Genomic DNA, 56225 nt, shown 5'->3' with positions numbered 1-56225 from the left:
CCCTTTGAGGTCAGCGCCAGCCGCTCGCGCACGCCAAAACGATGCTGCTCGTCGACGACCGCGAGGGCGAGATCGCGAAAGATCACGTCGTCCTGGATCAACGCATGGGTGCCGACGAGCAGGTCGATCTCGCCGGCTTCGAGCTGTGCCAAGAGTTCCCGCCGCTCCTTGCCTTTTTCGCGGCCGGTGAGGATCGCGACCCGCATGCCCGCACGCTCGGCGAGCGGCGCGATGGTCTTGATGTGCTGGCGCGCCAGGATTTCGGTCGGCGCCATCAGGGCGGCCTGCTTGCCGACCTCGGTGACGGCAGCGGCGGCGAGCAGCGCGACCACGGTCTTGCCGGAGCCGACGTCGCCCTGGAGCAGACGCAACATGCGCACCGGCTGTTGCAGATCGCTCGCGATGGCGGCTGCCGCGTCGCGCTGGGAGGACGTCAGCGCATAGGGCAGGGCGTCGATGATCTTGTTGCGGAGGTGCCCGTCGCCGGCGTTGCGCACGCCGGCCGGGCGGCGCAATTGGGCGCGAATCAGGGCAAGGGCGAGTTGCCCGGCCAGGAGTTCGTCGAACGCGAGACGGGACCAGAACGGCTGGTCGGGCAGAATGTCGGTGAGCTCAACCGGCTGGTGCACGCGGGTGAGCGCCTCGGCGATCGGCGGGAAGCCGCAGCGGCGCAGCACCTCCGGGCTGATCCATTCCGGCAGTGCCGGCAGCTTCAGCAGCGCCTGCGCGACCGCGCGGCGCAGCGAGCCGAGTGCAAGGCCTTCGGTCAAGGGATAGACGGGATCGATGCCGGAGAGTTTGGAAATCGCCTCCTCGTCCAGCACCCGGTCGGGATGCACGATCTGCGGGATGCCGTCGTACATCTGGAGCGTGCCGGAGACGAAGCGCTTCTCGCCGATCGGCAGCAGCTTCTCGACATAGCCGGGCTTTGCGCGGAAGAACGTCAGCACGACGTCGCCGGTATCGTCGCTGGCGTAGACGAGGTAGGGCGCGCGCGCATTGCGCGGCGGTGGCGGGCGGTGGCGATCGACGGTGACCTCCAGCGTCACCATGGTTCCCTGCGCGGCGTCGCGGATCTTCGGCCGCGCGCGGCGGTCGATGACCTGGCTCGGCAAATGCAGCAACAGATCGACCAGCCGCGGCGTCTCATTGCGGCTGAGCAGATATTGCAGCAGCTTGTCCTGCTTCGGACCGACGCCGGGTAGGCTGGTCACGGGGGCAAACAGCGGATTGAGCAGGCTGGGGCGCATCAGGCGAACCTAGGATCGTTTTCGCTCGTCATGCCCGGCTTTATGCCCGGCATCCACGTGTTTTTTCGTGTCCCTGCGGCGGCAGCGGCCATGACAAATCGAGGGCTGACAGGGCCCGCCCGAGTGGCTATATCACCCCGGCCCGGCACGTCCGGGCTTTTGGCGTTTGACTGGAATTGAGACATGACGGGAACGACACGATCGAGCGACGGGCTGGACGACCGCCGCAAGCGGCTTCTGTTCCGCTGCTGGCACCGCGGCACGCGCGAGATGGACCTGATCCTCGGCCGCTTCGCGGATGCCGAGATCGGCAATCTGTCCGACGACGAGCTGACGCAGCTCGAGACCCTGCTCGAAGAGGCCGATCCCGACCTCTACGCCGCCATCACCGGCGACAAGGTGCTTCCCGCCGAAGTCATCGGCCCGCTGTTTGCGCGCATCAAGGCGTTTCCGATCGCGGACCGCGACGTATGAAGCAGGGGATGAAATCGCCGGCCGAGCTGCTCACGCCCGGCCGCGCGCTGACGCTTGCCAATGTCGCCGAGGGTGCCGAGGGCCTCGTCGTCTCCGATCTGGCGCGCGCAATCGCGGCGCGGCCGAAGAAGCCGGCCGTCAGCCTCGCGGTGATCTGCCGCGACGGGCCGCGGATGCAGCAGCTCGAACGTGCCTTGCAATTCTTCGCGCCCGATTTGCCCGTGCTGACCTTCCCGGCCTGGGACTGCCAACCCTATGACCGCGTCTCGCCGCATGGCGGCGTCCTCGCGCAGCGCCTGACGACGCTGGCACGGCTGGCGTCCCTGACCGGTAGCGACAAGCCGCTGATCGTGCTGACCACGGTGAACGCCGCCGTGCAGCGCGTGCCGGCGCGCGAGCTCGTCGCGGCGCAGGCGCTGTCGGTCGCGCCGGGCAACGTCGTGCCGATGGACACCATCATCGCCTGGCTCGAGCACAACGGCTACAATCGCTCCTCGACGGTGCGCGAGCCCGGCGAATACGCCGTGCGCGGCGGCATTCTGGACCTGTTTCCGGCCGGACTGGACCAGCCCGTCCGCTTCGACTTCTTCGGCGACAGCCTGGAATCGATCCGCACCTTCGATGCCGAGACCCAGCGCACGCTGCTCGACATGCGCGCGCTCGATCTCGTGCCGATCTCCGAATTCCAGCTCGTCACCGACACCATCCGCCGCTTTCGCATGGGGTATGTCGCCGAGTTCGGCGCGCCCGAGCGCGACGATGCGCTCTACGAAGCCGTCAGCGAGGGCCGCCGTCATCCCGGCATGGAGCACTGGCTGCCGCTGTTCCAGGACCGGATGGACACGCTGTTCGACTACCTGCAGGGTGCGGCGATCGCGATCGAGCCGCAGGCCGAGGACGCCATCCGCGAGCGCTTCAAGCAGATCCTCGACTATTACCAGGCCCGCCGCGATGCGATGGAGCATCCGGGCGGCGGCGCCATCTACAAGCCGCTGCCGCCTGACCGGCTCTATCTGACCGAGGAGGAGTGGGGCAAGCGCGAGAGCGGGATGCCGCTGGTGCGGCTGACACAGTTTTCGGTGCCTGCCGATGGTACCAGTGTGGTCGATGCCGGGGCACGCAAGGGCCGCGACTTCGCGCCGGAGCGCAATGATAACAAGGTCAACGTCTTCGAAGCCGTCGTCGCACATGTGCATGGGCTGCTGACAAGCCGCAAGAAGGTGGTCATCGCGCTCTGGACGGAGGGCTCGCGCGACCGCATGACCTCGATGCTGCGTGATCACAAGCTCACCCCTGTGACCAGCGTCAACAGCTGGCGCACGGTGCAGGCGACCCCGCGCAACGAGACCATGCTTGCCGTGCTCGGCCTCGAAAGCGGTTTCGAGACCGACGAGATCGCTGTCATCAGCGAGCAGGACATTCTTGGCGATCGCCTGGTGCGGCCGCGCAAGGCGAGCCGCAAGCTCGACAATTTCATCTCGGAGGTGACGAGCCTCGCCGCCGGCGACATCGTCGTCCACGTCGACCACGGTATCGGCCGCTTCATCGGCCTGCAGACGCTCGACGTCGCCGGCGCGCCACATGACTGCCTCGAGCTGCATTATGCCGCCGAGACCAAGCTGTTCCTGCCGGTCGAGAACATCGAGCTGCTGTCGCGCTACGGCTCCGACCAGACCTCGGTCGAACTCGATCGTCTCGGCGGCTCCGGCTGGCAGACGCGCAAGGCCAAGCTCAAGAACCGCATCCGCGAGATCGCGGGCGAGCTGATCAAGATCGCTGCCGAGCGCCACCTCCACGAGGCGCCGAAGCTGCCGGTGCAGCCGGGCCTCTATGACGAGTTCTGCGCGCGCTTCCCGTATGACGAGACCGAGGATCAGCTCGGCGCGATCGAGTCCACGCTGAAGGACCTCGAGCTCGGCCGTCCCATGGACCGGCTGATTTGCGGCGACGTCGGCTTCGGCAAGACCGAGGTGGCGCTGCGTGCCGCCTTCGCGGTCGCGCTCGAAGGCAAGCAGGTCGCAGTCGTGGTGCCGACCACGCTGCTCGCCCGTCAGCACCACAAGACGTTCACCGACCGCTTCAAGGGTTTCCCGGTGCAGGTCGCACAGGCCTCGCGCCTGGTGCCGGCCAAGCAGCTCAATCTGGTCAAGAAATGCCTCACCGACGGTTCGGTCGATATCGTCGTCGGCACCCACGCGCTGCTCAGCAAGTCGATCAAGTTCCGCGACCTCGGCCTGCTGATCGTCGACGAGGAGCAGCATTTCGGCGTCACCCACAAGGAGCGGCTGAAGCAGCTCCGCGCCGAGGTGCACGTGCTGACGCTGTCGGCGACGCCGATTCCGCGCACGCTTCAATTGGCGCTCACCGGCGTGCGCGAGCTCTCGATCATCGCCTCGCCGCCGGTCGACCGTCTCGCGGTCCGCACCTTCGTCGCTCCGCACGATCCCCTGATGATCCGCGAGGCGCTGCTGCGCGAGCGCTATCGCGGCGGCCAGGCGTTCTACGTGGTGCCGCGCATCGACGACCTCGCCGAGGTCAAGGACTTCCTCGACAAGAACGTGCCGGAGATGAAGGTCGCGGTCGCGCACGGGCAGATGCCGCCCGCGGTGATCGAGGACATCATGACCGCGTTCTACGACGGCAAGTTCGACATCCTGCTGTCGACCACGATCGTGGAATCCGGTCTCGACATTCCCAATGCCAACACGCTGATCGTGCATCGCGCCGACATGTTCGGCCTCGCCCAGCTCTACCAGCTCCGTGGTCGCGTCGGCCGTTCCAAGCTGCGGGCCTATGCGCTGTTCACGCTGCCGGCGCAGCAGAAGATCACGGCGCAGGCCGAGCGCAGGCTCACCGTGCTGCAATCGCTGGAGACGCTGGGCGCGGGCTTCCAGCTCGCCTCGCACGACCTCGACATCCGCGGCGCCGGCAACATCCTGGGCGAGCAGCAGTCCGGCCACATCAAGGAGGTCGGTTTCGAGCTCTACCAGTCGATGCTGGAGGAGGCGATCGTCAACCTCAAGGCCGGCGTGTCCGAGCCCGCCGCCGATCGCTGGTCGCCGACGATCACAATCGGCATGCCCGTGCTGATTCCGGAGGACTATGTCGGCGATCTCTCGGTGCGGCTGTCACTCTACCGGCGGCTCGCCGACCTCGACAGCGAGGAGGAGATCGAGAATTTCGGTGCCGAGATGCGCGATCGTTTCGGCGTGCTGCCGGACGAGGTGCGCTATTTGTTCAAGGTCGCCGCGATCAAGGCGTTCTGCCGCCAGGCTAATGTCGGCAAGATCGATGCCGGTCCGAAGGGCGCCGTCATCGCCTTCCGAGACAATTCCTTCGCCCATCCCGATCGGCTGGTGAGCTTCATCCGCAGCCACGGCCAGGCCGCGAAGGTGCGGCCCGACATGAAGGTGGTGTTCCTGCAAGACTGGGAGACGCCGGAAGAGCGTCTGGCCGGCACCACCGAGATCATGCGCCAGCTGGCGCAGCTCGCGCAGAGCAAGAAGGCGGCGTGAGCGAGGTGCCGTAGGGTGGGCAAAGCGAAGCGTGCCCACCACCATCGTCAACTTTGGAAAGGGCACGGCGCAAGTGCGCCTTTGCCCACCCTACGGCAGCTCGCGAGGTAATTACGACGCCGCCCGCGACGCGTCGGCCGACAGCCGCCCAAGTAGCGACCTTGCCGTATCCGACGGCGACAGCGAATCCACCGAGACCACGGGATCGCTGCGCATTTCGTGCTTGCCGTTCGACGTGTGCCGCATCACGGCAGAGAGGCGGCGGGCGATCATGTGGGCGGTGCGGAAGTCGGTTTCGGCGAACACGACGATGACCGACCCGTCCTTCTGCGCCACGCCAAAATCCATCTGTCGCATCAGGCGGCTGAGAATGCGCGCGGCATCGAGCTGGGCGCGGGAATTGCCGGGATCGAAGGCGAAGCGTGCGACCGAGAGGCCGCCGCCGCGGGCCAGCGTCTGCTCGACCGCCTTGGCAAAATCGCGGGCAAAGGCCTCCACCGTGAGCAGACCGCTGCGCGGGTCGAGCCAGCCGCCGGCATCCATCGAGCGCAGCGTGCGGCTCAGCTGGGCTTCCATCGCGTGCTGGCGGATCAGGGGCAGCGCGTTGGCGGCGACCTTCGCCGGCTCGCCCGGGATCAGCTCGAGATTGGGCAAGTCATAAGCCTGCGTCAATTGATGCGCGGTGACGACCACGGGCAGGCTGCGGAAGCGAGTGTCCTCGGCGAGCACCGTGAGGAAGGCATCGGTCACGCGGGCGGTAAAACCTTCGGCGAGCACGACGCCGTCGAGGTCGCGGGTGTTGAGATGCTTGGCCGCGGCCTCGATCGAGAGCGCGCCGACGACGCCAATACGCTCGCCTAGCGCAACGGAAAGCGCGGGGTAAGCCGCGCCGCGACCGATCAGAAGCACCGTAGCATCGCGAACGGGATCAGCGTCCGGCAGCGCGACTTTCACCTCGGGCAGCCGGCGCAGCACCGTGGCATGAAGCGTGCGAATCCGTAGCGCGGCGCGAAGCCGTGCGATCAGGCGTTCGGAATGGCCGGCGCGCGAGGAGGAGAAGGGCAGGGCGTTGTGCGGGAGCGCGCCCGCCGCATCCAACGCCACGAAGGGAAGGTAAGGCGATTGCTCGGCGATCTTCCTGGCGAGCAGCGCCAGATGCGGCTCGTGCCCGGCATCCATCGCGGCGAGAACAACGGCCGGCTGCACCTCTTCGACCGCGCGCGTCGCGCCGGCCCAGCCGGTGTCGATCACGGGGAAGAATCGCGCCTCGTCCAGCGCCGCGATGAAGGCCGGCCGCTCGCCATTGGACACAAACAGGATCGGGCCGGCCTGGGACATCGAGAGACTCTGATCACGCGACAGGTGCCGCGCAATCTAGTCCGGCCGCCTTAATGCAGCGTCAATGGAACGGTCGAAATGACCCTCAACCCGGTCCGGAACGGTCGCGAAAAGCTTCGACCATCAGGGGGTTAAGCCCGAGTTCACTGAGCGCCTCGCGGGCGCGGGCATTGTCCTGGGCTCGGCCCGCGAGCCGGTGACCGGAGAGTCGGTCGGGCAGCGCGGTCAGCAGGGCGCCCTGGCCGAGCCGGCGGGCCCATTCCTGGAGGTCGTTGGAGAGGAAGCGGTAGCCGCCGACGGCCATGATCCCTGAGGGCGGCGCGGTGATGCAGATCGCGCCGCTGGGGCGGTCGAGCCGCGCGGCATAGCCGGTATCGACATAGTCGCGTGGCGGCTGCGCGATCAGGGTGTCGCCGGCCGGCTGTGGCGGGGCGTAGGCCGCGATCGGCACCATCGGGCCGCGCAGGCCGAGCGTGCCCTTCGGCGTCAGCAGAATCTCGCCGGCGATCGATGAACCCGACTGCTCGCGTGGCGCGCCGTGCGGTCCCGGCATCACCGGTACCGGCATGCCGTCCTCGCCACGCCGGGCGCCGAACAATCCGGCCTCGCCGAACAGATAGACGTCCGTGAACGGCGCGTGCGGCGCGATCCATGCCTCGCTCGCCGCCACCTGCTCGGGCGCGCGCCACAGGCCGATGACGTTGCGCAAGGTCGGCATCCGCGCCGCCAGATCGGAATCGCCGAGCCGCTGGGCAAATTGCGCCGGTGCGATCAGCACGTCGCATTCGTGCGCGTTGATCTGCTGCTCCAGCACGTCGTTCTCGAACGGATGATGCAGCGCCAGCGTACCGCCGCACAGCAGCCACACCGCGAGCGAGGAGGCGAGCCCTGCGAACGACATCGGCGTGAACGCCGCCATCACGGTCGCGCCCTGCCTGACGTCGGCTTCCAGCGACATCGCGAGCCCACCGGCGATCAGGCTGAAATGCGGTCGCGGCACCGGACGAAAGCCTTCCGCGGTAACGTCGAAGGAGATCATCGCCGCCTTGCGGCCATCCTGAATCACGGCGCGCGAGGTGCCGGGCGGACGGGCCTGCACGTCGTCGAGCGAGGCCATGCCTTCGGGCAGGTTGGTGCCGAAGCCGCAGACATGGCGAATCGAGAAGGCTTCCGCGGCCGCATGCATGGCGAGATCGGCATAGCTGACGCCGTCGACCGTACTCATGGTGACGATGGCGCGCGCCGCGGTGCGGTTGAGAGCGGCGGTCAGTTCGGCATGGCGCCAGAGCAGCGGCAGCACGGCAACGACGAGGCCGGCGCGATGGGCGGCGAGAACGGTGAGCACGAACTCGACCGTATTCGGCAGCTGGATGGCGATGACGGAATTGGCCGGCAGGCCCGATTCGACGAAATAGGCGGACAGCGCCTCGATGGCCGTGTCAGCCTCGGCATAGCTCATCCGCCGCGGCTGGTGCCCGGTCACGCGGAACTTGTTCAGCGGGTCGAGCAGGGCAGTCGCGTGCGGCTGCCGCATCAGCGTGCGCTGAAACAACGTGTCGAGCGTCGGCGATACGGCTGGCTGGTTCACGGCGTCACTTTGCTTGATCAGCTTGCGGCTGCCCCTTCGACCACCAGGTCTCCGGCAAATAGCCGGACAGCGAGGTGGCCTCTGGCCGTTCTATCCGATTCCAGCGCGCGATCCATTGCTCGGATACGTTAAACAGGGGGATTGTATAGAAACCGGAGATCAAAGCGCGATCGAGCGCCCGTACCGCGGATACGAAATCCGTATGTTCACGGGCTTCCAGCAGTGCGGCGATCATCGCATCGACCGCGGGATCCCGGGCCCCCATGTAGTTGCGGGTGCCCGGATTGTCGGCGGCAGCGCTCCCCCAGTAGAAATATTGCTCGTTGCCGGGCGACAGCGACTGGTCCCAGCGGTTCTGGATCATGTCGAACTCGTAGGCGAGCCGGCGCTGGTCGAACTGCACGGGATCGACCGATCGCACGCTCGGCTCGATGCCGGCGCGCCTGAGGTCGCGCTGGAACGCAAGCGCGACGCGTTCCTGGTCGCGGGTCGTGACCAGGATCTCGAAGGTGAAGGGCGCCTTGGTCGCGCGGTTGTGCAGCACAGTGCCGTCGAGATCGTAGCCGGCTTCCGACAACAGCTTCAGGGCCGCGCGTAGCGTGGTCCGGTCGCGGCCCGAACCGTCGGTCACCGGCAGGCGGTAGCTGCCGTCCATGATGTCAGGCGGAATCTGCGCGGCGAACGGCTTGAGCAGCTCGCGCTCGCGCGTATCGGAGGGATGGCCATACGCTGACAGGTCCGAGCCGGCAAAATAGCCGGCGACGCGCGAGTAGAGGTTGAAGAAGTAGTTGCGGTTGACCAGCTCGAAATCGAACAGCAGCGTCAAGGCTTGGCGGACGCGGATGTCGGCGAAGATGGGACGCCGCGTGTTGAACACCAGAAATTCGGAAGGTTGCGGCACGCCCGGCTTGAAGGTGTCGCGGATCACGTCGCCATTCTTCGCCGCGGGAAAGTCGTAGCCGTCATGCCAGCGCAGCGGCTCGTGCTCGATGCGGAAATCATAGAGGCCGCGCTTGAAAGCTTCGAACTGGCCGTTGGCCTCGCGAAAATAGTCGAGCCTGATCTCGTCGAAATTGTAGAGCCCGCGATTGATGGGGAGGTCACGGCCCCAATAGTCGGGATTGCGGGTGAGCGTCACGCTGGCACCGGGCCTCACCGCGGTGACGCGATAGGGGCCGGAGCCGACCGGACCCGTCAGCGTCGTCTCCTCGAAAGCCGCGACGTCGACCGCGTGTTTCGGCAGGATCGGCATCAAGCCGAGGATCAGCGGCAGTTCGCGGTCATTGGCCCCCGCAAGGTCGAAGCGGACGGTGAGGGGATCCGGCGCCTCGGCGCTTGCGACCTTGCCGTAATATTGCCGGTGGTTGGGGCGGCCGTGGTCGCGCAGCAGCTGCCAGGAGAACAGCACGTCCTCGGCGCGGACCGGCTTGCCGTCGGAGAAGCGGGCGCGGGGATCGATGTGGAACGTGACAAAGCTCCGCTCGTCATCGGTCTCGACCGATCTGGCGAGCAGGCCGTAGAGCGTGAACGGCTCGTCATTGCCGCGCGCGAGCAGGCTCTCGATCACGTAGTTCCGCATCTGCTGCACGGCCAGTCCCTTGACGATGAAGGGATTGAGGCTGTCGAAGGTGCCAAGAACGCCCCAGGTCAGCCGGCCGCCTTTGGGGGCATCAGGATTGACGTAAGGCATGTGGGTGAAATCGGCAGGCATCGCCGGCTTGCCGTGCATCGCGATGGCGTGGGCCTCCTCTGCCCCCGCGCCGCTTGCCGGGAGCCCCAAGGCGAATGAGACCCCCAAGCCGAAAGCCAGGGTGCAGAGGCGGACGCAAAGACCTTCAGGGCGGCCCTCGAGAAGGCGCTGGAACATGAACATCTGCACACGTTGATTCGAGGACCGCGGGCCTGAATCCTATCACAGGGATTTTCCCGGGGGCGCACGCCGGCGCGCGGCCAAAGACGCTTGTCGGCATTGATCTTTTCGTCGGCCACGTTAAGAAGGCACGCAATCGCGCACGAGCGCCGAGCCGTCACTTATCCGCCTCATTTGACGGGGAGAGAGCCGCGCCCAAGGCGGCCAGGTTCGGTGCGTCGAAGCGGTTCGGGCACTTCCCGTTTAGAAAGGGTTTTCCGCAATGAATTTCCGTTACTTGGCCGCGTCCGTCCGGCCGCGCGGGCGACTTCTCGCCTTGTTGACGGCGACGGCGTTGGCCGTGCCGTTTGCCGCCGAGGCTCAGGCGCCAGCTCCGGGCGCGCCCGCGCCCAAGGCGGCTCCGAAGGCCGCTCCGAAGGCTGCCCCAAAAGCGCCGGCGCCGGCCGCTCAGGCACCCGCCCAACCGGCACCCGCCCAAGGCGCTCCGGCGCAGCAGGGCGCGGCCCAGCCGGCCGATCAGCAGATCCAGCTGATCTATGCCCCCTGGACCAAGTTCTGCCTCAAGGGCCAGGACGCCAACGCCAAGCAGGTCTGCTTCACCGGCAAGGATGGCCGTATCGAGTCGGGCCAGCCGGTCATCGCGGCCGTCATCATCGAGCCCGAAGGCGAGCCGAAGAAGATCCTGCGCGTGACGCTGCCGCTCGGCATGCAGCTGGTGCACGGCACCCGCATCATCGTGGACAACAATCCGCCGTTGCAGAGCCCGTATGTGATCTGCTTCCAGAACGGCTGCATGTCCGACTACGAAGCCACGCCCGAGTTCATCAACAACATGAAGAAGGGCCAGAACCTCGTTGTTCAGGCGATCAATGCCAACGGCGCGCCGCTGACGCTGCCGCTGCCGCTCGCCGGCGAATTCCAGAAGGCCTATGACGGTCCGCCGACCGATCCGAAGGTGTTCGAGGAAACCCAGAGGAAGCTGCAGGAAGAGCTCCAGAAGAAGGCTGAAGAGCTGCAGAAGAAGCAGCAGCAAGCGCCTGGCGCCGCTCCGGCCGGACAGAAGTAATCAGCGATCAATCCCGCACATGAAAAAGGCGCTCGGTTCGAGCGCCTTTTTTGCTGGCCAGTTGGTGGCGGCGAAACTCAGTTCAGCGATGGATTCCGCGGGCGGTAACCGCCGGTCTTGTCCTTGACGAAGATCTCGGCGACCTGGGAATGCCGGACCGGCTCGCCGGAATCGTCCGGCACGAGATTCTGTTCGGAGACATAGGCGACGTATTCCGACTCCGAGTTCTCCGCGAGCAGGTGATAGAACGGCTGGTCCTTGTGGGGCCGCACCTCCTCGGGGATCGACAGCCACCACTCCTCGGTGTTGTTGAATTCCGGATCGATGTCGAAGATCACGCCCCGGAACGAGAAGATCCGGTGGCGCACGACCTGTCCGATCTGGAATTTGGCGGTCCGCGCTTTAATCATTCCCCGTCGATAGACCAGGATTGTGGCCGATGCTAGTGCCCTGATCTGGAATTAACCCGCGGTTGCGGGGCAGATAACCCCCCAATCTTCAGAAAACACTTCATCAATGGTCGATATCCTCAATCTGGCTCTACCTTATTTCGGCTTAATCTTCGTTGGATTCGCCTGTGGCAAGGTCAAATCGCTTCCGGAATCGGGCCTCGCCTGGATGAACTTCTTCCTGCTCTATGTGTCGCTGCCGGCACTGCTGTTTGCGATCATGTCGAAGACGCCGTTCTCGGAATTGAACAACCCGCCATTCCTGGTCGCGACCACGCTGTCGACCGTTGCTTCGTTCACACTCGCGCTGGTCGTCGGCAAGGTTCTCGGCGGGCTGACGCTGCGCGAGGCGACGCTCGCCGGGCTCTCCGGCGGCTATGGCAATATCGGCTACATGGGACCGGGCCTGGCGCTCGCCGTGCTCGGGCCGAAGGCCTCGGCGCCGACTGCGCTGATCTTCTGCTGCGACAGCATCTTTCTGTTCACGATCGTGCCGCTGCTGATTGAGCTCTCCGACCGCGATCATCCCTCGATCGTGCATGCCTTCGGCGTCGTGCTGAAGCAGATCGTGCTCAACCCGTTGATCATGTCAGCCTGTTTTGGCGCGGCCTTCGCATCGCTGCATATCGAGATGCCGGTCGCGCTCGATCGCACCATCACCTTCCTCCAGAACGCAGCCGCCCCGACCGCGCTGTTCGTGCTCGGCGTGACCGTGGCGCTCCGTCCGTTCGATCGGGTCCCGTGGGAAGTGCCGGGCGTGATCGCGATCAAGCTCCTGATCCACCCGCTCGCAGCTTTCGGCCTGATGCTGGCGTTCGGCCCGTTCGCGCAGCCCTGGGCCGCGACCGCCGTGCTGATGGCCTCGCTGCCGCCGGCGTTGAACGTGTTCGTCATCGCCCGGCAGAACGACGCCTGGATCGAATCCGCCTCCGTCGCAGTGCTCCTTGGGACCTTTGCGTCCGTTGTCACGCTGACCAGCGTGATGTGGGCGATCCAGACCGGGCGGCTGGCGTTTCCTTGAGCGGCGGTTACTTCCGCCAAGTCGGCGTCAGCCCCTCGCGCATGGCGAAGCGGCGCAGCGGGCCGATCGCGCCAAGCAGGTGCATGCCGACCGCGCGGACAGGCTGGAGCGGCAGGAAATCGTTGAGCAGCGAGCGGTTGGCGATGTCGATCGCAAAGGTCCGGCTCAGGATGTCCGGGCGCCGGGCCCGGTCGTAACGCTTGAGCACGTCGGGCGCGCCGGGATCCTGGCCCGATGCGATGGCCTCGCCTGCGAGCCTCGCAATGTCGGCGGCATCGCGAAGGCCGAGATTGAGGCCCTGGGCGCCGATCGGGGGAACCACATGGGCGGCTTCGCCGACCAGCGCGATGCGGTCGCGACCAAAGGATTTTGGACGTTCGATCGCCAGCGGGAACAGATGGCGGCCCGGCTCGACCGTCATGCGTCCGAGGATCGAATGCGACTGCTTCTCGATCGCGGTGGACAATTCCTCGTCGCTCAGGCCGCGAAGTCGCTCTGCGTCCGCAGGCGCCGAGACCCAGACGATGCTGGAGCGATCGCCGGGCAGAGGCACGAACACGCAAGGGCCATGCGGGGTGTGGAACTCGGTCGAGACGTTGCGATGGGGCCGCGCGTGGCCGACATTGAAGGTCAGCGCCGTCTGGGTCAGCTCGCGCCGCGTCACCGCGATGCCGGAGGCTTGGCGGCACAGCGAATGCCGGCCGTCGGCGCCGACCACGAGGCGGGCCGAGAGAAATTGCGCAGCCGCGGTGCGGATCGCGACGTCATCGGCTTCGATGACGACAGTTTCGGCCTCGTCGTCGAAACGGACGACATCGGGCAGTTCGGCCGCGCGCGCCTCCAGCGCCAGCATCAGCGAGCGGTTGTCGATATTGTAACCGAAGGCATCGAGGCCGATTTCGTGGCAGGAGAACCGGACCTCGGGGCTGCGAAACAGCCGGCCGGTGTCGTCGACGAGCCGCATGATTTCAAGCGCGGCCGCCTTGTCCTTGCAGCGCGGCCAGACGTCGAGGCTCTCCAGCAGATCGACGGAGGCACCGAGTAGCGCCGTGGTGCGATTGTCGGCATAGGGCACGCGACGCGCCACCAGTGCGGTCCGTGCGCCTGCCTGCGCCAATGCGATGGCTGCGCCAAGTCCCGCCGGTCCGCCGCCGATCACGGCCGCGTCAAAAAGTGTCGATGCATCTGTCATGGAACGACATTTGACACGCCCCGCGGCAAATTCAAGCCCACTGATATTTCCCTGATTTTATGACGAATTGTGCGACCGGGCGACGCAATGGCTTATGTGCAAACCGGTGTCATTCTGATAGCAGAAGCCATGGAAAGCCAAGAGGATTCCCTGAAGCCCAGGCCCGCGATCCGCGCCGCTGCCTTCTCGGTGCACATCTTCACCGCGTTCGGTGCGGCGATCGCGCTGCTGGCGATGCTTGAGGCCGTGCGCGAGCACTGGGCGGCGATGTTTCAATGGCTGGGCGTCGCCCTCATCATCGACGCGATCGATGGGCCGATCGCGCGGCGGCTCAACGTCAAGGACGTGCAGCCGAACTGGTCGGGCGACGTGCTCGATCTCGTGGTCGATTTCGTCACCTACGTCTTCGTGCCGGCCTATGCGATCGTGGCCAGCGGCTTGCTGCTGCCGGTCGCAGCACCCTTGCTCGGCGTCGCCATCATCGTCACCAGCGCATTATATTTCGCCGATCTGCGCATGAAGGCGGAGGACAATCATTTCCGCGGTTTTCCGGCGCTGTGGAATGCGGCGGCGTTCTATCTGTTCCTGCTGCACTGGTCGCCGCTGCTCTCGACGCTGCTGGTCGCGGCCCTGGTGGTGCTGACCTTCGTGCCGTTCCACGTGCTGCATCCCGTGCGCGTCGTGCGGCTGCGTTGGCTGACGATGTCGCTGATCGCGATCTGGGCTCTGCTCTCCTTCTACACGCTGCAGATGGACTTTCGCGTCGGCACCGGCGTGACTGTCGCGCTCTGCGCGATCGCGCTCTGGATCAGCTTTAGCGACGCATTGATACGGCTGACAAGATCCTTCGCATGATGCACCTGTTGACCAGCCCCGAAGCCTGGGCCGCGCTCCTCACCCTGACCGCGCTCGAGATCGTACTCGGCATCGACAACGTCATCTTCCTGTCGGTGATCGTCTCGCGCATTCCCGAGAAGCAGGCGCACCGCGCCCGCCAGATCGGGCTGGCGCTGGCGCTGATCTTCCGCATCATCCTGCTCAGCCTCCTGGTCTGGCTGATCGGCCTGACCGCGCCGGTGTTTTCGTTTTCGGGTTACGGCTTCTCCTGGCGCGACCTCATCCTGATCGGCGGCGGCCTGTTCCTGATCGCGAAGGCGACGCACGAGATTCATGGCGAGGTCGAAGCCGATGACGGCGAGGGCGACGAAAAGTCCCCTCGTAACGCTTTCTTCTGGGTCATCGTCCAGATCGTGATCATCGACATGGTGTTCTCGCTGGACTCGATCATCACCGCGATCGGCATGGCGCAGGACCTCGAGATCATGATCGCGGCCGTCGTGATAGCCTGCCTGATCATGTACATTTCGTCGGGGCCGGTGTCGCGATTCGTCGCGGAGCACCCGACCACGAAAATGCTGGCGCTGGCCTTCCTGGTGCTGATCGGCGTCGCGCTGGTTGCGGACGGATTCCAATTCCACATCCCGCGCGGCTACATCTATTTCGCGATTGCGTTCTCGGCGGCGGTCGAGTTCTTCAACGTGCTGGCGAAACGCAACCGCAGGAAAACGGCCAAGCCGTCGGTCTAGGCATTCCAGCCGGCGTCGAGTTGACAAGGCGAGCGCGATGTCTTTCGCTGGCCCGCCAGAAGAGGAGGTCAGGTGATGACCAAAGCCGTCCGTGTGCACAAGGTCGGAGGCCCCGAAGCCCTGGTCTATGAGAGCGTCGATGTTCCGGCGCCGGGCCCCGGCGAGGTGCGCATCCGCCAGCATGCCGTCGGCCTGAACTTCATCGACGTCTATTACCGCACCGGCCTCTACAAGGCGCCGCGGCTGCCCTTCATCGCCGGCAACGAGGCCTCGGGCGAGGTTCTCGCAGTCGGGCCGGGCGTGACGAATTTCCATCCGGGCGACCGCGTCGCCTACTACCACAATCTCGGCGCCTATACCGGGGAGCGCAACATCCCCTGGGAGCGGCTGGTCAAGCTGCCCGACCACATCACCCACGAGCAGGGCGCCGTGCTGATGCTGAAGGGGTTGACGGTCTGGTATCTCCTGCACAAGACCTTCAAGGTCGAGCCCCATCATCGCGTGCTGATCCATGCCGCGGCGGGCGGCATCGGCCTGCTCGCCTGCCAATGGGCGAGGGCAATGGGCGCCCACGTCATCGGCACCGTCGGCTCGCGCGAGAAGGCTGCGCTTGCCGAGGCCAATGGCTGCGACCATGTCATCCTCTACAACGAGGAAGACTTCGTCGCGCGCGTCAAACAGATCAGCCGCAACGAGGGCTGCGACGTGGTTTATGACGGTGTCGGCAAGGCGACGTTCCCGGGCTCGCTGTCCTGCCTGAAGCCGCGCGGGATGTTCGTCTCCTTCGGCAATGCCTCAGGCCCGGTGCCGCCATTCTCGATCGCCGAGCTCAACACTCACGGCTCGCTGTTTGCGACCCGGCCCAAGCTCAACGACTATATCGGCACGCGCAAGGAATTGCTGGAAGGCGCCGACACGCTGTTCGCCGCCGTCATCAACGGCAAGCTGCACGTGCCGATCAACCATGCCTACGCGCTCAAGGACGCCGCCAAGGCGCATATCGATCTCGAAAGCCGCAAGACCACCGGCGCGTCGATCTTGAAGCCGTAGCTCGCCGTCATTGCGAGCGAAGCGAAGCAATCCAGAATCTTTCCATTGAGGCAGTCTGGATTGCTTCGTCGCTTCGCTCCTCGCAACGACGAACGCGTCACGCCACGCGCCGTGCCGCGCCTGCCCTGGTCAAAATCCCGTCCAGACAATCGATCATCTCGGCGATCTCGGCCCGCGTGACGTTCAGCGCCGGCATGAAGCGCAACGTGTCGACCTGCGGCGCGTTCAGCAGCACGCCGGCCTCGAACGCCTGCGCGACGATGCCGGGCGCGATCGGCAGCTTGAGGTCGAGCGCGAGCAGGAGGCCGCGGCCACGCACTTCGCCGAGCCCATGCCGCGCCGAGACCTTCTGCAATTCGCTTTCGAGCAGCAGCCCGGTTTCGGTCGCCGTCTTCAGGAACTCCGGCTTGTTGACCTCGTCGAGCACCGCGAGCCCCACCGCGCACATGATCGGGTTGCCGTTGAACGTGCCACCCTGGTCGCCGTGCTCGAAGCAGGCGGCGCGGTCGGTCGCGAGCAGCGCCGCGAGCGGCACGCCGCCGCCGATGCCCTTGCCGAGCGTCATGATGTCGGGGGCGATGCCGGTGTGCTCGTAGTGGAAGAGCTTGCCGGTCCGGCCCATGCCGGTCTGGATCTCGTCGAAGATCAGGAGGAGGCCGTGCGCGTCGGTGAGGGCGCGCAACTCCTGCAAGAACTGATCGGTCGCCGGCCACACGCCTGATTCACCCTGGATAGGCTCGAGCATCACAGCGACGGTGTTGTCGTTGATCAGCTTTTCGACCGACGCGATGTCGTTGAGCTTCGCCTTCTTGAAGCCGGCGACCTTCGGCTCGAACAGCGGCTCAAAGGCCTTCTTGCCCGAGGCCGACATCGTCGCCAGCGTGCGGCCGTGAAAGCTGCCTTCGAAGCTGATGATCTCGAATGCGCCACCTCTGTGGATGCCGCCATATTTGCGCGCGAGCTTGATCGCGCCCTCGTTGGCTTCCGCGCCGGAATTGGCGAAGAACACCTGGTCGAACGCGCTGTTTGCGACCAGTGCCTGCGCGAGCTTCAGGCTGGGCTCGTTGTAGAAGGCCGGGCTCGGCGTCAGCAGCCGCTTGGCCTGCGCGGCAAGCGCGTCGGCGATCGCGGGCGGGGAGTGGCCGAGGCAGTTGACGGCCCAGCCCTGCACGAAATCGAGATAGCGCTTGCGGTTGTCGTCCCAGAGGTAGGAGCCGGCGCCACGGACGAACACGGCCTTGGGCCGAGCGGTGATGTCCATCAACGCGTCATACGGATGGGTGGCGTTGGTCATGTCGAACTCCTCTGGAGGCGGGGGAAAAGGGCGCGCGAACAGCAAAAAGGCCGCACCTTGCGGGTGCGGCCTTCTCGAAAACTTACGCTGAATTCAGTGCTTCAGCGGCGTCGTCGGACATGGCGCACCCTCTCATCGTCGCGGGAGCGACGGCGGAGCATTTCGGTGCGCTGATGGGTCCGAGCGTTGATCATGGTGCGCGGCAATACATGCGAAAGGTGGGGCTTGTCAAGCGGGCGCTTTACAAACCACACGCGCAGCGTGCATGGGGCAGGTGAGAGATGCGCGCCTGGAAACCATTATGTCTCTAGCGCGTTTGTGATCACAGGACGCGAATTGGCTCGAACCGAACGCATGACGGTTCGGACCAAGAGGGGCGGGACCAACCAGATAGTTTTAAACCTTGTCCGACACGCCTTATCCGATCGACCTCGACAGCATTCGCGGCGCGTTTCCGCCGGGCATCGAGGCGCCGTCGCTGTTGCTGGACTTCGCCGGCTGGTTGGAGGGGCGCCCCTGGGGCAGCGTCGGCTGCTTCTCCTTGCAAGGCCAATTCTCCGATCACGCTCCGATTGTCGACGGCAGTCCCTTGCGCGACAGGTTTTCGCTGTTCATGCGGTTGCCGGATGGCTCGGCTGTTGGCGGCTGGTATGGCGCGGGTCTCGACCGTGACAATCCGCCGATCGTGGGGCTTGGGTCCGAGGGCGATTACGAGCTGCTGGCACCGAGCCTCGATGGCCTGCTCGCAAAACTGACGTCGCAACAATTCGACAAGGCCTGGAGCGATCTGAAGCCGCACGACGAAGTCGAATGCCAGACGGTCGAGCTTGCGCAATGGCTCACCGGACGGCTGAGCGGGGAGATGGCGGCGCCCGATGACGATCCGTCGGAGCTGCCCGACTTTCGCGGTTTCATGGAAAAATGGAGCCGGGATCGCGAAGACTACTGGGCCAATCATCGCTTGATGGCCGAACTCGGCTGGCGCCTCGCCGCGCATCTACCGAAGGGCAAGAAGCCCTGGGATAGGACGAGCTTCGAGATCGCGATCGTCGGCAGGCAATACCAGGCGCGTGTCCTGACGGGCGGACCGCAACCGTTCGAGGAAGCCGCCTCGATCGAGTCCCTGCTGCGCGATCTGCGCGAGGAGATGCGCCGCGCCCAGCCCGAACTCGGGCTGTGGTACGCGATGAAATTCGGCCTCTATGCCGACGGCCGCGTCATGCCCAACTTCGAATACGATGTGCGCCCGACCATCGACGGCGAGCCTGCGAAGCTGTCGGAGGCGCAAGCCGATCTTGCCCGCGCGCCGCGGCCGGAGCGCTGGGTGCCGAAATGGCTGGCGGAATCTTGAAGCCCGGATTGCCGCGACGCTGCCGCCCCGCCGGCGCGCCGAAATCTTTGCACCTTCGATCCCCCTTGACTTAGAGCGCGCTCGAAGGGGTATCTGTAGGCGCGTCAGTACGAGAACGGGCACACATGAAGATCGGCGACCTCGCAAAACGAACCGGCCTGTCGACGCACACGCTGCGCTACTACGAGCGCATCGGGCTGCTGCCATACGCCGACCGGGATCGCTCCGGCCAGCGTGACTTTGACGCATCGATCCTCACATGGATCGAATTCCTCGGTCGGCTCAAGACCACGGGAATGCCGATCCGGGACATGTTGCGTTACGCGGCGCTTCGTGACGAAGGCGACGCTACCGGCTCAAGCCGGCGGCAGATCCTGGAAGTCCACCGCGAACAGGTGCGCACGCAGATTGCCGAACTCCAGGAATGCCTGCTCGTCCTTGATACCAAGATCGCCGGCTATGCCAGCGACGAACAGAGGACGAAGGAAAATGACGCACGCCCAAACGCAAGACGAAAGCCGCTTCGATCGCGGACAGCGGGCCCTGTTACGCATTGACGGCAGAGCTGGTGAAGCGGTCGTCGCCTCACTCGCCGACATTGCTCCGGATTTCGCACGATACGTGATCGAGTTTCCGTTCGGCGACATTTACTGCCGCCCGGGCCTCGGCCTGCGCGATCGCGAGATCGCGACGATCGCCGCGCTGACGGCCCTCGGAAATGCCGCGCCTCAGCTCAAGGTGCATCTCGAGGCGGGTCTGAACGTCGGGCTGTCTCGCGACGAGATCGTGGAGGTCATCATGCAGATGGCCGTCTATGCGGGCTTCCCGGCGGCGCTGAACGGGCTGTTCGCAGCCAAGGAAGTGTTCGCCGCACGTGACGAACAGCAGGCGTCGGGAGAAGCGAACGGCGGGCGTGATGTTGCCGTAGCTTAGCGACGGCTCGCTCCCTCTCCCGCTTGCGGGAGAGGGAGCGGAGAGTTCGTCGCTGCACTGACCGCGACAGCGGAAGATCAGAATCCCGCGACGCTGCCGTGCAGGTCGTATTGGTCGGCGCGTTCGATCTTGGCGGTGACGATCTCGCCGACGCGCAAGGGGCGGCGGCTCGACAGGTAGACGGCGCCGTCGATCTCCGGCGCATCGGCCTTGGAGCGGCCCTTTGAGACGGTCGGGCCGACCTCGTCGATGATGATCTGCTGGCGGGTGCCCACCTTGCGCTTCAGCCTGCGCGCGGAGATTTTCTGCTGGCGCGCCATCAGCGCGTTGTAGCGCTCCTGCTTGATCTCTTCCGGCACGGGGTTCTCGATCGCGTTCGCGGTCGCGCCGGCGACCGGCTCGTACTTGAAGCAGCCGAGCCGATCGATCTCGGCTTCGTCCAGCCAGTCGAGCAGATAGGCAAAGTCCGCGTCGGTTTCGCCGGGGAAGCCGACGATGAAGGTCGAGCGCAGAGCGAGATCGGGACATTGCTCGCGCCAGCGCTTGATGCGCGCCAGCGTCTTGTCCTGCGCCGCCGGGCGCTTCATCGCCTTCAGCACCTCGGGGCTTGCGTGCTGGAACGGGATGTCGAGATAGGGCAGCACCTTGCCCTCGTTCATCAGCGCGATGACCTCGTCGACATGCGGGTAGGGGTAGACATATTGCAAGCGGACCCAGGCCCCTAATTCGCCGAGCTCGCGCGCGAGGTCGATAAATTTGGCGCGGACCTGGCGATCCTTCCACGGGCTCTCGGCGTATTTCAGATCGACGCCGTAGGCCGAGGTGTCCTGCGAGATCACCAGCAGCTCCTTGACGCCGGCGTCGACCAGGCGCTCGGCCTCGCGCAGCACGTCGTTGGCCGGACGCGAGACCAGGTCGCCGCGCAGCTTCGGAATGATGCAGAAGGTGCAGCGGTTGTTGCAGCCCTCGGAGATCTTCAAATAGGCGTAGTGCCGCGGCGTCAGCTTGATGCCCTGCGGCGGCACCAGATCGAGATGCGGATTGTGGGCGGGCGGCAGCGCGCGATGCACGGCGTCCAGCACGCTCTCATATTGCTGCGGGCCGGTGATGGAGAGCACGCCGGGATAGGCCTGCTCGATCTGCTCGGGTTCCGCGCCCATGCAGCCCGTCACGATCACCTTGCCGTTCTCGGCCATGGCCTCGCCGATCGCCGAGAGCGATTCCTGCTTGGCGCTGTCGAGGAAGCCGCAGGTGTTGACGATGACGATGTCGGCCCCGTCATGCTTGCGGGCGAGCTCATAGCCCTCGGCGCGCAGGCGCGTGATGATGCGCTCGGAATCCACCAAAGCCTTGGGGCACCCGAGCGACACGAAGCTGACCTTCGGCGCAGCCGTCTGATCCATATCCAAATCTGCCTGATTGACAGGGTTGAGCTAGTCCCAATTGCCCATAATTACAACCCTTTGCATGGCCGGCGGGCATGCTATGGATGAATCACTGGTGGTGAGTGAGCAATGAGCGCCGAACAGTCGCCCAAAATCGTGATCGTCGACGAAAGCCCGATCCGGGCTGCGATCCTCGAGGAAGGGTTGCGGGAGGCCGGATTCACGCAGATCGTTCATATCAGCGAGATGCAAAGCCTGCTCGCCCGTATTTATGCGGTCGACCCCGACATCATCCTGATCGACCTGGAAAACCCCAGCCGCGACGTGCTGGAAGCGATGTTCCAGGTCAGCCGCGCCGTGAAGCGGCCGATCGCGATGTTCGTCGACCAGAGCGATTCATCCTCGATCCAGGCCTCGGTCGAGGCGGGGGTCTCCGCCTACATCGTCGACGGGCTGAGGAAGGAGCGCATCAAGCCGATCCTCGACCTCTGCGTGTCGCGCTTCAATGCCTTCGCGAAACTCCAGGAGGAGCTGGAGCGTACCAAGTCGCAGCTCGAGGATCGCAAGGTCATCGAGAAGGCCAAGGGCATCCTGATGAAGGTGAAGGGCCTGACCGAGGACGAGGCCTATGTGCTGCTGCGCTCCACCGCGATGCGCGAGAAGAAGAAAATCGGCGAGATCGCCCAGTCGATCATCACCGCGTCGGAGATGCTGAAATGACCACTCCTCTCCGCATCGGGTTCATTCCGCTGGTCGATGCCGCAGCGCTGATCGTTGCCGTCGACAAGGGATTTGCCGCGGCCGAAGGGCTCGAGGTCGAACTGGTCCGCGAGGTCTCCTGGTCCAACGTCCGCGACAAGCTCAATATCGGCTTGTTCGACGCCGCGCACCTGCTCGCGCCCGTCGCGATCGCGTCCTCGCTCGGTCTCGGGCATGTCAAGGTGCCGATCGCGGCGCCCTTCAATCTCGGCATCAACGGCAACGCGATCACGGTCTCGCCGGCGCTTCATGCGGCACTGATGGAGGAGATCGACGGCGACCGCTTCGATCCGCTCGCCACGGCAAAAGCGTTGGCGCGTGTGGTCGCCAAGCGGCGCAAAGCGGGGGCCGACCCGTTGACCTTCGGCATGACCTTCCCGTTCTCGACCCACAATTACCAATTGCGGTTCTGGATGGCGGCGGCCGGCGTCGATCCCGACGAGGACGTGCGGCTGGTGGTGCTGCCGCCGCCCTATATGGTCGACAGTCTCGCCAATGGGCATGTCGATGCGTTCTGCGTCGGCGCACCTTGGAATTCGATCGCGGTCGATCTCGGGATCGGCCACATCCTGCATTTCGTCTCCGACATCCTGGCCCATGCGGCGGAGAAGGTGCTGGCGCTCCGCCAGGTCTGGGCCGACAAGAATCCGGACGTGGTCGCCAGCCTGGTGCGCGCGGCGGTGAAAGCCGCCGAGTTCATCGAGCATCCGGAAAACCGGACCGAAGCGGCGCAGATCCTGGCGCAGCCCGAGCGGATCGGTGTCGATGCCGAAGTCATTCAGCGCACCCTCACGGGACGCCTCAAGATTTCGCCCGACGGCACCTTTCGCGAGAGCGGCAGCTACCTTCTGGTGGGACGCGAAGAAGCAGGGCGTCCCGATCCGGTCCAGGCCGCCTGGCTCTATGCCCAGATGGTGCGCTGGGGGCAAACGACGCTGACGCCCGATGGGGTCAAGACGGCTATGGCCGTCTTCAGGCCCGACCTCTACGACGGCGCCCTCGGCCGCCGGCCGCCCGCTCAAGCCCCCGCGGCATTCGGCGCATTCGCCGGCCCCGCCTTCGATCCCGCCAATATTCGGGGGCATCTCGAAGCCTTCGCGGTAGGCCGCTGGAAGGTGTGATTCGGGCCTGCACCGTTTTTGAGCGCCGGAGATCCGAGTCTAAATTTTAGGCCGACTGCTCGAATTTCGTAAGAGCTCCAGAGCCCTGAGTTCCCTTTTGCGCTCTTAATTGCTTGATACGACACACATTTTCATTTCGTCGAAGCTGGCACGCAACTTGAATGTTGCAGTGCGGCCAGCCTGTCACAGATGCCTGCTGCGCCAGTCCCCAGCAACGAAGCTGATCGGACCGTTGGGTGCACAGCCGGCTCTCGAGCCAGCCGAGCTCCTCGCGGGTCGTGCACTTTCCGTCGATACCACCCAGGTGGCCGCAGGAGCTTCGTTACTGACCATGAAACTCGACACCGTCTCAGTCGACTTTACCGACGACCAGAAACGCTATCTCGAAGGCTTCACGACCGGTCTGCAGATCAGTCGCGTCGGTCGCGGTCTCGGCGGCGGCGCCGGCAAGGCGAACGCCGAGCCGACCGGTCCCGATGCCGTGCACATCAAGGCGCAGGACAAGGTCATCGCCGCGGGCAAGAAGCTCGCCGACCAGGAGAAGGTCAAGCGCGACGAGCATCCCTTCGATGCGTATCCGCGTCTCCGCCAGCAGGCGCTCGACAATACGCCGCCGAGCCCGGCGGACAATTTCCGCTGGCGCTATTACGGCATCTTCTACGTCGCGCCGACGCAGGACTCCTACATGTGCCGTCTGCGCATTCCGAACGGCATCATGAAGCATTGGCAGCTGACCGGCCTTGCCGATCTCGCCGATGAAACGTGCGGTCCCTACAGCCACGTCACGACGCGCGCCAACCTGCAGCTTCGCGAGATCCCGCCGAAGAACGCCGTGAAGCTGATCGAGGGCATTCAGGACCTCGGCCTGTGCTCGCGCGGCTCCGGCGCCGACAACATCCGCAACGTGACGGGAACGCCGACGGCGGGCATCGATCCGCAGGAGCTGATCGACACACGGCCTTATGCGCGCGAGTGGCACTACCACATCCTGAACGATCGCTCGTTGTATGGCTTGCCGCGCAAGTTCAACGTCGCCTTCGACGGTGCCGGCAGGATCGCCGTGCTCGAGGAGACCAACGACATCGCTTTCACGGCGGTCGAGGTGAAGGACGGCTTCGGCGTCGAGCCCGGGACCTGGTTCCGCCTCGGCCTCGGCGGCATCACCGGCCACAAGGACTTTGCCAAATATTCCGGCATCGTCGTGAAGCCTGAAAACGCGACCGCCGTTGCCGACGCCATCGTGCGCGTCTTCATCGAGCATGGCGACCGCACCAACCGCAACAAGGCGCGGTTGAAATACGTGCTCGACGCCATGGGCCATGACGGTTTCCTCAAGCTCGTCGAAGAGCGGCTGAAGACGCCATTCACGCGCGTGCCGGAAGAGGCGTTTGCGCCGCGACCGGCCGCGGACCGCATGGCGCATATCGGCGTGCACAAGCAGAAGCAGAACGGCTTGAACTGGATCGGCGTGTCGCTGACGCTCGGCAAGATCAGCTGCGATCAGATGCGGGGCCTCGCCAAGGTGGCGCGGGACCTCGGCGACGGCGAGATCCGTCTGACCGTCTGGCAAAACCTGCTGATATCAGGGGTGCGCGACGAGAATGTCGAACTCGCCATCGCGGCGATCAAGCAGATCGGGCTTGCGGTCGAGGCCTCGCATATCCGCGCCGGCCTGATCGCCTGCACCGGCAACGCCGGTTGCCGCTTTGCCGCCTCCAACACCAAACGCCACGCTGCCGAGATCGGCGACTGGTGCGAGCCGCGCGTCGAGATGGACAAGCCGGTCAACATCCACGTCACCGGCTGCCACCATTCCTGTGCCCAGCACTACATCAGCGACATCGGCCTGATCGGGGCGCGCGTGCCGGTGAACGACGAGGACACTGTCGAGGGCTATCATCTCTTCACCGGCGGCGGGTTCGGTCCTGACGCCGACGTCGGGCAGGAGGTCTACCACGACCTCAAGGCCGAAGACGCGCCGAAGACGGTCGAAGGGTTGCTCAAGGCCTATATCGCCCATCGCTCGTCTCCCGACGAGACGTTCCTGTCCTTTGCGCGCCGCCACGACGGCGAGACGCTGCGCAAGCTTGCCGATGCCGAGGTGTCTTCATGAACCAGATCAGCCCTCCACCCAAACTCGACATCATTCCCACGAGTGCCCCGTTCTCCGACGCGCAACGCTCCTGGCTGAACGGCTTCTTTGCCGGGCTGCTGTCGCCTGACGCGGCCACGCCGCTGTCGGCGGAGCAGGGCGCCGCCGTCATGCAGGCTGGTGATGGTGACGACGGTGAAGCGCCTTGGCACGACCAGACCATGCCGATCGCCGATCGGATGAAGCTCGCCGAAGGCCGTCCCGTGCGGCGCAAGATGATGGCGGCGATGGCGCAGCAGGATTGCGGGCAGTGCGGCTACAATTGCCACGACTATTCGGAGGCGATCGCGAGCCGCAGTGAAGCGCGGCTCAACCTTTGTGTCCCCGGCGGCAAGGAAACCGCGCGGATGCTGAAGTCACTACATGAAGAGCTGGACAAGGCGCCGGCGGCCAAGCCGGCTGACAAGCAAGACGCTGTGGCGGCCCCCGCCGTGACCGTGACGATCGCCGAGCCCGGCCGCTCGCGCGACAACCCTGTTGCGGCGACCTTCCTGTCGCGCCGTCTTCTCAACAAGGGAAAGTCGGAGAAAGAAACCTATCACGTCGAGTTCGATCTCTCCGAGAGCAAGCTCGACTATGTCGTCGGTGACAGTTTTGGCGTGTTCGCGCGCAACGAGCTCGGCCTCGTCGACCAGGTCATCGCGTTGCTCGGCGCCTCCCACACCACTGAGGTCAACGGCAAGACGCTGCGCGAGGTGCTGATCGACGACGTCTCGCTGTCGCCGGCGCCCGACACGCTGTTCGAACTGATCTCCTTCATCACTGGCGGCGCGCAGCGCGAGAGGGCGCGGGCACTGGCGCAGGGCGAGGATCCCGATGGGGATGCCGCCACACTCGACGTCATGGCGGCGCTGCAGAAGTTCTCGGGCACGCGGCCGCATCCCGAAGCCTTCGTGGAGGCGCTGGAACCGCTGCAGCCGCGGCTCTATTCGATCTCGTCGTCGCACAATGCGACGCCTGGAAAGCTGTCGCTAACGGTCGATTCCGTGCGCTACGTGATCGGCAAGCGCAAGCGTATCGGCGTCGCCTCGACTTTCCTCGGCGAGCGCATCGCGGAGGGCGAGAAGCTCAAGGTCTATGTGCAGAAGGCGCATAATTTCGGCCTGCCGCAGGATCCGAAGACGCCGATCATCATGATCGGCCCCGGCACCGGCATTGCACCGTTCCGCGCCTTTCTGTTCGACCGCAAGGCGACCGGTGCGCCCGGCAAGAACTGGCTGTTCTTCGGCCATCAGCGCAGCGATTGCGACTTCTTCTACCAGGAGGAGCTCAACGCGATGAAGACCTCGGGCCTGCTCACGCGCATGTCGCTGGCGTGGTCGCGCGACGGCGAGAAGAAGTTCTACGTGCAGGACCGCATGCGCGAGGTCGGCCGCGAGCTGTGGACGTGGCTTGCCGAGGGGGCGCATCTCTACATCTGCGGCGATGCCAAGCGCATGGCCAAGGACGTCGAGCGCGCGCTGGTCGATATCGTCGCCCAGTTCGGGGCGCGTTCGACCGACGAAGCCGTCAGTTTTGTCGCCGAGCTCAAGAAGACGGGCCGGTTCCAGGCTGACGTCTACTAGCTGTCATCTCACCGTCATCCGAGTCAGTTCCAACTGGCTCGGATTTGAACGAATAAGATTCTCGGAACCTGCACGCAGGGAGAATTTGCTCCTGCGCTGCGGGGTCTTCAGAGAACCTGCATCGCTATTTCCGCGGGACTCTTGCCCGCCACCCCGGTTGATCCCTCATAATCCCGCAAATGGGGCGTTGGAGATCGACCATGCGCGAGCTATCGGCGGAAGCCAGGCTGCACTTCTACGCGCGCTCGCTCTCGCGGCGGACCGGGGCGAGTGTGCATCATGCCGCGATGTACAGCGCCTTCGCGGTCATCGCCGCCATCGTGTTCGGCACGCTCTCGGTGCACCCGTTCTGATGACCCGCGTAGGGTGGGTTAGCCGAAGGCGTAACCTACCAACTTCGTTCCGCATGCGCTGAGCCAGGGTGGGTTACGCTTCGCTAACCCACCCGGACCAACCTCACGCCCCGCGCCTGAACGGCGCGACCTCGATCCCTGCGTCCTTCAAAGCCTGCCGCAGACCGCGCGCGATCTCGACCGCGCCGGGCGTATCGCCGTGGATGCACACCGTGTCGGTTCGCATCTTGATGACCTTGCCCGTGACCGAAACCACCGCACCGTCCTGCACCATGCGCACCACGCGGTCGGCGATCGCCTTGGCGTCATGCAGCACCGCGCCCTCCTTCTTGCGCGAGACGAGATTGCCGTCGTCCTCATAGGCGCGGTCGGCGAACACCTCATGCACCATCGGCAGATTGGCGGCTTCGCCGGCCTTCACCAGCTTCGAATTGGCGAGCACGACAAAGATCAAGCCGGGATCGACCGCCTTGATGCCGGCCGCGATCGCCTTCGCGGTCATATCGTCCTCGCAGGCGACGTTGGAGAGTGCGCCATGCGCCTTCACATGCGTGACCTTGTGGCCGGCTGCGGTCGCGATCGCCTGCAGCGCGCCGATCTGGTAGGCGACGAGGTTCTCGATCTCGGAGGCCTTCAGGCCCGCGATCGGATGGCGGCCGAAGCCATGCAGGTCGCGATATCCAGGATGCGCGCCGACCGAGACGCCGCGCGCCTTCGCCAGCTCGACCGTCCGGCGCATGATATCGGGATCGCCGGCGTGGAAGCCGCAGGCGACGTTGACTGAGCTCGCCAGTTCGATCATCGCGGCATCGTTGCCCATCTCCCACGCGCCAAAACCTTCGCCGAGATCGCAATTGAGATCGATCGTCTTCATGGGCTGCTCTCCATCTCTGGTCGTCTTGTCGTTTACGGCTCGGCTGCGACCTGCCAGGTCCCGGCGTCGACGGCACTGACAGCATAGCCCGCGACGTTGGCATCGCTGAGCGCTTCGATGTTGAGCGCGACGGTGTCGGCGGAGCGCAGGCGATCGGACAGGTTGCGGATCAGTTGCGAGAATTTCCTTGCCTCGTCCTGCGCCTCGGCCATGCTGACGGCCTTGAAGCGGAACGCCGTTCCTGCGGAGGTCTGCGCGAGACGGCCGACATCGGCCGTGATCACGGTCGCGATCTTTGGGTAGCCGCCGGAGGTGCCGCGATCCATCATCAGCGCGATCGGCGCGCCGTTGCCGGGCACCTGGATGCTGCCGTTGACCGTGCCGTCGGAGACGATGTTGTGGCCGTGCAGATGCTTGATCGCGGGACCTTCCAGCCGGTAGCCCATGCGATCTGACGTCGCCGAGATCTTCCACTCGCTGTCGAGGAACAGCGCCTTGTTGGCGTCGTCGAATTCGTCGTCCTGCGGTCCGAGCAGTACGCGAATCGGACCGCTCGATGGCTTCGGCAATTCGATACGCAGTTCCGGTGCACCGCTTGCGGCATCGACGGTGAATTCGTCGCCGGCCTGCAACGGGCGCGGGTAGGGGCTGCCGAGACCGGCACGGGCGTTGACCGCGAGACTGCCGAACACCGGCTCGCCCTTGATCCCGCCTTCGATCGCCAGATAAGTGAACGCACCGCCGCGAGCAAAACCCAGCGTCAGCGTCTCGCCGTCCTTCAGCGTCACCGATGTGTCCATGGCGACTGGACTGCCGGCGACGTCCGCATTGCGCGGCGCGCCTGAGATCGCGACGCGCACGGCACCGTCGCGCGCGGTGAACGAGGCGCCGAACGGGCCGACCTCGACAGCGGCTGCAAACGGTTCGTTGCCGACAAGCGTGTTCGCTGCCGCGAGCGAGAGGCGGTCCATCGCTCCGCTGACCGTCAGGCCATAGCGTTGCGCGCCATGGCGTCCGCCGTCCTGGACCGAGCTTGCGGGCCCGATGCTGGCGATCACGAGCCGGCTCATGCGATCACCTGCTCGGCAATGATCTCGCCGGCCTCGGCGGCGCGGTCCTGTTCCTCGAACGTCTTGTGGTCGATGGCGAAAAACGTCACGCGATCGCCGGGTTCGGTGAGGAAGGTCGGATTGCGGTGGAGCTGATAGGTCCGCACCGGCGTGCGGCCGAGCAGGTGCCAGCCGCTCGGGGCTGCCAGGCACTGGATTCCGGCCTGGATGCCGCCGATCGAGATGGTGCCGGCAGGCGTCAGCAGCCGCGGATTCTGCCGTCGCGACATCTGCAGGGATTTGTCGAGGCCGCTGAGATAGGACCAGCCCGGCGTGAAGCCGATCATGGCGACCTTATAGTCGCCGGCGACGTGGCGCGCGACGATGTCGTCGGGTGTGGTGTTCAGCGTCTTCGCGACGTCCTCGAGGTCGATGCCGTGCTCGCCGCCATAGGCGACGGGAATGCGCCAGCGGCGCGCCCTGGTGGCCGGCGGCAGCGGCTGGCTGGCGAGCGCGAGCAGCTTTTCGCCAAGTGCGTCGAAGCCGATCCTGCCGGGATCGTAATGCACCAGCAGCGAGCGATAGGTCGGCACGGACTCCGTGATGCCATCGATCGGGCTTGCTGCGAGCGCCTTGTCGAGCGCCAGCACGCGCTGGTTCGCGTCGTCGTCGATGGTACGGCTGAACTCGACCGTGACGGCGCTGTCGCCACTGGGCAGAAGGCGGGGCGGGGGAAGCGTCGCGGACATGGGCTGTCGAAATCGGGCTTCTGGAGATACGCGGGCTCGGCCTTGAGCTCCGCTTGTTCCTGCTTCGCGTAAATGCGCCCGCAAGTCCAATAAATTAATGCAGGGGGAGGCGATAAAGCCTTGTTATCGCGACGCATAACTGCGCTGCGGCCCTGCATGATTGGTAGCTTGTTGGCCCTTGACGCAAGGCCCGCACCCCGCAAGATGCGCGCGTTCTTTCCCGCCCATCCCGGAGCTCGTCTGTTTCCATGTCGCTGTCCCCCGAAGCCCGCAAGACCCTCGCCGGCATCACCACTGCTACCATCACCACGGTCCTGCTGAAGAAGGGCCTGCGCAACATCTGGATGCGCGGCGCGCGTCCGCTGCGCCCGGGTCTGCCGCGCCTGGTGGGACCGGCCTTCACGCTGCGCTTCGTGCCGGCGCGCGAGGATCTGGCGACGCCGGAATCCTGGTCGTCGCCGATCTCGACCCGCACCGCGATCGAGGCGATGCCGGAGGGCTGCATCGCCGTGGTCGATGCCATGGGCATCACCGACGCCGGCATCTTCGGCGACATCCTGTGCGCGCGCATGATGAAGCGCGGCGTCACCGCACTCGTCACCGACGGTGTCGTGCGTGACGTCGAGGGCGTGCTCGGCACTAATCTGCCGGTCTGGTGCGACGGCTATGCCGCGCCGCCGTCGGTTGCCGGCCTGACCTTCGTCGGCTGGGGCGAGCCGATCGGCTGCGGCGGCGTTGCGGTGTTCCCGAACGACATCGTGGTCGCCGACCAGGACGGCTGCGTGCTGATCCCGCAGGCGATGCTCGAACACGTGCTCAATGAGGGCGTCGAGCAGGAGCGGATGGAAGCCTGGATCGTCAACGAGGTGAACAATGGCGCGGTGCTCCCGGGCCTCTATCCCATGAACGCCGAGACCAAGGCGCGCTACGCCGCAAGCAAGAAGTAATCGGTAAGGAAACGAGGTAAATCCAATGGACATCACTGTAGCAGGCACGCGGCCGACACGCCGTGCGCCCGGGGAACACTTCACCGGCACCGTGTGGCAGGACCCCGTGATCATGGCGCCCGCCCCGGCGCGGCTGAACTGCTCGCGCGTCTCGTTCGAACCGGGCGCGCGCACCAACTGGCACCACCATCCGCTCGGGCAGACGCTCTATGTGATTTCGGGAGTCGGCCGGGTCCAGTCCAAGGGCGGGCCGATCAGGGAGATCCGTCCCGGCGACACCGTCTGGATTCCACCGGGCGAGCTGCACTGGCACGGCGGGTCGCCGACGAACGGCATGACCCACATCGCCATGCAGGAAGCGCTCGACGGCGTGTTCTCGACCTGGTTGGAGCCGGTGACCGACGCGGAGTATGGGGCGGCCGTCGGCTAGCCTCCCGGACAAGACGCATCGCTACAAGGCGATGCGGCGTCGATCCGGGACCCAGAGATTTGGGACCCACGAAGAACGTTGGGTCCCGGCTCTGCGGAGCAGCGTTGCACGCTGCACCGCGTCCGGGACACAGCACCCTACATCCGCTCCGCCGTCCACGTGCCCGTGCACATGCTGCCGCGCCAGGTGCCGGAGCCCGAAGTGCCGCTGAGCCGGCCGAAGCCGACGGCGCGCTTGATGCCGGTGCTCAAGGTAACGTTGATGCTGCCGGCATCTGCGACGCGGCCTGACGCCGTCACCATTGCGCTGCTCGAGGCGATCTGACCGTTGTTGATGCCGATGGCGACGGTCGAGCCGTTACCGCAGGTCTCGCTCGACGACGAGATGCGGACATTCCATGCGCCGTCGAAAGTGCTGGCGCTGGCCTGCGCGGCCGGCAACGCGATGACGATGATTGTGGCGAAGAGAGCCTTGCGAAATCCGTTCATGACACGCCCCTAGGGTTGATCATGCGGGATCGTGTCACGGACGCGGAACCGGCGATGTGAGGGTTGTCACGCGCGCGACGGGCTCTGTGATGTCGCGCACGTCGCAATCGATTTGACGACAAAAGCAAAAGGGACCCGCGCTGCGGGCCCCCTTGCGTCGGTCAGAGTGTCGCCCCGAAGTCAGTTCACCCGCGTCCAGGTCTGGCCGCCGCAGAACATGCCGCCGAAGGCGCAGCCCTGCACGCGCAGGCGATCGGTGCCCTTCAGCGCGATGGTTGAATCGTAGGTCGAGCCGGAGTTCGGATCGAGGATGCGGCCGGACCATTTTGGGTCCTTGTTCTGGTCCTTGCCGGGCTTCATGTTGATCAGAACCTGCTCGCCATTCTGGTTCGATTTCGAATCGACCGAATAGCCGCACAGATTGCTGCCGCATTGCTCGATCCGGACCTTGCCTTCCTTCTCCTCGGTGAGCCAGACGCCGAGCGGTGAATTGAGATCGCGCGTGGGTGCGGTTGCAGGAGCCGGCGGCGCGACGGCAGCCGACTGAGCAGGCGCAGGCGGCGGAACGGGAGGCGGAGACGGCGCCGGAGGCGCGGCTGCGACGGTCGGGGCGGGCGGTGGAGGCGGTGCGGGCGGTACTGCGGCCACCGTCGGGGCAGCACTTGGGGCCGGCTGAGGCGGCGGCACAAGCGCGTCTTCCGCCGGAGCATTGTTTGCCGTGGTGGCGGGAGGTGCCGGCGGGGCAGGAGGCGCGACGGCCACGGGAGCTTGGACGGGAGCTTGGACAGGGGCCTGCTCGGCCGCCGGGGGCGCGGTGACCAGTGCTGGATTGGCCGGCGGCTGCGGGTCAACCTTGGCTTGTTGCGGTGCCTGCGGGTCCGCTTTCGGAGCCCCCTTGGCATCGGTCTTGGCCTTCTTCGCCTTGCCCTGGCCGGTGTTGTCGTAGACGCCGGGGATTTGCACCGTGCCGCGGTCGGGATCGATGCGGATGGTGTGCCCGCCATAGTCGAAGGTGTACTGCGCCTGCGCAGCGGTGCTCGCCAAAAGGAATGCGGCCGTGGCCAACAGCTTCCTCATTTCGCATCTCCTGAAACAGGTGGTCCCCAAACCGACGCTTACGCCCCGGTTTGATCGCAAAAAGTGACCTAGATCACTGTCACGGTATGAGTCGTGCTTTCTCCGTTTCGGGTTCAATAGCACCGGAGCCGGTCCAAAGTTTGGCCGGCACAAGCGACTGGAGGACGCGGCCCTAATCGAACCAGGTGGCGTAGATCTTCTTGTAGCTGCCGTCCTGCATCGAAATGTGCAGCCATTGGTCGACGAACGCCTTCAGCGCCATGTCGCGCTGGAGCCAATAGGCCTTCTCGGAGAAATCGAACGGATTTTCGGGATGCACCGCGCAGAGCACGCCTTGATGCTGCTTTTGCTGGTAGCGCGTCTCGGAGGCGTCCGTCATCATCAGGTCGGCATTGCCCTTGGCGATCTCGTCGAAGATCACGGTATTGTCCGGGAAGACTGTGATGTCGGCGTCCTTGATGTTGGCACGCGCGAAGCGCTCGTTGGTGCCGCCGGGATTGACGATGACGCGGGTGCCCTTCTTGTCGATGTCGGTGATGCTCTGGTATTTGCCGACATCGGCACAGCGCGCGATCGGCGTCTTGCCCTCGCGCATGATCGGCGTGGAGAAGAAGCCCTTCTTCTGCCGGTCCAGCGTGACCGAGACGCCGCCCATGGCGATGTCGAACTGATCGGCCTCGAAATCCTTCATCAGCTTCGGCCAGGCCGTCGGCACGAATTCGACCTTGACGCCGAGCGCCTTGCCGAGCGCCTCCGCCATGTCGACATCGAAGCCGTTGAACTGCTGCGTCGTCTTGTCGAGATAGGTGAAGGGCTTGTAGTCGCCGGTCATGCCGACGCGCAAAGTGCCGCGCTTGACGATCTCGTCGAGGCGGGACGGCGCCGCCTGCTGTGCCTGGGCCGAAAGGTTTGCCAGCAGGACCACGGCCAAAGTCGCCAGAATTCGACTGGTCATTCGAACGATCATCTCTTTTCCACCCATGCCCAAGCTGTCATTGTGCAGCTCTCGATGCCTGTCTTGAGGCTTGGATTTAGACCAGATGCCCGTCGCTGGCGAGGCGGAAGTGAAGGGAATTTTGAAGTGACGATCTCGATGTATGACGCCTCGGTCGGACTCTTCGTGCCGTATCTGCGCAACCTGTCCGCACTGCTCGACAAGGGCGTTGCCTATGCCGAAGCGCGGAAGTTCAATCCGGCCGTCCTGCTCGGCATGCGCATGGCACCCGACATGTACGATCTGGCGCAACAGATCGGTGAGGCCTGCCGCCACGCCACGGTCGCCGCGGCCTTGCTGGCCGAGCAGGAGCCGGTGACGCTGCCGGTGCTGGAGCACGACATGGCCGGGCTCCAGGCCCGCATTGCGACGTCAATCGAGTTCATCGAAAGCCTGCCGCGCGCGGAGATCGATGCTGCGGCGGAACGGAACGTCTTCTTCAGGCTGAAGAACGGGACCGAGTTGCCGTTCACCGGGCGGACGCTGCTGCTGACCTTCAGCGTCCCGCAGTTCTTCTTTCACGTCACGACAGCCTACGACCTGTTGCGGCACGCAGGCGTCGAGCTCGTGAAGAAGGATTATCTCGGACGACGATAGGCCGAACCGGCATCCACGTCGCGCGAAAACGCGCTAGGCTTCGCCCTTGCGCTCGTAATCGGCGAGCGAGCTGCGGCCGGCGATTTCGCTGCGCAGCTCTTCGAAGCGCCGATGGGCCTCGTCCTCGTGCGCGTCGACGAAATGCACCGCGGCTTCGCCGGTCATCGGGCCGCTGACCACGGGCACGGACTGCTCGCCGATGGTCTCGTGGACGTAGAACTGGCCGTCATCGCCGCGATGGACCGTCCATTTCAGACGGATGGCCACCATCGGCCCGGGGCCGACCTTGCTGTAGCCGTCGGCATCGGTGTGCTCCGGCACCAGGGGCTGCTCCTCGACCACCGGATGCTCATCGACCGTCAGGTGCTCGTCGACGAACGCGTGCTCGTCCGCGACCCCATGCTCACCGGCAACCACCATTTCGGTCACGGTGACGGTCTCGGTTTCGCGCACGGTCTCGGTCTCGCGCACGACGAGGACGGGTTCAGGGTGCTCCAGGATGCTGGCAATGGTCGCCAACGCGTGGTCGGTCGGGTCGATCTCTGACAAGGGTCCATCCTCCAGCTCGACGCGGCCGGCAAGTCTGTCCCACTGCCGCCGCGGCCGGACCTATTACGCGGGTTTGATTAAGGCTGAGTGAGGGCTCGATCTGCACCAAAATGGGACTCATTCTGGCGTTCCGAAGGCGGGCGGACTGATCGTCCGCCCAGAAGAACCGCCCGGAAGACCAGCTCAGCCCAGGACATCCTGATTGATGATGTTCTGCCGGATGGGATCGCCGTCCAGCACACTCAGGATGTTGCGCGCGGTCTGCTCGCTCATCCGGCTCACCGCCTCGACCGTGACGCCGGCGACATGCGGGGCCATGATGACGTTGGGCAGCGCGAACAGCGCGTTGCTGACCGGCGGCGGCTCGACCTCGAACACGTCGATGCCGGCACCGGCGAGCTTGCCCGAGACCAGTGCGTCATACAGCGCCGCTTCCTTCACGATGCCGCCGCGCGCGGTGTTGATGAGATAGGATTTCGGCTTCATCCGGCCGATCCTGTCAGCATCGAACAGGCCGACGGTCTCCGGCGTCTTCGGGCAGTGGATGGTGACGAAATCGGCGTGCGGCAGTGCGGCATCGAGATCGGCGACCGGCTCGCAGCCGGCTGCCTTGATCTCCGCGGCTCCCTTGTAGGGATCATAGACCTGCACATTCATGTCCATCGCCAGGCAGCGCTTGGCGGTGCGGGTGCCGATGCGGCCGAAGCCGACGATGAGGACGGTCTTGCCGTACAGATCGAACGGCAGCATGCCGAGGCGCTCGGCCCATTTGCCGTCCTTGACGCAGGCGTGCATCTCCTGCGCGCGTTTGGCCAGTGTCAGCATCATGAACAGCGCCTGCTCGGCGACCGAGGGCGAGTTCGCGCTGCCCGCGACCATCAGCGGCACCTTGCGGCGGGAAAGGGCTGGGACGTCGACGGCGTCGTAACCGACGCCGATCCGGGTCACCACCTTCATGTCCTTTGAAGCTTCGAGCTCGGTCTCGCCGAAAGCGGTGGCGCCGAGCGCCACGCCATGGACCGGCGCGTGGCTCTTCAGCAGCGCTTCGAAGTCCTTGGCGGAGATCAGGTTCGGAAACTCGATGAGCTCGATGTCATCTCGCTGGGTGAGGAGGGCGCGGGCGCCTTGCGACAAAGTTTGCGTGACAAAGATTTTCTTCTTGTTGGTCGACATCGTCCCTACCTGCGCGAGTTTCTTGGCCGGCCGTCACAAGACGACGCCGGTCGCCTCGTTTAGCAGGTGCATATTGTTGAGGTCCATTGCCAAACGCATGGGTGCCCCGTCCTTGGCGCCCGCATTGGGATCGACGCGGCCGCAGACGGGCGTGCCTTCCAGTCCGAAATAGACCAGCGTCTCCATCCCCATCGGCTCGGTGACGTCAAGCACGGTGTCGAAGGTCTCGACACCCGGCTCCAGATGCGCATGCGATTCCGTGAGATGTTCGGGACGGATGCCGAGCAACAGGTTTTCAGATCGAGGCAGTGCGCTGTAACGGGCGGCGCGGGCCGGCGGCAACGGGAATGAGATGCGGTCCGTCAGGCGGATGTTGAGCTTGCCGCCGACCTCCTCGAGCCGGCACGGAATGAAGTTCATCGCCGGCGAGCCGATGAAGCCCGCGACGAAGCGCGTCGCCGGCTTGTGGTAGAGCTCGTTCGGCGTGCCGATCTGCTCGATCCGACCCTTGTTCATCACCACCACGCGATCGGCCAGCGTCATCGCCTCGACCTGGTCGTGGGTGACGTAGACCGTCGTGGTTCGGACCTTCTGGTGCACCTTCTTGATCTCGATCCGCATCTGCACGCGCAGCTTGGCGTCGAGATTGGACAGCGGCTCGTCGAACAGGAAGACTTTCGGGTTGCGCACGATGGCCCGCCCCATGGCGACGCGCTGGCGCTGGCCGCCGGAGAGCTGCTTCGGCTTGCGGTCGATCAGGTCGGTGATGTCGAGGAGGCGGGCGGCCTCGGTCACCCGCGCCTTGATCTCGGCCTTGGGATAGTGCTTGAGCCGCAGCCCGAATGACATGTTCTCCGCAACCGTCATATGCGGATAGAGCGCATAGTTCTGAAACACCATTGCGATGTCGCGGTCCTTCGGCGGCACGTCGTTGACGACGTCCCCGCCGATCATGATGTCGCCGTCGGTGATGTCCTCGAGCCCTGCGATCATCCGCAACGTCGTCGACTTGCCGCAGCCGGAGGGGCCGACGAGCACGATGAACTCATGATCGGAGATGTCGAGATCGATGCCGCGCACCGCCTCGACGTCGTCGTAACGCTTGACCACCTTCCGCAGCGCAACCTCAGCCATAAGACATCAACCCTTTGTCGCGCCGGCGGTCAGGCCGGCAATGTAATAGTCCATCAGGAAGGCGTAGATGACCAGCGGCGGGGCAGCGCCAAGCAGCGCGCCGGTCATGATCTGACCCCAGTTGAAGACGTCGCCCTTGATCAGCGTGGTGGTGATGCCGACCGGCAGCACGAGCTGGTCGATGGATGTCGTGAACACCAGCGGATAGAGGAACTGCGCCCAGGACACGGTGAAGGCGAAGATGGTCGCTGCGATCAGGCCGGGCAGGGCAACGGGGATGAAAATCCGCGTCAGGGTCTGCAGCCAGGAGGCGCCGTCGATCAGAGCCGCCTCGTCCAGCTCCTTCGGGATCGAGGCGAAATAACCGATCATGATCCAGGTGCAGAACGGCACGGTCAGCGTCGGATAGATGAACACCAGCACGTACCACCGGTTGAGCAGGGGGATGCCGGTGAACTCCTGGACGGTCGCGAGCACCTTGAACAGCGGAATGAACAGAAGGCTGTCCGGAATGAGATAGGTCAGGAACACGCCGGTCGCGAGCGTCGCCGAGCCCCAGAACTTCATCCGCGCCAATGCAAACGCCGCCGGAATGCTGATCAACATCGTCACGATCACGACCACGATCGAGATCATCGACGAATTCCAGAAGAATCGCAGGAACTGGTTCGAGGTCAGTAGCTCGACATAATTCGAGAGGGTCGGATGAAATACCCACCACGGATTGGTGGCGGCCGAGATCTCCGCGCTGCTCTTGAGCGAGGTGATCAGCATGTAGATCGGCGGGATCAGGAAGAAGATCGCAAACAGCACCAGGAAAAAGTAGGACCAGCGCAGCGCCCAGGTGCGGTCGCGGCTCATGCTTCGAAGCTTGACCTTGCGTGTCGGTCCGGCCTTGTCGATTGCGAGCGTGCTCATCAGGCTTCGTTCCCACGTTTGTTGACATCGCGCAGGATGAAGACCGCTGCGACGGCGAGGATCGGCACCATGAACAGCGAGACGCAGGCGCCGAGCGGAATGTCGCTGCTCTGGATGCCGACCTGGAACGCCCAGGTGGCGAACAGGTGCGTCCGGTCGAGCGGACCGCCGGAGGTGAGGATGCGCACGATGTCGAAATTGGCGAAAGTGACGATCAGCGAGAACAGCGTGGTGATGGCGATGATGTTGCGCATCATCGGCAAGGTGATGTGCCAGATCTTCTGCCACCAATTGGCGCCGTCGATTGCTGCGGCTTCGTAGAGCTGATCGGGTACGGATTTCAACGCGGCCAGGTACATGATCAGGAAGAACGGCGCGCCGTACCAGACGTTGACGAGGATGACGGAGAAACGCGCCCAGAAGGTATCACCGAGCCACGGGATGGGACCGATGCCGAAGAACGAGAGCGTATAGTTGAAGGCGCTGTAGGAGGGGTCGAACAGCCACAGCCATGCCAGCGTGCTCATCGCCGGCGGGATCACCCAGGGCACCAGCAGCATGCCGCGCCATTTACGTTGCTTCTTGCCGGGAATGTTGTGGACGAAATGCGCGACGATGAAGCCGATCAGCGCTTTGAAGACCACGGCGGTGATCGCAAAAATGCAGGACTGTCTCACCACCATCCAGAACGTTTCGCGCTTGAACAGAAAGGTGAAGTTGGTGAGGCCGACGAATTTTGTCATCGCCTTGTTCAGCGTCGCCAGGTAGACCGAGTAGAAGGCGGGATAAAGTACGAGCAGGGCGATCAGGAGGATCAGCGGCAGCGTCAGGAAGAACGCTACGGTCGATTTCCGTCCCATTGCATTGCGCAGGCTCGCCCGTTTGCGCGGGCTCGCAGCTCGAGCGGGACGGCCTTGCTCAACGACGACATCGGCCATGAATTTAGCCTCTTTGCAGGACACCTAGCAGGATATCTGGAACGGCGAAGCCGGCGCAGCCGTCGGCTTCATTCGGCAAGCGGATCGAGCGAGGGGTGCCTCGGCGGCCCACGCCCGAAGCGTGAACCGCCATGGCACATACCCGGCTCAGGTCCGCATGAAGCCTTCGCACTCGCCCTCGGCCCAGGCGAGCGCGGTTTCCAACTTCTCTCCTTGTGCAAAGCGCAGCGCCATCTTGGTCAGCGTCGCCTGGAAGTAGATCTGCTGGGCGATCTTCGGCGGCGCCGGAGACGCGGCGATCGACATCGTCTGCTGCTTGTAGGGATCCGGATAGTGGAAGAGTGTGCCCTTCGGCGGCCCTTCCTCGGCCCAAGTCTTGAACTTCGTCATGTTCGCGTAGGCCGGGAGATCGTACCCGCCGCTCGCCGCGACGAACTTCTCGATCGCCGCTGGCGAGGACAGGTGAACGAGCAAGCTCTTGGCCGCTTCCTTGTTCTTGCCAAAGGCCCAGACGCCCCAGAAGTATGGCAGGAAGGGCGCAAAACGGCCCTTCGGACCGGACGGGAAGCCGTGCGTCCAGCACTGTTCGGCGACTTGCGGTGCGTCGCGCTTGGCGACCGCCCAGGCGCTCGGCGGATTCAGGATCATCGCGCCGCGGCCTGAGATCAGCCATTTGTTGTTGGAGGCATCGTCCCAGGACGGCGCGTCGGTGGGCAGGACGGCGATCAGCTTCTTGTAGAATTCGAGCGCCTGCCGCACCGCGTCGGTCTTGACGGTGATATCGCCCTTGGCGTTGACGAGCTCGGCGCCGAACGACTGGAAGATCGCGCCGGCAGTGTCGACGCTGTCGGTGGTCTCGCCGAGACCGATGCCGAAGGGGAAGCCGGCCTTGTGGCAGGCCTCGGCCGCCTTCAGGAACGTCTCCATGGTCCAGTTGTCCGCCTTCGGCGGAGCGCCGACCGGATACATCTCCTGCACGTCGATGCCGGCGTGTTTCTTCATCAGATCTATGCGGGAGCAGGGGCCTTTGATCTGGCTTCCCGGCGTCGCGGGCACTGCGAGCCATTTGCCGCCCGACCGCCCGAGATATTTGACGGTGTCGTTCACCTCACCGTTCTGCTTGATGAGCGGCTCCATGACGTCGTTGAGCGGCTCGAGATTCTCGGAATAAGCGTGCGGCCACCAGCTCGGCATCTGGAGAATATCGTGACCGGACTTGGCCTGGGCTTCGGCCGCTGCGGTCAGCTCGATCTTCTTGTTGTTGCTGGTGATGTAGTCGATCGAAACCTCGACCTTCTCCTTCTCGCCCCATTCCTTGACGAGAGCGGTCGAGGCATCGTTGGCGCCGGGCACCCAGTGGTCCCAGAAGCCGATCGAAAGTTTGCCGGCAGCGTAAGCGCCCCGGACATAGGGCGCCGCGATCAGCGCCGTGGAGGACATTGCAGTGGCAGCCACAAATTGACGTCGCGTCAGTGTCTTGCGTGACATCTCGTTTCCTCGCTTGGGTGTTTTATTGTTCTGGCGTTTCCTCTGAACTCTTCCGAGTTCTGCGTTCTTTTTGAAAGTTTCTTGTTCGACGTTTCTTATTGATGCCGTCGGCTTCGAAGGCAAATTGGTAGCGCGATCAGATCATGATTGATTGCGTCTGTCGAGAAAACCGAACGACTTGCGCCTAGAACTAACGTTGTGTCCGGGAAGGTGGCAGTGCCCTCGATGTCCTGCGCAGGCCATGAACCACGATCGGTCATTTTGCGACGCACACTTTGCGCCGACCTGCCCGGCCGATGCATGCGCAATTACGCCGCAGTTTCGAATAAGCCTGCATAAGCGCCTCGGGCCAAACACTTTTCGGGCGTGGATAGCAATTGTCGGTGGCTAGACCTCGAAGCGGTGAAAACGATAGAGTTGCAACTGGCGAGTGGTTCTCACCCCCAACAGCCTAATCAGATCGAGATGGAGACCAGAATGATCAACCCGGCGCCGCTCGCGCGGCTTAACCTGCGACGATGGTTCGCGCTGGGGTCCGTTTTCGTGTTGCTGCTCGGCGCAGCCGCGGTGGCGAACGCTCAAGGCCTGGTCAAAGGGGTTCAGGAAGGAGCGGCGGCCGGGAACAAGGCGGCAGGTCCGGTCGGCGGCGTGCTTGGCGGCGCGATCGGCGGTGTGGTCGGCGTTTTCACCGGCGTGCTCGGCGTTGGCAATAATGGCAATCAGGCGCCTGCAGCCAAGGATGCGAGCAAGGACGCAAGCAAGGATGCGGCCAAGGACGCCAAGCAGGGCGCCGGCAAGGACAAGGATGCCAAGAGCGCCAAGGCGGGCAAGGGCGCCAAGGCGAGCAAGGAGGCGAAGAACGCTCCGCAGGATGTCACGGTCCTGACCCAGACCGGCGCGCCGCAATTGACCGCCGACCAGATCGTCACCAACAGCGACTCCTATATTGAGCGGATCAAGACCGAACTGAACCTCACGCCCGAGCAGGAGAAGCACTGGTACGGATTCTCGAGCGCCATGCACTACCTCGGGCATAACGGTGCTGAGCGGCTCAACCTGCGGGTTGCGCGCGCCAAGCGGGATCCTCCCGACGACATCGTCGAGCAGATGCGCAACGAGGCCCAATTTCTCATCGACCGCGCTGCCGACCAGCGCAATGTCGCCGACGCCGCCGAACCCCTCTATTCGAGCCTCGATGACAAGCAGAAGCAGGTCTTCGTACAGGAGATGGTGCGGCTCAGCCACGAACGAGGACTGGATTGATCAAGTTGAATCGGATCGGGCGTGTCCGAATTAACGGCCCCCGCCACGAATTCGTGAATCCTCTTCGCGATTCGGTTATGATTAGCTTCGGAAGCTGATGGCGGGGTTGATATGGCGGACGGACTCTCCGTTTTCCTGGTCGAAGACGAGACGTTGATCCGGATGATGATGGCGGACATGGTGGAGGAACTCGGCCACCACGTCGCCGCGGAAGCGGACAATGTGCGGGACGCCAGTGCTTTCGCCATGACCGCGCAGTACGATCTTGCGATCCTCGACATCAATCTCAAGGGCGTCTACGTCGATCCGGTCGCCGACCTGATCGAGCGTCGCGGCAAGCCGTTTTTGTTCGCCACGGGCTACGGTCCGGAGCTGCTGCCGTCCTTGCTCCGACGGCGGCCGATCCTGCGCAAGCCGATTTCGATCGATCAGCTCAGGGCGATGATCGATTCGATGTTTCCGGAAGCGGCAGCTAAGACGCCGCACTGAGACCAAAACAAAAATGGCCGCCCGTCAGGGGCGGCCACTTCGCGACGGAATCCGTCGCGGTCTCACATCAGGCCGGCGCCGAGATCGATGCCGCGCGCCATCAGGCCGAACGAGGCGACCAGGCCCGTGCAGCAAAACAGCAAGATGGTCTTGAATGAAGAATCGGCCAAACGGGTTTCGATGGTGGCCGGCATCGCGGCGATCGAAATCATGCTCATGTTCATTCCCCCCTTTGTTGCCCCTGAATTGGATCAGGTGGGGGGACTCCTAGAGCAAAAAGTTTGACGCGAGCTTTCGAGGGATCGTTAACGAAATGGCAATTGATGCCGCGTTTGCGGGCACCGTAGCGCAATCACTCGTTTCACTGGCGCCCGTTCTTTAGCACGGTAGCGATGGTGTGGGCCGTCATGGCGGCGCGGTCCGAAGCGCGCTGGGCGGCGAGGCGGTCACGCGCCTTTTCCTCGATCAAGAGCTCGATCAGGGCCAGCCGCTTGCCATCGTCGTCCGCCTCGAGCAGCAGGCGGTGATAGCGGTGATAGTCGAAACCCAGATCCTGCTTACGCATGTCACGCCCCCGCAACTACGCCACACACAAGCCAGGATTGTTTCTCATCCGGGACGTGCGCGCAAGCACGATCCCGCGTCGCGCGCGCGTGCTCGTTAATCAGCTGTGAATTACTGGGCGCGAACGGAGGCGCGCGCCGTTAAGGCTGGTTGTGCTCGGCGAACATCTTGAGGCCGAGGAAACTCGCATCGGGTTTGGTGACCAGCCGGGTCGGGATGTTGCGCAGATAATCCTGGAAGCGTCCCTTGGCTTCGAAGCGCGCCCGGAATGCGGAAGCTGCAAGGAAGTCGGGAAAGCGCGGCACGATTCCGCCGGCGATATAGACGCCGCCGCGTGCGCCGAAGGTCACCGCGAGATTGCCCGCGACCGAGCCGAGAATGGCGCAAAACATCTCCAGCGTCTTGCGGCTGAGCTCGCAACTGCCTTCCAGGGCGGCCTTCGTGATGGCGGCAGCATCGCGATGCGGCACCTGAGCGCCGTCAATCTCGGCCAGCGCCTCGTAGAGGCTTTGCAGGCCGGAACCGGACAACGCGCCACGCTCGATGGAGACATGGCCGAGGCGTCGGCGCATGCAGGCGATGACGCGTTCCTCGCGCTCGTCCTCCGCCGGCAGGGTCGCGTGGCCGGCCTCGGTGACGACAGCCAGTCGTGCGCCATGGCGCTCGACCAGGCAGGAAACGCCAAAGCCGGTTCCGGGGCCAACCACCAGCAACGGCTCTCCGGGAAGGCCATCTTGTCTGCCGAGCGGGATCAGGTCGGCGGGCTGCAGGGCGGGCAGGGACCAGGCCACCACCTCGAAATCGTTGAGCACATGGACGCTGTCGAAGCCGAAGGCCGGCTGGAGCTCGTTGCCGTCGATGACCCAGGGGCTGTTGGTCATGACGCAGCGGTTGTTGGTCACCGGGCCCGCCACGGCCAGCACGGCCCTTGGGGGCGGTAGGCCGTGGCAGCGACGCGCGAGAACATCGGCAATGGCTTCCCGGACGGTCGGGAAGTCTGCCACTTTGACGTAGTCGATCGGTCCGGTCTGGTCGCCCTGACTGAGCGCGAAGCGCGCATTGGTGCCGCCGATATCGGCGAGAAGAATCTGTCCTGTCTTGCCGATGGTCATGTGCGTATGGCTGCCGCAGCCCTTCCGGCTGCGGGAACCGCTTCCTCCGCTCTATCCGATCGCAAGACGCGAACGGCTGTCAGAATCCGTCCCCGGGTGGATCTAGTCAACACGTATCAGCCCAAACCGTTGCATCCCGGTCCCGACGGGGTGCATTCGCGCATATCGCCGCACCTTGTCGGTGGTTGCGAAGCAGCGCGGGAAGATCGACACTGGCGGCGTGGCCTTCGGCGCCGGTCGCGCGGGATGGCCTGGAATGGACCTTGCGATGAAGATTTCCGACCGCGACGTGCTCCTGGTCATCGACGTGCAGAACGATTTTTGCACGGGCGGGGCGCTCGCCGTGCCCGGCGGCGAGAAGGTTGTCCCCGCCATCAATCGGATCGCCCAAAAATTCGCCAATGTGGTGCTGACCCAGGACTGGCATCCCCGCGATCATGTCTCCTTTGCCCCGAACCATACGGGCAAACAGCCGTTCGAGACCATTGCGCTTGACTATGGCGTCCAGGTGCTCTGGCCGAGCCATTGCGTGCAGGGCACGGCCGGCGCTGAATTTCATCGCGATCTCGACGCCACTCGCGCAAATCTCGTGGTGCGGAAGGGGTTTCGGCGCGGCATCGATTCCTATTCGGCGCTGTTCGAGAACGACAGGAAAACGCCGACCGGCCTGCTCGGATATTTGCGCGAACGCGAGTTGAACACCGTCTTCGTCGCCGGCCTCGCGTTCGATTTCTGCGTCCGCTTCTCGGCGGAGGATGCCCGCAAGGCGGGGTTCGAGGTCGCAGTCATCGAGGACGCCTGCCGCGGCATCGATCTCGACGGCTCGGTGGCCGCGACCCATCAGAGTTTTCGGGAGCGCGGTATTTCGCTCGTCAGCTTCGAGGCCTTCCTGTGAGGACCGTGAGATAGCCATGGCGGAGAAGACCGGCAAACAGCAGCGCGCACCGGGCCCGGTCCCGGATGACCCGCTGCTGTGGCCGTTCGCAGCAGCTCGGCTTGCCATGGACGCCTGCTTCGGATGGCTCGACCGCGGTCCGCCGGAGCAGGCCGACAGCAGTCTGCCGTGGACCACGCCCAACTCCGTCGCGCTGGAGCTTGCGACCATGCGCCTGCGCGATTGCACGCGAACGGGCTCCGGCCTCCCGGCACTGGTCTGCGCGCCCTATGCGCTGCACCGGGCCCTGATCGCCGACTTCGCGCCCGGCCACAGCGTGGTGCAGTCCCTGCAAAATGGCGGCATCGACCGGGTCTATCTCACCGACTGGCGCTCGGCCGCACCCGACATGCGCTATCTCTCGATCGACAGCTATCTCGGCGATCTCAACGTCGCCGTCGACGAGATCGGCGCCCCGGTCGATCTCGTCGGCCTGTGCCAGGGTGGCTGGCTGTCGCTGCTCTATGCGGCGCGCTTTCCCGCCAAGGTGCGGCGGCTGGTGCTGGCAGGCGCGCCCGTCGACCTCTCGATCGAGTCCAGGCTGTCGCAGCTCGCCCGCAACGCGCCGGAGATGGTCTATGACCAGCTCGTCGCCCGCGGCGGCGGCAATGTCAGCGGCGAGGAGATGCTGCGTGTCTGGTCGAAGGCGCCGAGCTGCGACGACATCGCGACGGCGCTGCAGAGCGACCTCTCCGGCGAGGAAGGTGCGGCGCTGCTGGCACGCTTCGAGCGCTGGAACGCCGAGCCTCTCAATCTGCCCGGCACCTATTATCTCGAGATCGTCAACTGGATCTTCCGAGAGAACCGGATCGCGCGCGGCCAATTCACGGCACTCGGCCGCGTGATTGATCTGAAGGACGTCAAGGCGCCGGTCTTCCTGCTGGCCGGGCTCGATGACGACGTCGTGCCGGCTGCGCAGGCGCTCGCCACCGCCGGTTTGCTCGGCACACCGCCGGCCTTCGTTGCGGCGGCCTCCGAGCCCAGCAACCATCTTGGCCTGTTCATGGGGGCGCGGACCCATGGCCATGCCTGGCCCCGGATCGCCGAATGGCTGTGCGACGATCTGCCCGGCATGCTGGTGCGCAGAGCCTGACACCGCCTCCAAGGGCCGGGCGCCGGGCAGCGAAGCTGCAAATCCGTTATGCATGCCGTCGAATGGCCTGCACGGGGCCATGTCGATGGGTTAAATGGAGTCCAGAGCTGGCGGAGGCCGGTCGCGACGAGACAAAGGGACTGTGCTCGATGAGTTTCCACTCGATCTATGCCCACGGATTTGCGCGCGTGGCGGCCTGCGTCACCACCTCTCATGTGGCCGATCCCACGGCCAACGCGACGGCGGTTCTGGCGGCGGCGAAGGACTGCCACGAACAGTCAGTGGCGGTTGCCGTGTTTCCGGAGCTGTGTCTGTCCGGCTATGCGATCGAAGATCTTGTGAAGCAGGATCCGCTGCTCGATGCGGTCGAGCGCGGGCTTGTGGCCATCGTTGAGGCATCCTCGGCCCTGATGACCATCCTGATCGTCGGCGCGCCGTTGCGCTTTGGCAATCGCATCTACAATTGCGCGGTCGTCATCCATCGCGGCAAAGTCCTCGGCGTCGTGCCCAAGAGTTACCTGCCGACCTATCGCGAATTCTACGAGGGACGGCATTTCGCCTCCGGCGCCGGCATCGTCGAAGAGATGGTCGCCTTTGGCGGGCTGCATGCCCCTTTCGGCGTCGACCTGCTGTTCGCGGCCGAGGACGTCCCGGGCCTGACCATCGGCGTCGAGATCTGCGAGGACATGTGGATCCCGGTGACGCCGGCTTCCGAGCTCGCGCTCGCGGGCGCGAGCGTGCTGATCAATCTCTCGGGCAGCCCGATCACGATCGGCCGCGCCCGCTCGCGCGCGCTCTTGTGTCAATCGACTTCGGCCCGCTGCCTCGCGGCCTATGTCTATTCCGCGGCGGGGGCAGGGGAATCGACCACGGATCTTGCCTGGGACGGCCAGACCTCGATCTACGAGAACGGCGTGCTACTGACCGAGGGCGAGCGGTTCCGCCAGGGCGGCCAGATCACGCTGGCCGACGTCGATCTTGACCTGCTCAGGCAGGAGCGCGCACTGATGGGAACCTTCGACGACAACCGCCGGCAGCGCGAGGCCTTCTTCCGGAAAGTGACTTTTACCCTGAAGCCGCCGGCCGCCGATATCGGCTTCCTGCGCAAGGTCGAGCGCTTTCCGTTCGTGCCGAGCGACGAGAGCCTGCTCGAGCAGGACTGCTATGAGGCCTACAACATTCAGGTCGCGGGCCTGGTCCAGCGTATGCGCGCGACAGGCACCAAGCGCGTCGTCATCGGCGTCTCGGGCGGGCTCGATTCCACCCACGCTTTGATCGTCGCCGGCAAGGCGGTCGATTTGCTTGGCCTGCCGCGCGAAAACATTCTCGCCTACACCATGCCGGGCTTTGCCACCGGCAGCGAGAGCAAGACCAATGCGCTGGCGCTGATGAAGGCGTTGCAGACGAGTTGGCAGGAGCTCGACATTCGCACCACGGCGACGCAAATGCTGAAGGACATCGGCCATCCCTTCGGCAAGGGCGAGAAGGTCTACGACGTCACCTTCGAGAATGTGCAGGCGGGCCTGCGCACGGACTATCTGTTCCGGCTCGCCAATCATCACGGCGGCATCGTGATTGGCACCGGCGATCTCTCCGAGCTCGCGCTGGGCTGGTGCACCTACGGCGTCGGCGACCAGATGGCGCATTATAACGTCAATGCCGGGGTGCCGAAGACGCTGATTCAGCATCTGATCCGCTGGGTGATTGCTTCCAAGCAGTTCAGCGACGACGTCAACCAAACGCTTGGATCGATCCTGTCGGCGGAAATCTCGCCGGAGCTGGTTCCGGCCGAGCCGGGCGAGAAGCCACAGAGCACGGAAGCTTCCGTCGGTCCCTACGAGCTCCAGGATTTCAACCTGTTCTACACGCTGCGGTTCGGCATGCGGCCATCCAAGATCGCGTTCATGGCGCTGCAGGCCTGGAAAGACGTTGCTCAGGGCGAATGGCCGCCGGCATTCCCGACCGATAAGCGCAAGGCCTATGACCTTCCCGAGATACGCCGCTGGCTGGAGGTGTTTCTGCGCCGCTTCTTCGCTTTCAGCCAGTTCAAGCGCTCGGCGATGCCGAACGGCCCCAAGGTTTCGGCCGGCGGCTCATTGTCGCCGCGCGGTGACTGGCGCGCGCCGTCGGATTCGAGCGCGGCGGCGTGGCTTGAAGATCTCGAACGGAATGTGCCGGTTTGAACGGGAGATGAGCGATGTCGGCCGGCGATGAGCCCGAGCAGGGCGCCAACCCACAGAAGGTCCTCAACGGCCTCTACATCTTTGAGATTGAGATGCGCGACGGCAAGCGCGGCCAGGCCAAAGGCGTCGTCGTGCTCTGCGATGGCCGCATCATGGGCGGTGACAGCTATTTCTATTACACCGGCAGCTACACCTTCCGGAACGGGAAATGGCGCGGCGACATGACCGTCAATCAGCACACCGAGGCCGTCGGCAAGCCACTCGCGTTCGGCGGCAGGGAAGTGACCTGCGGCTTTTCGGGCGACTACTCCGCCGACGGCGCCGAGGTCGAAGGCATGGCGCTGGTTGGCAAGACCAGCGTGACATTCACGGCGCGGCTCACGCTGAAGGACCCGATGTGAGACCCGCCTGAGATGTGAGACCGCGTGATCAGCCCTCGTTCCTGATCAGGAACCTTCGCACCCACAGAACGTTCGCGTCTGTTGTTGCGAATTTCCGAGGAGAGGGACCATGCGCAAGCACTTGATGTTATCGACCGCAGCTATCGGACTGATGCTTGCTTCCGGCTTCGCCTACGCCCAGGCGCCCGGTGAGCGAAGGGACGAGCCGAGACGGACCGAGGAGCCGGCGAAAGGCGCCGCACCGCAACACGGCGGCGGCCAAGAGCGTGTTCAGGAGCGTGCTCAAGAGCGCGCGCAGGGCGCCCAGGAACGATTGCAGGGCGCGGGCCGCGAGGAGAAGGGCGGCGCTGCCAGGCAGGACGCGAGTGACGATAAGCGCCAGCCGGCCAGTTCTGCCGAGCGCAACCAGCCGAAATCGAAGGATCAGGCGCAAGAATCCCGCGAGCCCTCGCGCGATCGCAACCGCGATGCCGAGAGCACGAAACCCGGACGCGACAGCAAGAGCAGTGCTGAGACGAAGCAGGACAAATCCGCGCAGCAGAAATCAACGGCAGAGTCCGAGAAGTCCAAGTCAGGCACGTCTAGCCAGCAGAACGAGCGCACGGGTGCCGCAGCCAACCAGAACGAGCGCAACCAGACCCAGCCGCCGCGCAACGCGGCCGAGCAGCAGCCGCCGGCGCAGCAGAACAACCGGCCGGCCACCGCGACCGACACGAACCGGACGGCCCCGACCAACAATGCGCAGAGCGCACCTGCCAGTTCGGGCACGCAGACCAACCAAGCCAACCAGACCACGCAGACCAACACGCAAGCCAATCAGCAGGCGCAGGTAACCTCCGAGAAGCAGGTGCGGATTTCTGAAACGGTGAGCCGTGCACGCCTGGCGGAGCCGGAGCGCAATCTGAACATTTCGATCCGGGTCGGCGAGACCATTCCCTCGCGCGTGCGCCTTCACAGGCTTCCGCCCGAGATCGTCTCGATCGAGCCCGAATATCGCGACTACGAATATTTTGCGACCGGCGATGACGTCGTCATTGTGGAGCCGCGGACGCATCGCATCGTGAGCCAGGTGCCCCGCGATCCGTCGCGAGCACGTGCGCAAATGAGCGGCGGCACCTCATCGGGCATGGCTGCGGCAGGAGGGAGCGCGGCCGGGGGCAGCAATGTGAACTGCCAGATCATGCGGCGTGACGCCTCGGGCAATGTGGCCCAGGCAGAGCCCTCGACCGTAGGCTCGACCGCGCGAACCGATTCTCTGAGCGTGACTGTCCAGATGCCCGGCGGCGGCTCGTCCGCGCCGATCGCCCTCGGCGCTCCCGCGGGCAACATCGTGGTGGCGACGCAAGGGCAGGGCGACTGCACGGTGACGATCGAGCCCCAGACGCGCTAGCGCCCGTGTCGGCATAACGACGCCAAAACGACTTCGCGCCGCACGGCTGATCAAGCCGGCGGCGCGAAATCACGTTCAATCTAGAAAGTCCCGAGGTCCGGAGTGCCTAGGAGTCCGGACCTCGTAACCTTGCCCCAGCCTTTGATCCCCCCGCCCCATGTGGTCCCCCAACCCCATGTTGCGCGATCAGAGGGTGATGCCCTTGGAAGGCCGCCGATCGATGTCCCGCGATGTACGCGACATCAGAATAGGATTCCATTCCGGATCACTACGGATTTCATCGCACTTGATCCGAGCGCGGATGCATGCGTCTGCACTCGCCGCTGCCTGAATTCGATGCACGCGATCGCGGGGATGTCCACATCTCCTCAGCGCTGCGGAACCTGCATTTCACCGGCCTGTCATTGAACTGGTCTAGCGCTGCTCCCGTCATTGTTGACGGCCGAGGAGCAAGCCATGTCGAAGCCGGTACTGGGCGCCGCATTGTCCATCAAATCGATCCCTGCGCATCGCGACTGGCTTCTCGAACGGCAGCGCGATCTCGAAATTCAGGATTTTTTTCGCGCGGACTTGCTCGACGGCGACTGGCGAAGTGCTGCTAGCGAAATTAAGCAGATGCTCTCAGGTCACACCGGCCGGCTCGGCATCCACGGACCGTTCTGGGGCTTCGCGATCGGTAGCCACGACCCGATGATCCGCCAAGTCGTGACGAAACGCCTGCTTCAGGGCCTCGAAGCCGCCGAGTTTCTCGGCGCGACGCAGATGGTGATCCATTCGCCATTCACGACCTGGGACCACAACAACCTCGACCTCTATCCAGATAATCGCGGCAATCTCGTCGAACGCGTCAAGGCGACACTCGCCGAGGTGATCGTGCGCGCCGAAACCATCGGCTGCGAGATCGTCATCGAGAACATCGAGGACAAGGATCCGCGCGATCGCGTGCGTCTCGCCAAGGCGCTCGAAAGCAGCAAGGTGCGCGTCTCCCTCGACACCGGCCACGCCAACTACGCGCACATCTCCACCGGCGCGCCGCCGGTCGACTACTATGTCGAGACCGCCGGCGACATGCTGGCGCATGTGCATCTCCAGGATACCGACGGCTTTGCTGACCGGCATTGGGCGCCGGGCGAGGGCAACATCCCGTGGATCGCCGTGTTCCGCGCGCTGGGCCGGCTGACCTCAAACCCCCGACTGATCCTCGAACTTCGCAACCACGACGACGTCCGCGCTGGCGCAGCCCATCTGGCCGCGCTCGGTCTCGCCGAATAGCCGACAAAAAAACCGGCAGGGGTTATCATCATGAGCAAGCTCACGCGCCGTACCATCCTGAAGTCCGGCAGCATTGCCGCAGGCACGCTGCTGCTGCCGCGCTTTGCGATCGGGCAGGCCGACAACCGTCCCTCGGTCACCATCGCGGTGCAGAAGGTGACGAATTCGAACGTGCTCGACGTGCTGCGCGAGCAGTCCAATGTCGGCGAGCGGGTGTTCTTCTCCTCGATCTGGGAAGGCCTGATCTCCAAGAACTGGCGCGGCAGCCTTGAGGCCGTGCCGGGGCTTGCCACCGAGTGGCGCCGTATCGACGACCAGACCGTCGAGGTGAAGCTGCGCCAGGGCGTCAAATTCCACAATGGCGACGAGCTGACGGCGGAGGACGTCGTCTTCACGTTCAGCCGCGAGCGCATGTTCGGTGAGACCGAGGCCAAGAGCCGCAGCACCATCCAGGCCTTTGAGAAAATTCCGACGCCGCGGCCGGGCAAGGAACTGCCGCCGGACGTTCCGGCGGTTGCACGCCGGATCTGGCCGGATCTCGTCCGCGTCGATGCCGTCGATAAATACACCGTGCGCTTCTACAACGCGACGCCCGACGTCACGATCGAGGGTCGGCTGTCGCGCTACGGCTCAGATATCGCGAACCGCCGCGCCTGGGCTGAATCCGCGAGCTATCTCGACTGGGCGCGCAAGCCTGTTACCACCGGGCCCTACAAGGTTGTCGAACTCAAGCCCGACGTGTCGCTGACGCTGGAAGCCCACGACGAATATTGGGGCGGCCGTCCACCGCTCAAGCGCATTCGCTTCCTCGAGGTCCCGGAGGTCGCGAGCCGCATCAACGGGCTGCTGTCGGGCGAGTACCAGTTCGCCTGCGACATCCCACCGGACCAGATCGCGGGCATCGAGAAGAACGCGACCTTCGAAGTGCAGGGCGGCACCATCCTCAATCATCGTCTGACCGTATTCGACAAGAACCACGCCCAGCTCGCCAATCCGCTTGTAAGGCGCGCCTTCACCCATGCGATCGACCGCCAGGCGATCGTCGACAGCCTGTGGGCCGGTCGCACCCGCGTCCCGAAGGGCCTGCAGTGGGAGTTCTACGGCGACATGTTCAATGCCGATTGGAACGTGCCGGCCTACGATCCCAAGCTGGCGCAGGAGCTGCTGAAGCAGGCCAACTACAAGGGCGACCCTATTCCGTATCGCCTGCTCAACAATTACTACACCAACCAGGTCGCGACCGCGCAAGTGCTGGTCGAGATGTGGAAGTCGGTCGGTCTCAACGTCCAGATCGAAACCAAGGAGAACTGGTCGCAGATCATGGAACGTGCGCCGACGCGCGCGGTCCGCGACTGGTCGAACTCGGCCGCCTTCAACGATCCCGTATCGTCGCTGGTTGCCCAGCACGGCCCCAACGGCCAGCAGCAGCAGATCGGCGAGTGGACAAATGCCGAGCTGAACACGCTCTCGGAGTTCCTGGAAACCTCGATCGATCGTGCCGCCCGCAAGAAGGCGTTCCGCCGCATGCTGGAGATCGCCGAGCGCGAAGACCCGGCCTATACGGTGCTGCACCAGAACGCGACCTTCACGGCCAAGCCGAAGTCGATCAAGTGGAAGGCGTCGCCCGCCTTCGCGATGGATTTCCGCGCCGGCAATTTCGAGGCCTGATCGGTGGCGCCGCTGATCAGCATCAAGGACCTCAGCGTCGCCTTCCACGGCGTGCCAGTCCTGCGCGGTGTCGATCTCGCCTTGCACAAGGGCGAGGCGCTTGGCCTCGTCGGCGAGTCCGGATCGGGTAAGTCGGTGACGTGGCTTGCGGCCCTCGGCCTGTTGCCGCGGAATGCCCGCGTCTCGGGCTCCGTTCGTCTCGACAGTCGCGAGATCCTCGGTGCGCCCGCCGCCGAGCTCGACCGTATCAGGGGCGGGCGCGTCGCCATGATCTTCCAGGATCCCGCGAGCGCACTCAATCCCGTGCTGACCATCCGCAAGCAGCTCTGCGAGTCCTTGGCGCTGCATCGCGATATCTCGGGTGGCGCGGTGAAAGCGGAAGCGCGGCGGCTGCTCGATCTGGTCGGCATTCCCGACGCGACGCGCAGGCTCGAAGCCTATCCGCACGAATTTTCCGGCGGCCAGGTCCAGCGCATCATGATCGCGATGGCGCTCGCCGGAAATCCAGACCTGCTGATCGCGGATGAGCCGACTACGGCGCTCGACGCCACGATTCAGGCGCAGATTTTAGAACTGCTCTCGACTATCCGCCGCGAGATGGGCATGGCGATGGTCCTGATCAGCCACGATCTCGGCGTGGTCGCGGAAAACTGCGACCGCGTGGCCGTGATGTATGCGGGCCGCATTGTCGAGGAGGCGCCGGCGAACCAGCTATTCGCCGATCCCGTCCATCCCTATGCGCAGGGCCTGATCGGTGCGCTGCCGCCGCTCGACGGACCGAGGCGCCGCCTGACCGCCATTCCCGGAACGGTGCCCGATCCCGCGAGCATGCCTGATGGCTGTGCCTTCGCGCCGCGTTGTGCGCTGGCAGAAGCGCCGTGCGGCATTGTGGCTCCAAGCCTCGCGCCCATCGCGGAGGATCGCGCCGTGGCCTGCATCCGCGCCGAGGCTTCGCGTCGCGCACTGCTCGGGATCGCCGCCGAATGAGCCGTCCGCTCGTCGAAGTGTCCTCGATTTCGCGCAGTTATAGCATGCGCTCCGGGATGTTCGGCCGAAGTGCCGCCATTCATGCAGTCCATGGCGTGTCGCTGACGATTCCCAGGGGCGAGACGCTGGGCCTCGTCGGCGAGTCCGGCTCGGGAAAGTCGACCACCGGCCGCATCGTGCTCGGCCTCGAGCCGCCGGATCACGGCGAGGTGCGGTTCGACGACAAGCCGATGGCAACGCCCGGAACGACCGCATGGCGTGCGCAACGCGCGCACATGCAGATGATCTTCCAGGATCCGCTGGGGGCGCTGGACCGGCGGTTGCCGGTCGCCGCCCAAATCCGTGAGCCTCTGGACATTCACGGTCTCGGGACGCCCCTCGAGCGCGAGGAGCGGGTCCGCGAATTGCTGCGCGCGGTCGAACTGACACCCGCACATGGTGCGCGCTATCCGGGTGCGCTCTCCGGCGGACAGCGCCAGCGCATCGTGCTGGCGCGGGCGCTGGCGACAAAGCCGGATTTCCTGGTCTGTGACGAGCCGGTCAGCGCGCTCGACGTCTCGATCCAGGCGCAGGTGGTGAATCTGCTCGCCGATCTCCAGGCGCAGCTTGCGCTGACCTTGCTCTTCATCAGCCACGATTTGCGGGTCGTCCGGCAGATCAGCAATGTGGTGGCCGTGATGTATCTCGGCCGCATCGTCGAGATCGGGTGCGCCGATGATCTGTTCGCGCGGCCGGAGCACCCGTACACGCAAGCACTGGTCTCGGCATCGCCCGCGCCGGGCCGCCGCAGCGCAGGCCGCATTGTGCTGGCAGGCGATCCGCCGAACCCGGCGGCCCGTCCTCAAGGCTGCGCCTTCCATCCGCGCTGCCCGCGCACGATCACGCGTTGTGCAAGCGAGGTACCAGCGCTGTCCAACGTCGGCGGCAACAGGCAGGTCGCCTGTCATCTCGTGACCGGGCCGCAAGTCGAGACGCGGGACGCGGCCTGATGGGACGCTATTTCGCCATTCGGATCGGACGCGCGGCGTTGACGATCGTGCTTGTCGTCACCTTCGCCTTCGTGGTGCTGCGTCTCTCGGGCGATCCCGCGCTGATGATTTTGGGACCGGAAGCGCCGCCGGAAGTCCTCGCCGCCTTCCGCAAGGCGTGGGGGCTCGATGATCCCATCTGGTTTCAGTATCTCGACTATTTTGGCGCGATCGCCAAAGGCGAGCTCGGCCGTTCCATGCGTGACGGCCGGCCTGCGATCGAGCTTGTGCTGGAGCGGATTCCGGCAACCCTGGCGCTGACGCTGCCGGCCTTCGCATTCAAGGTCGCGCTCGGCATTCCCGCCGGCATCTACGCGGCGCTGCACCGTGGCTCGGGAATCGACCGCGCGGTGATGATGACGGCGGTCGCCGGCTTCACCGTGCCGAGCTTCGTGCTGGCGCTGCTGCTCGTGCTCGTCTTCGCCGTGCAGCTCGGATGGCTGCCCTCGGGCGGGCAGGACAGCTGGCGTCACGCCATCCTGCCGATCGTGACACTCAGCCTTGGCGGCGCCGCGGTGCTGGCGCGCTTCACCCGCAGCGCCATGTTGGAGGTCCTGGGCCAGCCCTATATCCGCACCGCCTCGGCGAAGGGCGTGCCGTGGCGAAAAGTCGTGACATCGCACGCACTGCCGAACGCGGCGATCCCGACCGTCACCATTCTGGGCTTCATGGTGGGCACGCTGATCGCGGGCGCGGTCGTGGTCGAGAGCGTGTTTTCGTGGCCGGGGGTGGGGCGCTTGCTCGTCGTCGCCGTCGCCAACCGCGACCTCGCCGTCGTGCAGTGCATCCTGTTGCTGGTGGCGATGACGATGGTCACCTCGAACCTGATCGTCGACTTCCTCTACGGCTTCCTCGACCCGCGGCTGCGCGCCAAGGGGGCGCACGCATGACTGACACCACGCTGAAGGACACGTCTGTCCGCCGCCGCATCAGTCTCCCGGCGATCCCGGTCTCGGTCGCCATCGCGATCGGCTGGATCGTCGCGATGCTGGTGATCGCGGCCTACGCCGAGAAGATCGCCCCCTACGGCTATACCCAGCTCGACCTGCGCAATCGTCTCGCTACACCCGGCAATGTCGCGCACTGGCTCGGTACCGACGAGCTCGGCCGCGACGTGCTATCGC

The 56225-nt window shown here is 64.9% G+C and carries 54 protein-coding genes (2 of these 54 running past the window's edge); 31 read left to right on the top strand and 23 right to left on the bottom strand.

All coding sequences use genetic code 11. The features are described from left to right. Positions 1-1250, bottom strand: the 5' portion of a protein-coding gene (gene recG, locus ABIB80_RS21500) for an ATP-dependent DNA helicase RecG (RefSeq protein WP_354128245.1). 859 nt of this gene lie to the left of the window's left edge; only the first 1250 of its 2109 coding nucleotides appear in the window; it begins with the start codon at positions 1248-1250; its stop codon lies off the left edge, out of view. 183 nt (positions 1251-1433) lie between these two features. On the opposite strand from recG, the gene ABIB80_RS21495 reads away from it, so the two are divergent. Both ABIB80_RS21495 and mfd read left to right on the top strand, forming a co-directional pair. Next, on the top strand, positions 1434-1724 hold the full coding sequence (locus ABIB80_RS21495; protein WP_009859479.1) for an FAD assembly factor SdhE: 291 nt from the start codon (positions 1434-1436) through the stop codon (positions 1722-1724). Next, the gene (mfd, locus tag ABIB80_RS21490) at positions 1721-5239 is read left to right on the top strand and encodes a transcription-repair coupling factor (protein WP_354128244.1); all 3519 of its coding nucleotides are present in this window, start codon (positions 1721-1723) and stop codon (positions 5237-5239) included. Before ABIB80_RS21495 ends, mfd begins: the two co-directional genes overlap by 4 nt. A 111-nt stretch (positions 5240-5350) precedes the next feature. Here mfd and ABIB80_RS21485 read toward each other — a convergent pair whose 3' ends face one another. From ABIB80_RS21485 to ABIB80_RS21475, 3 genes are all read right to left on the bottom strand, one after another. Continuing rightward, on the bottom strand, positions 5351-6577 hold the full coding sequence (locus ABIB80_RS21485) for a hypothetical protein (protein ID WP_007590861.1): 1227 nt from the start codon (positions 6575-6577) through the stop codon (positions 5351-5353). Positions 6578-6662: 85 nt separating this feature from the next. After that, complete coding sequence (locus ABIB80_RS21480) at positions 6663-8165, bottom strand: class I adenylate-forming enzyme family protein (protein WP_219684368.1); 1503 nt, start codon at positions 8163-8165, stop codon at positions 6663-6665. A gap of 4 nt (positions 8166-8169) precedes the next feature. Next, complete coding sequence (locus ABIB80_RS21475) at positions 8170-10038, bottom strand: extracellular solute-binding protein (RefSeq protein WP_219684371.1); 1869 nt, start codon at positions 10036-10038, stop codon at positions 8170-8172. Between the two features lie 259 nt (positions 10039-10297). On the opposite strand from ABIB80_RS21475, the gene ABIB80_RS21470 reads away from it, so the two are divergent. Next, positions 10298-11101, top strand: a complete 804-nt coding sequence (locus ABIB80_RS21470; RefSeq protein ID WP_219684367.1) for an invasion associated locus B family protein — start codon at positions 10298-10300, stop codon at positions 11099-11101. Positions 11102-11178: 77 nt separating this feature from the next. Here the strand turns inward: ABIB80_RS21470 and hspQ are convergent, their stop codons facing one another. Beyond that, complete coding sequence (gene hspQ, locus ABIB80_RS21465; protein WP_007590865.1) at positions 11179-11511, bottom strand: heat shock protein HspQ; 333 nt, start codon at positions 11509-11511, stop codon at positions 11179-11181. 106 nt (positions 11512-11617) lie between these two features. Here hspQ and ABIB80_RS21460 point away from each other — a divergent pair, with 106 nt between their 5' ends. After that, positions 11618-12571, top strand: a complete 954-nt coding sequence (locus tag ABIB80_RS21460) for an AEC family transporter (protein WP_219684366.1) — start codon at positions 11618-11620, stop codon at positions 12569-12571. Between the two features lie 7 nt (positions 12572-12578). Here ABIB80_RS21460 and ABIB80_RS21455 read toward each other — a convergent pair whose 3' ends face one another. Further along, on the bottom strand, positions 12579-13763 hold the full coding sequence (locus tag ABIB80_RS21455) for a UbiH/UbiF family hydroxylase (RefSeq protein WP_219684365.1): 1185 nt from the start codon (positions 13761-13763) through the stop codon (positions 12579-12581). An 87-nt stretch (positions 13764-13850) separates the two neighbouring features. On the opposite strand from ABIB80_RS21455, the gene pcsA reads away from it, so the two are divergent. The 3 genes from pcsA (at position 13851) to ABIB80_RS21440 (ending at position 16399) form a co-directional block, all read left to right on the top strand. Beyond that, positions 13851-14618 carry a phosphatidylcholine synthase gene (gene pcsA / locus ABIB80_RS21450; RefSeq protein WP_219684364.1) on the top strand — a complete coding sequence of 256 codons (768 nt, stop codon included), beginning with the start codon at positions 13851-13853 and terminating at the stop codon, positions 14616-14618. After that, entirely contained in the window at positions 14615-15349 is a 735-nt protein-coding gene (locus tag ABIB80_RS21445) for a TerC family protein (RefSeq protein WP_219684363.1), read from the top strand. Before pcsA ends, ABIB80_RS21445 begins: the two co-directional genes overlap by 4 nt. A gap of 75 nt (positions 15350-15424) precedes the next feature. Further along, positions 15425-16399, top strand: coding sequence for a quinone oxidoreductase family protein (locus ABIB80_RS21440; protein WP_354128243.1), 975 nt, complete (start codon positions 15425-15427; stop codon positions 16397-16399). 97 nt (positions 16400-16496) lie between these two features. On the opposite strand, the gene ABIB80_RS21435 is transcribed toward ABIB80_RS21440, so the two are convergent. Then, the gene (locus tag ABIB80_RS21435) at positions 16497-17693 is read right to left on the bottom strand and encodes an acetylornithine transaminase (RefSeq protein WP_219684362.1); all 1197 of its coding nucleotides are present in this window, start codon (positions 17691-17693) and stop codon (positions 16497-16499) included. 403 nt (positions 17694-18096) lie between these two features. On the opposite strand from ABIB80_RS21435, the gene ABIB80_RS21430 reads away from it, so the two are divergent. From ABIB80_RS21430 to ABIB80_RS21420, 3 genes are all read left to right on the top strand, one after another. After that, a complete protein-coding gene (locus tag ABIB80_RS21430) occupies positions 18097-19044 on the top strand; it encodes a hypothetical protein (protein WP_219684361.1) in 948 nt (315 codons plus the stop codon). Between the two features lie 125 nt (positions 19045-19169). Further along, positions 19170-19601, top strand: coding sequence for a MerR family transcriptional regulator (locus tag ABIB80_RS21425; protein WP_219684360.1), 432 nt, complete (start codon positions 19170-19172; stop codon positions 19599-19601). Continuing rightward, positions 19534-19977: a carboxymuconolactone decarboxylase family protein gene (locus ABIB80_RS21420; RefSeq protein WP_007590895.1), complete on the top strand. Its 444-nt coding sequence runs from the start codon at positions 19534-19536 to the stop codon at positions 19975-19977. Before ABIB80_RS21425 ends, ABIB80_RS21420 begins: the two co-directional genes overlap by 68 nt. A gap of 77 nt (positions 19978-20054) precedes the next feature. Here the strand turns inward: ABIB80_RS21420 and rimO are convergent, their stop codons facing one another. After that, positions 20055-21380 (bottom strand): 30S ribosomal protein S12 methylthiotransferase RimO, encoded by a 1326-nt coding sequence (gene rimO, locus ABIB80_RS21415; protein ID WP_354128242.1) that lies wholly within the window; start codon positions 21378-21380, stop codon positions 20055-20057. A 111-nt stretch (positions 21381-21491) separates the two neighbouring features. Between rimO and ABIB80_RS21410 the strand changes: the two genes are divergently transcribed. The 5 genes from ABIB80_RS21410 (at position 21492) to ABIB80_RS21390 (ending at position 27312) form a co-directional block, all read left to right on the top strand. After that, complete coding sequence (locus tag ABIB80_RS21410) at positions 21492-22082, top strand: ANTAR domain-containing response regulator (RefSeq protein WP_007610503.1); 591 nt, start codon at positions 21492-21494, stop codon at positions 22080-22082. Further along, positions 22079-23242 carry a CmpA/NrtA family ABC transporter substrate-binding protein gene (locus ABIB80_RS21405; protein ID WP_219684357.1) on the top strand — a complete coding sequence of 388 codons (1164 nt, stop codon included), beginning with the start codon at positions 22079-22081 and terminating at the stop codon, positions 23240-23242. Before ABIB80_RS21410 ends, ABIB80_RS21405 begins: the two co-directional genes overlap by 4 nt. Before the next feature lie 331 nt (positions 23243-23573). Then, entirely contained in the window at positions 23574-25355 is a 1782-nt protein-coding gene (locus tag ABIB80_RS21400) for a NirA family protein (protein ID WP_219684356.1), read from the top strand. Further along, a complete protein-coding gene (locus tag ABIB80_RS21395; RefSeq protein WP_219684355.1) occupies positions 25352-26959 on the top strand; it encodes a sulfite reductase subunit alpha in 1608 nt (535 codons plus the stop codon). The genes ABIB80_RS21400 and ABIB80_RS21395 overlap by 4 nt, the downstream gene beginning before the upstream one ends. A 200-nt stretch (positions 26960-27159) precedes the next feature. Then, positions 27160-27312 (top strand): hypothetical protein, encoded by a 153-nt coding sequence (locus ABIB80_RS21390; protein WP_007590908.1) that lies wholly within the window; start codon positions 27160-27162, stop codon positions 27310-27312. A 103-nt stretch (positions 27313-27415) separates the two neighbouring features. Here ABIB80_RS21390 and ABIB80_RS21385 read toward each other — a convergent pair whose 3' ends face one another. Genes ABIB80_RS21385 through pxpB form a run of 3 tightly spaced genes read right to left on the bottom strand, consistent with a single transcriptional unit; the run spans position 27416 to position 29984 of the window. Beyond that, a complete protein-coding gene (locus ABIB80_RS21385; protein WP_219684353.1) occupies positions 27416-28186 on the bottom strand; it encodes a LamB/YcsF family protein in 771 nt (256 codons plus the stop codon). Positions 28187-28218: 32 nt separating this feature from the next. Beyond that, positions 28219-29256, bottom strand: coding sequence for a 5-oxoprolinase subunit C family protein (locus tag ABIB80_RS21380; protein ID WP_219684352.1), 1038 nt, complete (start codon positions 29254-29256; stop codon positions 28219-28221). Then, positions 29253-29984, bottom strand: a complete 732-nt coding sequence (gene pxpB / locus ABIB80_RS21375; RefSeq protein WP_354128241.1) for a 5-oxoprolinase subunit PxpB — start codon at positions 29982-29984, stop codon at positions 29253-29255. Before pxpB ends, ABIB80_RS21380 begins: the two co-directional genes overlap by 4 nt. A 248-nt stretch (positions 29985-30232) precedes the next feature. Between pxpB and ABIB80_RS21370 the strand changes: the two genes are divergently transcribed. Both ABIB80_RS21370 and ABIB80_RS21365 read left to right on the top strand, forming a co-directional pair. Continuing rightward, on the top strand, positions 30233-30931 hold the full coding sequence (locus tag ABIB80_RS21370; RefSeq protein WP_007590912.1) for a ribonuclease activity regulator RraA: 699 nt from the start codon (positions 30233-30235) through the stop codon (positions 30929-30931). A 25-nt stretch (positions 30932-30956) separates the two neighbouring features. After that, on the top strand, positions 30957-31361 hold the full coding sequence (locus ABIB80_RS21365; protein ID WP_007590914.1) for a (R)-mandelonitrile lyase: 405 nt from the start codon (positions 30957-30959) through the stop codon (positions 31359-31361). Positions 31362-31498: 137 nt separating this feature from the next. On the opposite strand, the gene ABIB80_RS21360 is transcribed toward ABIB80_RS21365, so the two are convergent. From ABIB80_RS21360 to ABIB80_RS21350, 3 genes are all read right to left on the bottom strand, one after another. Then, entirely contained in the window at positions 31499-31849 is a 351-nt protein-coding gene (locus ABIB80_RS21360) for a hypothetical protein (protein ID WP_007590916.1), read from the bottom strand. Positions 31850-32029: 180 nt separating this feature from the next. Continuing rightward, complete coding sequence (locus ABIB80_RS21355) at positions 32030-32926, bottom strand: DUF2147 domain-containing protein (protein WP_219684348.1); 897 nt, start codon at positions 32924-32926, stop codon at positions 32030-32032. Between the two features lie 172 nt (positions 32927-33098). Then, positions 33099-33881 carry a transporter substrate-binding domain-containing protein gene (locus tag ABIB80_RS21350; RefSeq protein ID WP_219684347.1) on the bottom strand — a complete coding sequence of 261 codons (783 nt, stop codon included), beginning with the start codon at positions 33879-33881 and terminating at the stop codon, positions 33099-33101. Between the two features lie 138 nt (positions 33882-34019). Between ABIB80_RS21350 and ABIB80_RS21345 the strand changes: the two genes are divergently transcribed. Continuing rightward, on the top strand, positions 34020-34517 hold the full coding sequence (locus ABIB80_RS21345; protein ID WP_007590920.1) for a DUF1993 domain-containing protein: 498 nt from the start codon (positions 34020-34022) through the stop codon (positions 34515-34517). A gap of 33 nt (positions 34518-34550) precedes the next feature. Here the strand turns inward: ABIB80_RS21345 and ABIB80_RS21340 are convergent, their stop codons facing one another. From ABIB80_RS21340 to ABIB80_RS21315, 6 genes are all read right to left on the bottom strand, one after another. Then, complete coding sequence (locus ABIB80_RS21340; protein ID WP_007590921.1) at positions 34551-35066, bottom strand: hypothetical protein; 516 nt, start codon at positions 35064-35066, stop codon at positions 34551-34553. A gap of 183 nt (positions 35067-35249) precedes the next feature. Next, on the bottom strand, positions 35250-36239 hold the full coding sequence (locus ABIB80_RS21335; protein WP_219684345.1) for a hydroxyacid dehydrogenase: 990 nt from the start codon (positions 36237-36239) through the stop codon (positions 35250-35252). Between the two features lie 33 nt (positions 36240-36272). After that, complete coding sequence (locus ABIB80_RS21330; RefSeq protein ID WP_219684344.1) at positions 36273-37373, bottom strand: ABC transporter ATP-binding protein; 1101 nt, start codon at positions 37371-37373, stop codon at positions 36273-36275. A gap of 6 nt (positions 37374-37379) precedes the next feature. Then, positions 37380-38291, bottom strand: a complete 912-nt coding sequence (locus ABIB80_RS21325; RefSeq protein WP_219684342.1) for a carbohydrate ABC transporter permease — start codon at positions 38289-38291, stop codon at positions 37380-37382. Continuing rightward, positions 38291-39229 carry a carbohydrate ABC transporter permease gene (locus ABIB80_RS21320; RefSeq protein ID WP_219684341.1) on the bottom strand — a complete coding sequence of 313 codons (939 nt, stop codon included), beginning with the start codon at positions 39227-39229 and terminating at the stop codon, positions 38291-38293. Before ABIB80_RS21320 ends, ABIB80_RS21325 begins: the two co-directional genes overlap by 1 nt. Before the next feature lie 147 nt (positions 39230-39376). After that, complete coding sequence (locus ABIB80_RS21315; protein WP_007590930.1) at positions 39377-40717, bottom strand: ABC transporter substrate-binding protein; 1341 nt, start codon at positions 40715-40717, stop codon at positions 39377-39379. A 477-nt stretch (positions 40718-41194) separates the two neighbouring features. Here ABIB80_RS21315 and ABIB80_RS21310 point away from each other — a divergent pair, with 477 nt between their 5' ends. Together ABIB80_RS21310 and ABIB80_RS21305 are read left to right on the top strand one after the other, a co-directional pair. Next, entirely contained in the window at positions 41195-41980 is a 786-nt protein-coding gene (locus ABIB80_RS21310; RefSeq protein ID WP_007590931.1) for a Spy/CpxP family protein refolding chaperone, read from the top strand. 111 nt (positions 41981-42091) lie between these two features. After that, the gene (locus ABIB80_RS21305; RefSeq protein ID WP_007590941.1) at positions 42092-42469 is read left to right on the top strand and encodes a response regulator; all 378 of its coding nucleotides are present in this window, start codon (positions 42092-42094) and stop codon (positions 42467-42469) included. 62 nt (positions 42470-42531) lie between these two features. On the opposite strand, the gene ABIB80_RS21300 is transcribed toward ABIB80_RS21305, so the two are convergent. From ABIB80_RS21300 to glk, 3 genes are all read right to left on the bottom strand, one after another. After that, a complete protein-coding gene (locus tag ABIB80_RS21300; RefSeq protein WP_007590942.1) occupies positions 42532-42687 on the bottom strand; it encodes a hypothetical protein in 156 nt (51 codons plus the stop codon). Between the two features lie 143 nt (positions 42688-42830). Beyond that, positions 42831-43034: a hypothetical protein gene (locus ABIB80_RS21295; protein WP_007590943.1), complete on the bottom strand. Its 204-nt coding sequence runs from the start codon at positions 43032-43034 to the stop codon at positions 42831-42833. 139 nt (positions 43035-43173) lie between these two features. Next, on the bottom strand, positions 43174-44145 hold the full coding sequence (gene glk / locus ABIB80_RS21290) for a glucokinase (protein ID WP_219684339.1): 972 nt from the start codon (positions 44143-44145) through the stop codon (positions 43174-43176). Between the two features lie 256 nt (positions 44146-44401). On the opposite strand from glk, the gene pncA reads away from it, so the two are divergent. The 11 genes from pncA to ABIB80_RS21235 form a co-directional block, all read left to right on the top strand. Next, positions 44402-45040: a bifunctional nicotinamidase/pyrazinamidase gene (gene pncA / locus ABIB80_RS21285; RefSeq protein ID WP_219684337.1), complete on the top strand. Its 639-nt coding sequence runs from the start codon at positions 44402-44404 to the stop codon at positions 45038-45040. 16 nt (positions 45041-45056) lie between these two features. After that, positions 45057-46172 (top strand): alpha/beta fold hydrolase, encoded by a 1116-nt coding sequence (locus tag ABIB80_RS21280; protein ID WP_219684336.1) that lies wholly within the window; start codon positions 45057-45059, stop codon positions 46170-46172. Positions 46173-46321: 149 nt separating this feature from the next. After that, the gene (locus ABIB80_RS21275) at positions 46322-48355 is read left to right on the top strand and encodes an NAD(+) synthase (protein ID WP_219684334.1); all 2034 of its coding nucleotides are present in this window, start codon (positions 46322-46324) and stop codon (positions 48353-48355) included. A gap of 14 nt (positions 48356-48369) precedes the next feature. Beyond that, the gene (locus tag ABIB80_RS21270; RefSeq protein ID WP_007590950.1) at positions 48370-48756 is read left to right on the top strand and encodes a GrlR family regulatory protein; all 387 of its coding nucleotides are present in this window, start codon (positions 48370-48372) and stop codon (positions 48754-48756) included. Between the two features lie 109 nt (positions 48757-48865). Further along, positions 48866-50146, top strand: a complete 1281-nt coding sequence (locus tag ABIB80_RS21265) for a DUF1236 domain-containing protein (protein ID WP_007590951.1) — start codon at positions 48866-48868, stop codon at positions 50144-50146. Between the two features lie 456 nt (positions 50147-50602). Further along, entirely contained in the window at positions 50603-51418 is an 816-nt protein-coding gene (locus ABIB80_RS21260; RefSeq protein ID WP_007590953.1) for a sugar phosphate isomerase/epimerase family protein, read from the top strand. Positions 51419-51448: 30 nt separating this feature from the next. Then, complete coding sequence (locus ABIB80_RS21255; RefSeq protein ID WP_007590955.1) at positions 51449-53086, top strand: ABC transporter substrate-binding protein; 1638 nt, start codon at positions 51449-51451, stop codon at positions 53084-53086. Positions 53087-53089: 3 nt separating this feature from the next. Beyond that, on the top strand, positions 53090-54073 hold the full coding sequence (locus tag ABIB80_RS21250; RefSeq protein WP_007590957.1) for an ABC transporter ATP-binding protein: 984 nt from the start codon (positions 53090-53092) through the stop codon (positions 54071-54073). After that, a complete protein-coding gene (locus tag ABIB80_RS21245; protein ID WP_219684333.1) occupies positions 54070-55062 on the top strand; it encodes an ABC transporter ATP-binding protein in 993 nt (330 codons plus the stop codon). The genes ABIB80_RS21250 and ABIB80_RS21245 overlap by 4 nt, the downstream gene beginning before the upstream one ends. Then, a complete protein-coding gene (locus ABIB80_RS21240; RefSeq protein ID WP_219684331.1) occupies positions 55062-55991 on the top strand; it encodes an ABC transporter permease in 930 nt (309 codons plus the stop codon). The genes ABIB80_RS21245 and ABIB80_RS21240 overlap by 1 nt, the downstream gene beginning before the upstream one ends. Further along, positions 55988-56225, top strand: partial view of an ABC transporter permease gene (locus tag ABIB80_RS21235; protein WP_219684330.1) — the start only. Its footprint extends 623 nt past the window's final position; 238 of the gene's 861 nt are visible here — the first part of the coding sequence; its start codon is at positions 55988-55990; its stop codon lies off the right edge, out of view. Before ABIB80_RS21240 ends, ABIB80_RS21235 begins: the two co-directional genes overlap by 4 nt.

This window comes from Bradyrhizobium sp. i1.15.2, assembly GCF_040548425.1.
GTDB classification, from domain to species: Bacteria; Pseudomonadota; Alphaproteobacteria; order Rhizobiales; family Xanthobacteraceae; genus Bradyrhizobium; species Bradyrhizobium canariense.
This window is presented reverse-complemented; position numbering and strand designations above follow the sequence as displayed.

Coding starts and splice junctions, on each gene's coding strand:
- ABIB80_RS21495 (WP_009859479.1), top strand. CDS start 1,434: ATGACGGGAACGACACGATCGAGCGACGGGCTGGACGACCGCCGCAAG.
- mfd (WP_354128244.1), top strand. CDS start 1,721: ATGAAGCAGGGGATGAAATCGCCGGCCGAGCTGCTCACGCCCGGCCGC.
- ABIB80_RS21485 (WP_007590861.1), bottom strand. CDS start 6,577: ATGTCCCAGGCCGGCCCGATCCTGTTTGTGTCCAATGGCGAGCGGCCG.
- ABIB80_RS21475 (WP_219684371.1), bottom strand. CDS start 10,038: ATGTTCATGTTCCAGCGCCTTCTCGAGGGCCGCCCTGAAGGTCTTTGC.
- ABIB80_RS21470 (WP_219684367.1), top strand. CDS start 10,298: ATGAATTTCCGTTACTTGGCCGCGTCCGTCCGGCCGCGCGGGCGACTT.
- hspQ (WP_007590865.1), bottom strand. CDS start 11,511: ATGATTAAAGCGCGGACCGCCAAATTCCAGATCGGACAGGTCGTGCGC.
- ABIB80_RS21460 (WP_219684366.1), top strand. CDS start 11,618: ATGGTCGATATCCTCAATCTGGCTCTACCTTATTTCGGCTTAATCTTC.
- ABIB80_RS21455 (WP_219684365.1), bottom strand. CDS start 13,763: ATGACAGATGCATCGACACTTTTTGACGCGGCCGTGATCGGCGGCGGA.
- pcsA (WP_219684364.1), top strand. CDS start 13,851: ATGGCTTATGTGCAAACCGGTGTCATTCTGATAGCAGAAGCCATGGAA.
- ABIB80_RS21445 (WP_219684363.1), top strand. CDS start 14,615: ATGATGCACCTGTTGACCAGCCCCGAAGCCTGGGCCGCGCTCCTCACC.
- ABIB80_RS21440 (WP_354128243.1), top strand. CDS start 15,425: ATGACCAAAGCCGTCCGTGTGCACAAGGTCGGAGGCCCCGAAGCCCTG.
- ABIB80_RS21435 (WP_219684362.1), bottom strand. CDS start 17,693: ATGACCAACGCCACCCATCCGTATGACGCGTTGATGGACATCACCGCT.
- ABIB80_RS21425 (WP_219684360.1), top strand. CDS start 19,170: ATGAAGATCGGCGACCTCGCAAAACGAACCGGCCTGTCGACGCACACG.
- ABIB80_RS21420 (WP_007590895.1), top strand. CDS start 19,534: ATGACGCACGCCCAAACGCAAGACGAAAGCCGCTTCGATCGCGGACAG.
- rimO (WP_354128242.1), bottom strand. CDS start 21,380: ATGGATCAGACGGCTGCGCCGAAGGTCAGCTTCGTGTCGCTCGGGTGC.
- ABIB80_RS21410 (WP_007610503.1), top strand. CDS start 21,492: ATGAGCGCCGAACAGTCGCCCAAAATCGTGATCGTCGACGAAAGCCCG.
- ABIB80_RS21405 (WP_219684357.1), top strand. CDS start 22,079: ATGACCACTCCTCTCCGCATCGGGTTCATTCCGCTGGTCGATGCCGCA.
- ABIB80_RS21400 (WP_219684356.1), top strand. CDS start 23,574: ATGAAACTCGACACCGTCTCAGTCGACTTTACCGACGACCAGAAACGC.
- ABIB80_RS21395 (WP_219684355.1), top strand. CDS start 25,352: ATGAACCAGATCAGCCCTCCACCCAAACTCGACATCATTCCCACGAGT.
- ABIB80_RS21390 (WP_007590908.1), top strand. CDS start 27,160: ATGCGCGAGCTATCGGCGGAAGCCAGGCTGCACTTCTACGCGCGCTCG.
- ABIB80_RS21385 (WP_219684353.1), bottom strand. CDS start 28,186: ATGAAGACGATCGATCTCAATTGCGATCTCGGCGAAGGTTTTGGCGCG.
- ABIB80_RS21380 (WP_219684352.1), bottom strand. CDS start 29,256: ATGAGCCGGCTCGTGATCGCCAGCATCGGGCCCGCAAGCTCGGTCCAG.
- pxpB (WP_354128241.1), bottom strand. CDS start 29,984: ATGTCCGCGACGCTTCCCCCGCCCCGCCTTCTGCCCAGTGGCGACAGC.
- ABIB80_RS21370 (WP_007590912.1), top strand. CDS start 30,233: ATGTCGCTGTCCCCCGAAGCCCGCAAGACCCTCGCCGGCATCACCACT.
- ABIB80_RS21365 (WP_007590914.1), top strand. CDS start 30,957: ATGGACATCACTGTAGCAGGCACGCGGCCGACACGCCGTGCGCCCGGG.
- ABIB80_RS21360 (WP_007590916.1), bottom strand. CDS start 31,849: ATGAACGGATTTCGCAAGGCTCTCTTCGCCACAATCATCGTCATCGCG.
- ABIB80_RS21355 (WP_219684348.1), bottom strand. CDS start 32,926: ATGAGGAAGCTGTTGGCCACGGCCGCATTCCTTTTGGCGAGCACCGCT.
- ABIB80_RS21350 (WP_219684347.1), bottom strand. CDS start 33,881: ATGACCAGTCGAATTCTGGCGACTTTGGCCGTGGTCCTGCTGGCAAAC.
- ABIB80_RS21345 (WP_007590920.1), top strand. CDS start 34,020: ATGTATGACGCCTCGGTCGGACTCTTCGTGCCGTATCTGCGCAACCTG.
- ABIB80_RS21335 (WP_219684345.1), bottom strand. CDS start 36,239: ATGTCGACCAACAAGAAGAAAATCTTTGTCACGCAAACTTTGTCGCAA.
- ABIB80_RS21330 (WP_219684344.1), bottom strand. CDS start 37,373: ATGGCTGAGGTTGCGCTGCGGAAGGTGGTCAAGCGTTACGACGACGTC.
- ABIB80_RS21325 (WP_219684342.1), bottom strand. CDS start 38,291: ATGAGCACGCTCGCAATCGACAAGGCCGGACCGACACGCAAGGTCAAG.
- ABIB80_RS21320 (WP_219684341.1), bottom strand. CDS start 39,229: ATGGCCGATGTCGTCGTTGAGCAAGGCCGTCCCGCTCGAGCTGCGAGC.
- ABIB80_RS21315 (WP_007590930.1), bottom strand. CDS start 40,717: ATGTCACGCAAGACACTGACGCGACGTCAATTTGTGGCTGCCACTGCA.
- ABIB80_RS21310 (WP_007590931.1), top strand. CDS start 41,195: ATGATCAACCCGGCGCCGCTCGCGCGGCTTAACCTGCGACGATGGTTC.
- ABIB80_RS21305 (WP_007590941.1), top strand. CDS start 42,092: ATGGCGGACGGACTCTCCGTTTTCCTGGTCGAAGACGAGACGTTGATC.
- ABIB80_RS21300 (WP_007590942.1), bottom strand. CDS start 42,687: ATGAGCATGATTTCGATCGCCGCGATGCCGGCCACCATCGAAACCCGT.
- ABIB80_RS21295 (WP_007590943.1), bottom strand. CDS start 43,034: ATGCGTAAGCAGGATCTGGGTTTCGACTATCACCGCTATCACCGCCTG.
- glk (WP_219684339.1), bottom strand. CDS start 44,145: ATGACCATCGGCAAGACAGGACAGATTCTTCTCGCCGATATCGGCGGC.
- pncA (WP_219684337.1), top strand. CDS start 44,402: ATGGACCTTGCGATGAAGATTTCCGACCGCGACGTGCTCCTGGTCATC.
- ABIB80_RS21280 (WP_219684336.1), top strand. CDS start 45,057: ATGGCGGAGAAGACCGGCAAACAGCAGCGCGCACCGGGCCCGGTCCCG.
- ABIB80_RS21275 (WP_219684334.1), top strand. CDS start 46,322: ATGAGTTTCCACTCGATCTATGCCCACGGATTTGCGCGCGTGGCGGCC.
- ABIB80_RS21270 (WP_007590950.1), top strand. CDS start 48,370: ATGTCGGCCGGCGATGAGCCCGAGCAGGGCGCCAACCCACAGAAGGTC.
- ABIB80_RS21265 (WP_007590951.1), top strand. CDS start 48,866: ATGCGCAAGCACTTGATGTTATCGACCGCAGCTATCGGACTGATGCTT.
- ABIB80_RS21260 (WP_007590953.1), top strand. CDS start 50,603: ATGTCGAAGCCGGTACTGGGCGCCGCATTGTCCATCAAATCGATCCCT.
- ABIB80_RS21255 (WP_007590955.1), top strand. CDS start 51,449: ATGAGCAAGCTCACGCGCCGTACCATCCTGAAGTCCGGCAGCATTGCC.
- ABIB80_RS21245 (WP_219684333.1), top strand. CDS start 54,070: ATGAGCCGTCCGCTCGTCGAAGTGTCCTCGATTTCGCGCAGTTATAGC.
- ABIB80_RS21240 (WP_219684331.1), top strand. CDS start 55,062: ATGGGACGCTATTTCGCCATTCGGATCGGACGCGCGGCGTTGACGATC.